This window comes from Kitasatospora sp. NPDC054768 (assembly GCF_053612025.1).
Map to the genome: position 1 here is coordinate 1 of NZ_JBSHBN010000064.1, position 46,595 is coordinate 46,595.

The window sequence follows — 46,595 nt, forward strand, 5'->3', positions numbered from 1 at the left end:
CACCTTCGTCCCGGGCCTTCTCCAGACGCCGGACTACGCGACCGCGATCATCTCCAGGCTCTCCGCCGTGACCACAGGCGTGGATGCCATGGTCGATGTGCGCATCGCACGGCAGCGAGTGCTGACGCGCGTGGAGAACCCGGTGAAGCTGTGCGCGGTTGTTCATGAATCGGCCCTGGCGATAAATGTCGGCGAGGGAGTCATGAGGGAGCAGCTCGGCCGTCTCGCGAAGATGAGCCGTCTCCCGAACGTCCACATCCAGGTCATGCCGGCGAACGCCCGGCCGAACCGAGGCTTCAACGGCGCGTTCACCCTCCTTGAGTTTCCACAACGCGCCCTCGACACGGTGCTGACGCCCGGCATGGTTCGCAGCAGCTGGGTCGAGGACCCGGCGGAGGTGGATATCTACCGAGGCAGCTTCCACGAGATCATGGCCGCGGCCTTGAACGTGGACGACTCCCTCGATTTCATCATCCAGAAGAGGGACGAACTCACATGAACATCGAGAACGCATCCACCCTGAACGTGACCTGGAGGAAGTCCAGCCGAAGCAACGAGCAGGACAACTGCGTCGAGTTTGCATTCCCGGCCGGACCTGGTTCGCTCGTTCGGGACTCGAAGGACCCGTCCGGGCCTGCGCTGGCCCTGAGTGCGGGGGCGCACACCGCCTTCATCGCGGCTGTGTCGAGCGGCGAGTTCGACTTCGGGATCGTCTAGCAGCCGGTCCAGGCGGTCCACGGTCCGGCGCAGATGAAGTGCGCCGGACCGTGCGTGCTGTTCTACCCCATCCCCTCGCCGATCTACCAGAGGGATACCCAACGGCCGGTGCGCACTTGCCGCGTAGCGCGCCCCGTCCACCGGCTTCCAGCCGAGCGGCGGCGTCCCACGGATACGTCACGGGCTTTCTCCTTGCGGGCCAGAGCCGCCTGTCGCGGTGTCGACGGACAGCCAAGTCGTAATCGACCGTAGCGTCGAGGTCGCGCATGATGGAGCGACGTTGCGAGTAGTTGCGTGCCGTCACCGATGGCGCTTGAGCGCGGCGGCGATCCTGTGGCGTGCCGCGTGCCCGAACAGCGCCATCTCGGCGAAGGCGGCGAACGCGTTCGCGTACATCGCGATCTCGTGGGGCTGGGTCAGTCGGAGGTGGCCGCTGACCAGTTCGACGGAGGTCTGCGTGTCGTCGAACATGTAGAAGTCCTCGGCCGGGGAACGACGTCGGCCGACCCCGACGGGGATGATGCCCAGGCTCACGGTGGGTCTGGTGCTGAACTCGATGAGGCTTCCGAGCTGGCCGGCCATCGTCGCAGCGTCGGCGACACCGCCGTGGAGGAGCGATTCCTCGATCACGACCGCGAAGGTGCGCCGGCTGCGGTGAAGCATCGATTGACGGTCCATCCGGGCGTTGACGGCGGCGTCGACGTCGTCGGCCGTGTTGCGGGCGCGCTGCACCGCGGTGAGGACTGCCCGGGTGTACTCGCGGGTCTGAAGCATCCCGGGCACCACGCGGTGGGCGTACACCCGAAAGTGCCGGGTGCGGCGGTACAGGTCGAGGACGGAGTCCTGGGCATGCCGCAGGCCCGCCTTCTCCAGGCGGCGCCACTCGACGTACATGGAGTCCACGGCGCGGGAGGCCGCGATCAGGTCGTCTGCCTGGTCGGGTGCGTCGCAGGCCCGGCACCAGGCGCGGATGTCGTCATCGGAGGGGGCGGCCTTGCCATCCTGGATGCGGGACGTCTTGGCGGGGTGCCAGCCGCAGCGTCGGGAGAGTTCGCGGCCGGTGATTCCGGCGTCCCGGCGCACGTCGCGCAGCCGCTCGGCCAGGGCCTTGCGGGCGGCGATGACGCTGGAGGAGGGGGTGTAGGAGGGCACGGAGGTCAGCTGGTGGTGGGCGCGGGTCCTCGCTGCCGGTCAGGGGGTGAACTGGTCGTGCGGGAGCGCGCGGGTCCAGACGTCGTCGAATGCCCGCGAGCACAGGGCGACCGCGGCGGGGTCGTCGGTGAGCTCCCCGCCGAGGGAGTCGCCGTCGCCGTTGAAGTGGCCCCAGCGCACCAGGCGGTCGTCGAACAACCAGAAGTCGTTGCCGGGCAGGGCGATCAACGACGCGTCCCGGCGCGGCAGCCAGCGAACCTGCTCGCCGGCCGCCACGTTCGGGAACGTCACGTCGTACTCGTAGCGGATGTACTCGCTCGGAGGCGTCGACACGATCCGGGCGCGCCGGATCTCCACTCCGCGCCCGACGGCCTCGGCGATGACGTCGAGCCAGGGCCGCCACCACGAGGAGCGGTCGCCGGGGTCGGCCCGGTGTCCTGCTCTCCAGGCGTCGAGTGCGGGGTCGTTCTGCGTGTAGCCGTCACGCATCTCCAGGTGAACGGCCGTCCGTACCGTGGCCTTCAGCAGCTCGTCGATCCGCGCCGCGCTCGGCGACATCGCACGCCTCCCTCAACGCCCGCACCATCCGTACGGGCACCCTGAACACGCCCTCGTGATCCGGGATTCGGCCGGTTCGCAGGCACTCCTCGACCGTGCCGTCATCGGCCGTCCACCCCTGGATCACGAGGTCCGAGTTCTCCTCGTCGACCCACACCGTCGGCGACTCGCCGTCCGGGCTCTCCGGGTCCTTCGCAATGAACCGTAGCCGCATGACCTTCCCCATCGCCGAGAGGTTGCGAGAAGTTGTGCCGGTCGCCATCGTCCCCCGCTGACAGCCGGCCTGTCAGGTACACAGACATCCTGTGACCTCATGGACCGTACGGCCGACGGACGGCGGTGACAAGGCTGCGGCGTGACCGCCCATGCCAGTTGGGCCAGCCACCCCGCTCACGCTCTGTGGTCGCGGCGACCGGGCGGATGCCCCTCGGGGGCACGCGCGCAACTTCTCGCAACTTCCTTGAGGCCTCGGGGGCCGGTCCGTAGATTCCACAGAGCCGTGAAGTCCAGGCATCTCCCGAACCACCCTGCGCCCCACCGCCCTTGATGCGTGAAGGAGGCCCTCGTGCTCGGCCGGTACTCCCGCAGGATCGCCGCACGACCACAGACCCTGATCGCGCAAGCCGATCCCCTGTGCAACCTCGCCTGCTCCTACTGCTACCTGCCGTTCAAGAACCAGCGCAGGCCGATGTCCGTCGAGGTCGCCGAGGCCGTCGCACGCTCGGCCGCCGACTTCGCTGCCCCCGCCGCTCCGATCGACCTGGTCTGGCACGCAGGCGAACCGACCACGCTGGGGGGCGCCCGCTTCGGCCGGATCCTCACCCCGTTCGCGAACCTGCGGACCGCGGGCCTGCTGCGCCACTGCATGCAGACCAACGCCACCTTGATCGACGACCGCTGGTGCGAGTTCTTCACCGAGCACGAGTTCCGGATCGGGGTCAGCATCGACGGACCAGCACACCTGAACCGCCACCGGGTCGGCGCCGGCGGCAGGCCCGCGTTCCCTCTCATCATGAAGGGCATCGACCGTCTGCGCTCCCACGGGATCGGGTTCTCCGTGATCGCGGTCGTCACGACCGAGAGCATCACCGACCCCGAAGGCCTGCTGGACTTCTTCGCCTCCCTCGGGTGCGTCAGCGTCGGCTTCAACATCGAGGAGCAGGAGGGCGCCAACTCGGCCCGACCGACCCCGACGTTCGAGCAGGCCGTCGAGTTCTGGCGCCGCACCATCGCCTGGACCCGCCGCAACACCGAACTCACGGTCCGCGAGGTCGACCGGCTCGGCGGCTACCTGCGGGCCCGCCGATGCGGCGACGGATGGCACTCGACCCTGACCGACCCGATCCCCACCGTCTCCGCAGCCGGCGACGTCGTCCTGCTGTCGCCGGAACTCGCCGACACCACCGACCCCGCCTACGACGACTTCCGGGCCGGGAACGTCCTGGAGCAGTCCATCGCCTCGATGCTGGAGAACGCCCACCGGCTCAGGTACGTGGACGAGTTCCTGACCGGCCTGGACCGCTGCGAGGCGACCTGCGAGTTCTTCGGCTTCTGCCGCGGCGCGCAGGCCGGCAACCGGTACTTCGAGACCGGCCGCTTCGACACCACCGAAACGAACCACTGCCGCGTGTCCAAGCAGGCCCTCGTGGTCGCCCTGTCCGATACCGTCCGAGAGGAGCAAGCCGCATGACCCTGCTCGAACTGCTGGAGGCCTCCGACGCCCCCGTGATCACCGACCTCATCGCCCGCACCACCACGCAGCCCGCCGTCGGAAAGTTCGACAACCGGCCGACCTGGGACAACGCCAACGCCGCCCCGGCCTTCGACAACCGCCCGACCTGGGACAACTGGAACAAGACCAGCAAGTAGCCGCCCCCGGCGCCGGGCCCGCACACCCTGCGGGCCCGGCACCACCGCCCCGATCAGAGAGCAGCAGCACCGTGAACGACCGCACCTTCCGCCGGATCACCGTCACCCTGCCCGGCCTCGACGACGGCTACCTGTCCAACATCTCCTCCCTCGACAACCCGCGCGGCATCGTCCAGGAGTTCCGCTACGCCGACAACGACCTTCGAGCCCTGGAGCTGGCCGACACCACGCTGAGCTCGGGCCGGATCTCGGCCCTGCGCGCGGAACGCGTCCGCCTGGAGAAGGTGCGCGCGGAGTCCGTCGAGTTCGAGGGCTGCGACCTCGGCTCCACGCACTGGTCCGACAGCAAGCTCTCCCGCGTGGTCTTCCGCGACTGCAAGCTCATGGGCGCAACCCTCACCGGCCTGACGCTCGACAACGTCCTCTTCGAGGGCTGCAAGCTCGACTTCGCCACCGTCGCCCAGGTCCGCGCCACCGGCCCCGTCGTCTTCTCCAAGTGCACGCTCACCGAAGCCACCTTCACCGGCTGCGACCTCAACCGCACCGTCCTCGACACGTGCACGCTGCGCCGGACGGAGTTCGAGCGCGGCTCGTACCGGGAGGTCGACCTGCGCGGCAACGACCTGTCCGAGCTGCGGGGCGCCGGAAATCTGGCGAAGGTCATCATCGACCGGGGGCAGGAAGCCGAACTCGCCCGCGCGCTGGTCACCGAGCTGGAAGCCGTCTTCGGGGAGGACCTCGACGACCCGGACGCCGGCAGGCCCCGGTGAGTCTGCATATCGCCGCCTCCGTCGAGGAGCTTCGACGGCGCTGCGAGGCCACCACCGTACGGACAGCTTTCGGTGAGGACGGCTACGAGGACGGCGCGGTAGTCCCGGCCGGGCCGTGGCGACCTCTCACCGGCGACCTGTGCGGCCGGGTGACGGCCCCCGCCGGTGGCGTCGAAATCACGCTCGTCGAACTGGTCGACGCCGCCGCCATCGAACCGCACCTGCTCACCGCCGGGCATGTCACCCCGCTCGGCCACGCCGACAGCCCCGCGCGCGCTCTCACCACCACACCCAATAACCGCGACGGCCGCCGCATCGGCCTGCACGTCGACAACTGGGACAAGCTCGGCTACCAGGACAAAGCCAGCGGCCGCCGACGGCTGTGCGTGAATCTCGGCCCGGGCACCCGGTACCTGCTGGTCTGTGACATCGACATCCAGCAGGTCTGCCGAGCCATCCGACCCGACTACGCCACCTGCTATCCACACACCGATGACTTGCGCGTCTACGCCGCCAGCACGCTCCCGATGACGTGCCTGCGCATACGGCTCGCGCCCGGCGACGGCTACCTCGCGCCGACGGAGTTCCTGCCCCACGACGGATCCACCGAGGGCTTCACCAGCCCCTCCACCGCAGCGTTCTGGCTCGGCCACTGGCCACGCGGGGCATTCGACCCCACCCGAAGCCGGTGATCCCCAGGGCCTCGGCCGCGTCGCCACTGCTCCAACTGGCCGCTGTGCCTGGCCTGTTGTCGCCCACCCTCATCGGCAGCGCGAGCACCGCTGCTCACTGCTCGGACGTGAGCCCGAATCGGCGGCTGCACCGCGGGTGGGAGATCGGCCACTCGGCGGCTTCCTCGACGGTGCGCGGGGTCTGCGTGGCCTTGTCCGGGTCGGCGTGGCTGGTCCAGCCGCAGTCGTACCCGTCGAAGACGTGGACGTGCTGGATACCGTACTCGCGGGCGGCGTTGAGGATGCCGGCGTTGTAGGCGACGGCGGAGCGGGCGAGGACGGCGGCTTCGGCCCAGGCCCGCACCGGCATGCGGGCGCCGTTGCGGTAGACAACGTGGTCGAGGCGGTAGGCCGCGGCGAGCCGGTCGGCGAGGGCCCGGGCCGCTGCCGAAGACCCGGCGCGGTCGACGGCGAGGAGCGGCAGGTCGTGGCGGGCGGCGGCCCGGGCGGACCGGTAGAAGGCGCCCGCCGTCCGGACGGCCTCCTGCGAGCGGTGCAGCAGTTCTCCGTACGTGTCGGCGGTCAGCTCCCGCACGGCGCCGTGGTGGGCCGGGGTCCAGGCGAAGGTGCGGCCGAGGCTCACGGCGGCGTCCCGCGCGGCCTGTTCGTAGAGCCGGGGGACCTCGTGGTGCGCGTAGTCGCGGATCACCCCGTCCACCGCGTGGTGGAACATGCGGACCGCGTCGGCGAAGTCGGCGATCACGGCGGCCAGTCGGGCGGTGCGGCGGCCTTGGGAGAGCGAGGCGAGGACGGCAGCCTGGGCACCGGCCAGGTACTCCCAGGCGGCCGCGAGTTCGGCGGGAACGCCATCCTCGTGCTCGGGGCCGTCGGCGGTCGGGGCGGTGTGGTTCACCGGGTGCTGCGTGCGGGCACGAGGGTGGCGGTGTCGAGGTGCACGGCGGCGTCGTCTCCGGGCGCGGTCTCGTCCGGGCCCAGGACGGCCTGGAGCTGGGCGAGCTGGCGTTCAAGGCCGCTGAGGTTCGCGGTGCGGTCGACGGTGACCGCGCCGTCCACGACGAGGCGGAGCGGGTCGGCGAGCAGCGCGGCGCGGCGTTCGGCCAGGACCTCGGCGGCGACGGCGCGGGCGGTGCCGAGGCGGTTGTACCGGGCGGTGAGGTCGTCGGTGTTGGTGGTGCCGAGCTGGGCGTGCAGCCAGGCGAGGACGGCGGGGTCCACGGGTTGGGGGTCCGATCGTCGGGTGCGGCGGGACCGGCACCCCGGGTGTGTGACGGGGGTGCCGGTCCTGCCGGCGAGGTGGTGGCTAGTCGGTGCGGGCCTTGCGGGTCCGCGGGGTTCTGGCCGGCGGCTGGCTGCCGTCGGCCCCGGGGCCCGGGGCGTGCTGGTCGTCCGAGTGCTCGGAGGGCTGCCAGGCGTCCGGGTTGGGTATGAGCTCGGCCAGCTCCGGGGGCGGGATGCAGCCGGGCAGCAGCACCACGTGCTCTCCGGTGCCAGGGTGTTGGAGGTGGACCGCGTGGGCGAGGCGCCTCTCGGGCATCACAGGACCTTGGCCACGATGTGGCAGTCCGGGGTGTGGAGGACCGGCATCGCGACGGCCGCGCCCTTGGTCCAGATGGAGACCGGGTCGTCGGTGACGCCGCGGGTGAGGATGATGCCCGGGGCGTCCTCGCGGACGATCTCGGGGTTGGTGCCGCGTGCGAGGACCAGAGCTTCGGCGGTGACGCCGTAGAGGGTCTGGCCCCACTTCGCGCGGTCCGGCGGCAGCATGATCCACCGGTCGTCGGGCAGCACCCGGGTGGCGTTCCCGTCGACGTTGACCTGCGCCTTGTAGAGGGTGACCGGCGGCAGGCCGTAGTCGTTGCGCACCGCGTTGACCTCGGACACGGTGAGGGTGCGGGTCGGCGTGCTGGACGGGTTGACGCTGCGGTAGTACGCGGCCCGGTAGGCGTTGTTGCGGGCGAGCTGGGAGAACGCCTTCTTGGAGGTGAGGACCATCTCCGGCTCGGGCGCGCCGAGGTCGTCCAGGTAGGACAGCCAGCCGAGTTCGTCGGCGAGCGGGTCCGACGCCGGGTCCGACCAGGGCTTCGGCGCCACCGGCATGTTGCCGACGGGCACGCCGAAGTCGATCTCGATGGTGAGACCGGCTTCGTTGTCGAGGGTGAACTTTCCGTCGAGCAGGACGTCACCGGCGGCGAGTTCGAGCCGGGAGCGGATCGCCTCGACGTGCCTCTCACTATCGTCGAACAGCAGCTCCAGCAGCCGGTCCTGGTCGGCGCCGTGGGACTGCTCCAGGAGGATCTGCTGTTGCTCACCCACGGTCAACTTCTGCCCCAGGGCGGGGAGCAGGCCCTCGCGCGTGGTCTCCCAGGCGGTGCGGTCTGCGAACGCCACGCTGGAGTCGTAGGCGCGGTACTTGGCGGTGTTGACCCGGCGGCCGTTCTGCTTGATCCGCCACTTGACCTCGTTGGTGACCAGGGTCGGGAAGACGACACTGGTCAGCAGGAAGTCGGACGGGGAGGGGATGGCGCGGGCGAACGTGGTGAGGTCGGCCGCGGACACGCCCTTGACGAGGTCCTGAATCGTCATCGCTCAGGCCCCCTACACGAACCGGATCTGAGCGCCGCCGGGCGCCGCCGTGATCTTGGTGGTGTCGATCCCGCCGGGGACCTTGGAGGCGCGGGCGACGCCGTGCCACAGCAGGGCGCACGGGATCCGCGTCTGGCCCGGCGCGAACAGGGCCTCGTCGAAGACCAGGCCACAGAGGGTCTGGCGGCCGTCGGTGGCGGCCGGGTCGTACGGCCCGTACAGGCCGGACGCGGTGATCTTGCCGAGGGGCAGGCCGGACAGCAGACGGCTGTAGGGCTGGGTGGAGTCGGTGGAGGCGACGTAGTGGGTGTTGGCGACGAGCTTGGACGCGTCGACGGTGACCGTCTCGGTCTGGTCGGTGCCGTGGGTGGACGCGAGCCAGGGGCGTCCGGCGGTGTACGTCGCCGAGGTGGTGATCGGCTGGGTGGTCAAGGGTGTGATCGCCTTCGCGGGAGCTGGCGGTCACGCACTCACCTGCTGGTGGTGCCGTCCACGTGGTGTGGGGGCGTGGTCCCCTGGTCCCGGTTCACTGCCGGGTCAGACGAGCGAGTGCGGCCGGTTCGTCAGGCCGTGAGGTAGCCGCGGCGCTTGGCCATGTCCAGGCCGACGGAGCTGGCCGCGGGGGCCTGGCCGCGGGGCGGCGGCCCGCCGGCGGGCGACCCGGTCGGCGCGGGCGGCGCTGTGGTGGGCGAGGCCTGGCCGAACAGCTCCGGGCGGCGGTCGGCCAGCAGCTTCGCTGCGTCGGCGACGGCGTGCTCGTCGGCGTCGGCGGCAACGTCGAGAAGGCGGATCGCGTCGTCGAGGTTCTGGCCGGTCGCGCCCAGGCGGCTCAGGGCGGAGTGCCGAACGGCCTGGTTGAGCCGGTCGAGGGCCTGCTGCTCGCGCTGGAGGGCGGCCTGTTCGCGCTGTGCGGCGGCCTGCTCGCGGCGCTCGACCTCGCCGAGGGCTGCCTGCTCGGCGGCGCGCTGCGCCTCGACCCATGCCTGGAGGGTGGTGGCGTCGGTGAATCCGAGGTCGGCGACCAGCTTCTTCACGCCGGCCCGGGAGCCCTGGTCCTTCTCGCGGCTCAGGAGTCGGGACAGGGTGTCCTGGGTGATGAGGGCGCTGCCCGGGTCGGTACCGACCGGGGTCTGGGTGGCGGCCGGGTCTCCGGCGGGCGGGTTCGCCTGGGGCAGGGGGGAAGTCATCGGATGCCTCCGGAGCAGCGCCCCCGCGCCAGTGACCAGTGTAACCAGGGTGGTTCCCGGCCGGGCGCTGCCCGCGATGGGTTCCCCCAGGGGAACCTACGCCTTGGAGATCTGCTGGGTTCCCTTGGGGCAACCCAGCAGGTTCCCCCCGCGCAACCTGTTGGGTTGCCTCGGGGGAACCCCTTCCTTCCTTCTTTCCTTACCTACTTCCTTCCTACCCCCCAACCCCCCACGGCTGACGCCGCAGGGGGCCAGGACAGCCCCTCAGGAACGGTCAGGCCGCCTCCTGGGTGATCTTGTGCCCAGGGTCCCTTCCGAGGGGCGCAGCGGGCACCGCGGGGCCTTCGGCGGGCAGGCCGAGGAAGTCGCGGACGGCCCCGGTGTCACCGGTGGCATCGGCGAGGCGGGCAGCAGCATCGAAGGCTCGGGCCTGGATGCGGCGGACCTCGTCGGCGATGTCGGTGATCGGGAACCCGGCGTCGGACAGCATCCGCACGCAGGTCTCCAGGCTGAACAGCCCGGCCTCGTAGCCCTTCACCGCGAGGTCCAGAGCCTCCGCCTTGTCGGTGGGCAGGTGCGGGCCCCACACAATCTGGGCGACCGGCAGTTCCCCGGTGGGCCAGCCGACCTGACCGGCCTGGAAGAGCCGCGCGGCCATCTTCAGCAAGAGCTGGTACTTGTGGGCGCGGGCGAGGCGCATCTCCCCCACCAGGGCGCCCAGGGGGCCCAGCGACAGCGCCAGGGCGTAGCCCGACGGCACCTCCGACGGCGCCACCAGGCCGAGGCCTGCGGCGGTCAGCCGGGAGTTCCCGGCGACCCGGTCGAGGAGGTGGTTGGTGCGCTCCCGCAGCTCCCGCAGCTGCGGGGACGTGTCGAGTGCGGTCATCGAGCCGCCCTCCCCCAGCGACCACACGGTGCCCGCCTCGACCTTCAGCGGCAGCGGAGCGCCGGTGCGGTGGTCCTTCGCCAGCCGCACACCCGACAGGGCGACGATCGGTGTCCCCGTCGTTCCGGAGGTCGCCGAGGAGTCCGTGTCCGTCGCGGAGAGGTCGTCGAGAGCCTGCATCACCCGGGAGGTCACCGGCTGCCCCCAGTGCTCCCCGACCTCGACGATGGAGTTCGTGACGTGCACGACCGGCACAAAGTCGATTTGTAGATCCAGCGCCTGGAGGACGTCGCCGTCCCCGCGCACCCGGTACCGGGCCTTGTCGGCGGGCAGGTTGTAGACGGTGTGCCTCGCCTTGAGGTCTTCGAGGAGCCACTCCGCATCGGTCAAGTAGCAGGTCACGGTCGACGCCCGGTCCGGCGCCCACGGGTAGGTGCGGAACACCGTCCCGCTGGCGCCGTCCGCGCGGTCCCCGGGCAGCAGAACGGTCTGCCCGTCCTGGCCCGTCACCCACTCCCGATGCGGCCCGCCCTTCTCGGGGACCACCGAGCGGGTCATGCCGGCGATCGGCCCCAACTCGTAGGTGATCCGGCGGATCCGCGCCTTCTGACCGGTGGCCGGGTCCTCGGGCAACTCCCACGCGAAGTGCACCACGGAGGCGAACTGGCCGCCGTCGGCCTCCTCCTCGGTCCACACCGGAAAAAACCAGCCCGGGTCCATCGTGCGCAGCTGCGGCCGCCCTGCCACCGCGTCCCAGGCCAGGGTGTAGACGCCGTCGCCGTAACGCACCGCGGACCGCTCGCACTGCTGCATCCGCATCGGCAGCAGCTCCCGCCGCGCCCACTCCCGCAGCCGGTCCTGCACCTCTCGGGCGAGCGCGGCCTGCGGCGTCGACTGCACGCCGTGGCCTTCGGCGCCCGGCACGACGATGGACTGCGACGGCCCCAGCAGGTAGCCGAGTGCATCCGCGACCAGCTTCGCCGGGTCGCCCAGCTCCCGCCGGTCGTAACCCTTCTCGTCCCCGGCCGCCGCCGCCAGCTGCCCGGCCTGGTTGTGGTCGTAGGCGGCCAGGACCTTGTACGTCTGGAGTCGACGCAGGTCCTCGGGCGGAATCCAGCCTGAGGCCAGCTCGCCGAACGGCCCGACGCCGCGGCGCGGAGTGGTGGACATGACCGGCTTGTAGTTCAGCCACGACCACACGTCGATGGTCAGCTCACGCAGGCCCACGGATGCTGCCCTCCCAGGCAACCAGGCCCCACGCCGCAGATCAGCCTAGCCCGCCGGAGACTGGAGACCTTCGCCCTCAGGTCGCCCCTCTTCTCGAACCAACTGCTCGTAGTTCAGCCTCACGGCCTCAGCCTCCGCTTCCCCCATACCAAGGGAACGCAGCGCCCTGAGCACAACAAGCCGAGCGGTTTCCAGATCGGCGTGGGCGGTGAGAGAACCTTCGGCGATTCGGCGACCCTCAATAAGCCCGTCGGGAATTCGCTCAGTTGACATCCGGCTCCCCTAGTTGTCGGTCTGCGACCCAAGACTAGGCGGCAACCTGGCAGCCGACGCGATCCAGCATCACCTTCTGGGCCGGGGTGAACTTCTCCCACTCGGCATCGCACGACTGCACGTTGCCCTGACGCTCTCCGCGCTGCACGATGGCAAGCCCACAGGCGATGGCGCGGCTGGTCCATGACGCCGGCCGGGCACGCGGCTCGCAGGTCGACCTGCGCACCGTCGCGGCCCTGGCCTACGGCACGCCCGGCAACCGTCCCCAGCAGCTGTCCACCAACCCGACCGGGCACTGGCCGGGCGCTCTGGACGAACGAGGTACCTGGACGCCCGTCGCCGAGGTCTTGCTGGACGCCGTCTTCGCCTCACCTCGGTAGCACGTCCGTCCTACCCGCGGTACCCCCGCACAGCGGAACACGCCTCGTACAAGGGGCCCCACACCTCACCGATCATCGCGGCGGACCGCAGGGTCTCCCGCCGAACGAACTCGGCGGCGGCCTTCGGGTGGAGGTGGCAGAGCCTCACGAACTCCTGCGCGAGCGGGATGGCGCCGACGAAGCGGGCGTCCTCGGCCTTGGCGTCCGCGATGCCGAACGGCGTGCCCAGGTCCTCGGCAATCTCCACCCGGGCGTGCAGCGTCTCATCGGTCGCCGGGTGTACCAGTCGGCGCAGGTCCGGGACCCCTTGGAGGTCGCGGGAGCCCGGCGGGCATTCCCGGAGCAGCAGTCCCGCGAAGGCGTACGCGAGGTGGATGTTGCCGAGCCCCCACTGCTGCTGGTCCAGCTGCCGGAGCACCGGCGACTGCAACGCCGCGGTCACCAGGCTGGCGTCGCCGGTCTTCTGCGCGTCGAGCAGGATCTCGACCACGTCGTTGACGCTTCGGGTTTCGGAGGGGGAGGTCGGCATGCCCGCCACCCTACGGGCCGCCCGGCCTGGCGCCGGCGGCCCCTCCGCCTGGGCGGCGGGCTGCCAGACTGGGCGCCGTGATCTACCACTACGCCAGCCGCGACGGCTGGGCAGCGATACAGGACAGCGGCCAGCTGGAACCTCGCAGCCACGGGACCTCGTTGCTCGACAACCTCCCACAGCTGTGGCTGATCGACCGGCCCGACGGCTGCGGAACCGGGGTCGATCCGCAACGCCTTCACGTCCGCATCTCCGTCCACCCTGCGCACGGCGTCCACCCTTGGCTGATCGCCAGGTTCGAAGCCCCGGAAGGGGGCCGCAACCTGAACACCCACGACTCCGACCCGGACTCCTGGTTCGTCACCACCCGGCCCGTGCCCCGAGAACGGTGGCTGACCGCGGTCGATCACGAGACCGACGAAGTGCTGTGGAGGAACGAGCATCCTCCCGCCCCGCCGGAGATTCCGGCAGGCTGGACGCCGACCGATTCCGACATCGACGAGTTCGAGGCCTTCTTCCGGGAGAAGGTGAGAGACCCCTCGGCGATGCGGCTCGGCGGGCGCTTCGAGTACCCGACCATCTTGGTGGACCAGCTCGACGCCCGGCTTGGTGCGCTCCGGAGCAGCCGAGACAACACCACCGAGACCGGCCGGTACCGCACGTGGCTGTGCTGGCGGGCGCTGTGCGAGGAGGCCGCCCGCCTTCCCGGCTTCCCCGAGAAGTGGCGTCACGCCTGAACCGCCCGCGGCGGGGTGTGCAGGTAGCCCTACCGCTCCCTGCACACCCCATCCGGCCCCACGGTCAGCGGCGGCCCGACAACCGGCTGTCGTCCATGCCCTGCGTGAGCGCGTCGAGTTGCCCGGCGCCGGCCAGCTCGGTCATGCCGTGCACCGCGGCGTCCATCCTGTCGGGGCTGTCCATCCCGGCGACCCACGTCACCATCTGGCCCTCCAGCTCCGGGTAGTGCCCGACGTGATGCACCCGGCCCTGCTCGTACAGCTGCGCCACCGGTTCGGCGCGCAGCCTCTTGCCGACCTTGGCGTTGACCTCGACGATCAACGGCATCAACTGACCGAGGGCCTCGCCTTCGCGGGCGAGCTGGTCCCACGCCTGGGCGAGGATCTGGCGGGCCATGTTGCCGCCGTAGTTCGCCTCGACCACGATCGCGTCGGCGCGCAGCCGCAGCGCAAGCCGGCAGGCGGTGAGGCCCCAGTCGTTCGCGCCGAGGGTGCCGGACTCGTCCGCGACGACGTACAGGTGGTCGTGGTAGTCGACGCCGAGGCCGACGATCCCGGTCTCGTCGTTGACGGAGCTCTCGCCGCCGGACGGGTCAACGGCGACGACCACCCGGGCCAGTTCGATGCCCGAGAACTCCACCGCCGTGATCCGGGCGGTGTCGATCCACGCCCGCCGCCACACCCCGCCCTCGACAGGGCGGGGCCGCTGCTGAAACAGGCTCGCCCACACCCGCTCACCGACGGCACGGCGGATCCCGGCGAGCGCCTTCTTCCCGTACCGGGCGGGCCACAGCGGTTCTCCGACCTTCCGGCCGAGCGCGTCGTCGGGGCTGTCCGCGATGGCCGGCAGGTCGATGATCGTCCAGTCGGACGCCGTCTCACCGGCGAGGATCCGACCCGCAAGATCATCCTCGTCCCACCTGGTCTGGATGACGATCACGCTGCCACCCGGTTCGACGCGGGTCAGCAGAACGGCCTGCCACCACTCCCACAACCGCCGTCGCATCGTGGGCGATTGGGCGTCCGCGGCGTCCTTGATCGGATCGTCGATGATCGCCAGGTTCGCCCCTTTGCCGGTCAGGCCGCCGCCCACACCGGCCGCGAACAGGCCACCCTCCCGGCCCGCGATGTCGAACCGGTTCGCGGCCTTGCTGCCCGGGTGCAGGGTGACGCCGAGCTGCTCGCCCCAGGTGGTGATCGCGTCCCTGATCCACCTGCCGTGATCATCCGCGAGGTCGGCCGAGTACGACGCGATCATGACCCGGTGGTCCGGCCGCTGGAGCAGGTACCACAACGGCGCCCACCTGGCGGCCCGCCGGCTCTTGCCGTGCCGCGGCGGCATCGTCAGCAGGAGACGGATCGTTTCTCCTGCGGCGATGCGCTGGAACGCCTGGTCGATCAGGTCCAGATGGCGGGCCTGCATCTCCCGGCCGTCGGTGAGGACTGCGGCGAGCGAACCCGGAGAGTGGCGCAGCGCGATGTCGCGCTCCACCGCCGCGAGCCGGGTGCGCAGCGCCGGCGACGCCTGCTCGACGATCGCCCTGCGCCGCTCCACCGGGAGGTCGCGGTACTGCTCGACCAGACCGTCTGCCCCGGTCACTCCTCGTCCCGGGCGGCGGCCGGGTCGGTCAGGGCGATCAGCGCCGCGAGTTCGTCGCTGGTGGCGTCCGCCACGACTTCGATCGGGCCGCCGTCATGCCCGCTGATCTCGGTGCGCGCCGGCTGGTCCAGGCCCAGCAGGCGGGCCCGGCGATCCATGATTCGCAGCGCCCGGTCGATCGCCTGGAGTTCACCGTCGCGCACCGCCCGCCGGTAGGCGACGAGGAACAGCCGGTCGAGGCGAGCGTCCTCCAAAACACGCAGCGCCTCGACATCGGCCTGCGCGGCGGCGAGCCGGTGGCCGAGAGCCTCCGTCACATCCCGGTTGGCCGAGCGCACCAGCGTCTCATCGTCCGGGCCGGGGCGGCCCTTGGAGTACAGCTCGTGGCCGTACCCGAACGGGTAGGCGATCCGGTCCGAGTTCAGCGCCGGGTCGGCGGCGAGCTTGCGGCCGACGGTCAGTGGGTCGGCGCCGGCGAGACGCAGCTCGACGGCGTCGGCCCGCCGCTGGGCAATCGCGGCGCGCTGGGCCCGGTTGGGGCGGGGCATGGGCGCAGGTCCTCCGTGGTGCGCCCCCGCGCCACCACCCATGATCTATCACGAGGCAGGAGCCCCGACCATCACCTCGACAGTGCCTCCAGCCGCCGAGTAGCGTGCCCGGGTGACCAGCGCCCAGCCGACCGAAGTCGCCTTCTGCCCAACCTGCATGCGGCACCACTCGATGACCGTTCGCGGCGCGGTGACCGAGCAGCCGAACCCAGACCACGGCTGGGACGACATCAGGTACGTGATGCTCGCCACCTGCGCCGGCTGCGGCAGTGCCGTTGTGCTCGTTCAGGAACCCCTGCCGGACAACACCATGGGCGAGCCGGAAGTCGCATGGCCGACCACCTCCCGGCCGATCCCCGCCGAAGTCCCCTGCAAGGTGGCAAAGGCACTGCACGAGGCTCGGCGCTGCTTCGAGTTGGCAGGCGCATCCGCAGCAACAGCCACGATGGTCCGACGCGCGGTCGAACTGGTCTGCAAGGACCACGGCTACACCAAGGGCACCTTGGAAAAGAAGCTCACCGAAATGAAGTCGGCGGGCACCATCGATGGCCGCCTGTTCGACTGGGCGACCTCGTTGCGCTTCCTCGGCAACGACGGAGCACACGGAGACAATGTCTCCCGGCAAGATGCCGAGGACGGCCTCGCCCTCGGCGAGGCGCTGGTCGAGTACGTGTATGTCCTCGCGGCCAAGCACAACGCCTACGAGCAGCGCCGAGCCGAAGCCAAAGCGTCGACCAAGCCCGCACTGGCCGTGCCTGTTCAGGGAGCAGGCGATGCAGGCACAACGGACGCCGGGACCTGACCCGAAGGCCTGGCCAACATCTGGAGCCACCCGGGCTTCCGCACGCCAAGTCCCGGTCACACCAACGGCCGCTGACGGTTCCCACTAGGGAGCCGGCTCGAACACCACCGTGGTGGTCGGGCAGCCTTCCGCGATGCGGTTCAGGGCGCCGACTTCGCGCTGGTCCGCCGCCAGGTTCCAGCGGAGCTTGGTGGACACCCACTCGGCGGCGTACCGGCAGTGGACGTCGCCGCCGAGTGGCGGGAGCCAATCAGCCGGATCCTTGTCGCCCTTCGCCCTGTTGGACCGGGCGGTCACCGCGACGAGCGTCAGAGGGCTACCCTGGTCGTTGGCATAGGCCTCGCGGCGGGCGGCGTCCCAGGCGTAGCCCCCGGAGTCGTGCACCTCGGCCAGTGGAACAATATGATCAACATCCAAACCGGTGGCGGAGGTTACGGCGACGGCGTCGTAGTAGGAGTACCACTCCCCTCCGATGATCTTGCAGCCCGGCTCGACCTTCGGGGCGACCAGGGCCTCGGAGAGGATCACCTCCTTCCTGGTGTCGCACCCGTCGCTCGGATTCAGGCCGTGGTTCCAGTGCTTGTAGAGGGACCGGAGATAGCCTTCGCGGTGTTCCTCGGCGATCGGCAGCAGGGTGACTGCATCGGGTAGGAGCAACGGTCCGTTTGCGGCGCGGGCGTGTACGACGCCCGTCGAGGGCGGCAACGCTGCGGCCTTCGAAGGGGCTGCGACGGAGAACACGGACAGGGTGGCGAGGGCGAGCGCAGGCAGACTGCGCTGCAAGAGCTTCTTGATCACACACGGGTTATAGCGGTAGGTGCGCGAAGCATGTGTCAGATCGGCTTCAAGTCACCCCAGCAGGTGACGTCCGAGCGTCCATCCGAGCGCGGAAACGCCAGACGGCGGAGCCGCGGTTCGGCTATGCCGGGAAGCTCTCGATGAACGCGTCGAGGCCTCCGGCCAGGACGGTTCTTGATCACAGACGGGGTTATAGCAGTGGGCACACGAAGCGTGTGCGCAAATCGGCTTCGAGTCACCCCGACGGGCGAGGTCCGAGCATCCATCCGAGCTGCAACACGGGAAGGCGGTGAGCTCCGGCGCGGGAGGCCCGGCCCGAGGGCCAGGCCTCCGACCCCCTGCCGGCCGCCGCCGAGCCGAGGGGCTGCGCGGCTTGGGGACACGGAGCAGGGTACCGAACGCCCCGGGGAAGTAGGCGTTCAGTCACGCAGCTCAACGACGTCGTGGCACGTGGGGCACGCCGAATCGCCGGGTCAGCAACCGACGAACCCACCGATCAGCTCCCCCAGGAGCCGAGCGACGATGCACGCCGCACCCAGCTGGCGAGCCTTGCCCCGCGCAGTACCTGACCGTCGAGCGACCGGGCGTCGTACCCGGACGCGACCGGTCCGGCGCAGCGCCCTGCCACGCACGGTGCTGTTCATGGCGATCAGCCTCTCCGTCGGGCCGCCGTCGGCCAGCAGCCGGTGGAAGGACCCTGCCCGACCGAAGCCCGACCGAGGCCGCCGATCCGATCCCCTGTGGATAAGTCGGCGCCTCGGCTCGTCTTCACCCGGACGGCTCACCACAGGATCCCCCGTTCAGCTCAGCGGCCTGCGGCATTCGTCGTCTCGTACGACCGCAACCGCAGCACGGCCGCGGCTTCGGTCTCCATCGCGCCGATGGTGCCGGCCTCAAGCCCCGCCCGCCAGCAAGTCCGCGGCGCCAACGCGCGCCTTCGCCTCCTGCACCTGTCGGCCGGTGCCGTCGGCATGGGCCGCGGCTGCGTCGCGCTCAGCCTCGCGCTCGACCAGGACCGCACCGGCGGTGTCAGCGTGCTCCAACGCGGCACCCAGGGAGGCCCACGCCTTTTCAACACGGGCCACGGCTTCGTCCCGCTCCGCGGCCAGGCGCTGGACCTGCTTCGCCAGGCCGGCTGGGGGTCGCAGGCACCGCCAACCCCCATCTCCGCCCGGCCCCCTCTCTCCACCGCCCCAGTGGTGTTATCACCACAGTATTTCGCTCACCCGTTTGGCGGGCTCGATGTTCGAATCCCGGTGGCTACGCTTCATTCTCGCGCTCAGGAAATTTCCTGGAGAAATTTCCTGACGCGCCCACCTGCATCGCCATGGTCCTGGTCGTATTTTCTCGGACCCTGGCTAATCGAACATGAGAGGGGATGGTCGCAATGACGGACTACTGGAACGGCATGCCGGCTGGTTCGATCGACGCGGTCTGGACCAAGAGCAGCGCGAGCGAGCCGAACGGCCAGTGCGTGGAGGTCGCCCTCACCGAGGACAGGGATATTGCCGTCCGAAACTCCCGCGATGCGGAGGGCCCGGCATTGCTGTTCACGACCGGGGAGTGGAGGGCGCTGCTGGCCGGCGCAAAGGGCGGGGAGTTCGACTTCCTGGTTACCGCCTAGTAAGCCGACGGAAATACGAGAAGTAAACGCGCGGGCCTCGATTGTGGGACCATGAGACCGTCTAACATCCGGTCGCTCTCGCCATTGGGGCCCGCGTGTCCGATTTTGACCCTTCTCGAACTTTGCCCGTCTTTGCACCTGAGGGCCGCCCAGGGGCAGACCCAGAGCAGAACCCCGTCGTCGCGGCCGTGCTGCTCGGCGCGACCCTGCTCGCGCTGCGCCACGACCGCGGCATGAAGCAGAACGAGGCCGCGAAGTGCGCTGCCATGTCCCCGTCGAAATTGTGCAAGCTTGAGCACGGAGGACAGCTGCCCCAGCTCCAGGACATCGAGATCCTGGCCGACCTCTACGAGGCCCTGCCTCGCGAGAGGTCGTGGCTCCAGATGCTCAGGACGCTGGCACAACAGCCGGCGCAGTGGCAGCGGGAGGGCCTGACACTGCCCGTTCCGTCCATGTCCCAGCTGGTGGGCCTGGAGCCCGCCGCCGAGAGGCTGTGGACCTACGAGGCCAAGCTCATCTCCGGCCTCCTGCAGACCGAGGCCTACATGCGGGCCGTCATGCGCAGCAGCCAACCGCCACTGGACCGCAGCGAGATCGAGGAGCGGGTCGGGCTTCGCCTGTACCGGCAAAGGAAGCTGTTCGACAACCTCCCGGAGTGCGCCTTCATCCTCGACGAGAGCATGTTGCGCCGGCGCTTCGGTGACCGGGGGACGATGGTCGGGCAGCTGGACCGCCTGATCGAGGTCGCGGGACACCCCCTGGTCCAGGTCCGCATCATGCCGCTGGACGGCAATCAGGTCCTCAGCGGTTTGAGCTCCCTGACACAGCTGGAATTCGGTGTGGCGGCGACGAGGCTGCCGTCCATGATCTATCTGGAGACCAGCGAGGGCAAGTACTTCGTGAAGGGCTCTGAGGAGCCAAAGGAGAAGAGCAAGCCATCGTTCGAGCGACTCAGCACCACCTTGACGATGCTGCTGAAGGAGACCGCTGACCGCGACGAGAGCCTGAAGATGATGAAGGAGGCCCGGCAGCGGTTCGCCCGCTGACGGGCCCCGTTCTCACGGGATTCGGGCGACACCTCCGAACTCCACCCACTCGTGGGTCTGCTGCGCACGGCGCAGGCGGAGTTCGTTGTCCGGCCGCCAGTGGGTGACGTCGACCAAGTACGGTTCGAGAACGGTCAGACCGTCGAAGTACCGGCGCACGTCCCGCTTCTCCCGGACCCGGCCCCACTGGTCGCCCGTACCCTGCTCCATCAGCTTGGTGACTTCGTCCCGGACCTTCTTGTCGTCGCTCACAAGCTGGCAGATGACCATGTAGCTGCCGGGGGCTAGCCGGTCCCGCATGCGCCGGATCATTTCCCCGGGCTTCTCGCTGTCCTTCAGGCAGTGGATCACTGAGACAAAGAGTGCGGCGACGGGCCGGCTGAAATCGATGAAGCCGCCGCTGGAGGACTGCTCGACGATCCGATCGGTGTCGGTCATGCTGGCCTCGATGAAGCGCGTGCCGCTGTTCACGTCCAGCGAGGTGCGGCCGTGTGCGATCACGATCGGGTCGATGTCTATGTAGGCGACCCGCGCGTTCTCCGGATGGATGCCCTGCGCGATCTGGTGCACGTTGGGCCTCGTCGGCAGGCCGGAGCCATGGTCGATGAACTGGGTGATGCCGCGTTCGCGGGCAAGGAAGCCGACGACGCGTTCCAGGAACCACCTGTTATTCAGGGCCAGTTCGCGACTGCTGGGAGCGATCCTCAGGAGGTCTTCACAGGCCTTCCGATCCGCTTCGAAGTTTAACTCCCCGCCAAGCAGCCAGTCGTACATGCGTGCTGCACTCGGGATAGAGGTGTCAATGGCACGACCGTGCCCACCCTCGGTGCCCACGGTGCCCCTTCCGTGGCCGGATCAACCCGGGGTGCTCCCCGGGAAGCTGGGGCCTAATCGTAGGCATGGGCAGCCGGTTTCACCACGACGCCAACCAGGTGATCGAAGCACCCGGTAGCGCACCATGGCGGAAGGGAGCGGATTTGCGCAGGTCGCACGCCACCTTGCTCCGCCAAGCTCCGCTCAATTAGAGTGCAAAGACTCGACATTGAGTGTCATGTGCGCGCAAGGATTCGAAGTGCAGCACGCAGTTCCACTTCCACGACCCCCTCGCTGACCCCCATCAGCCGGGCGGCCGTCGACAGATCGAATCCCAGCCTGCAGCGCAGGACGACCACGTCGGCGGAAGTCGCCGGCAGAACAGCGTGCAGCCAGTCCGCCGACGGCCGCCCCGATACGCTGCACCGCGAAACGGCATCCCTCAGCAGGGCCCAGCACACGGCGGTCGGCTCAGGACATCCCAGCACCGCTTCCCAGCCAGCCTCGACGTAGCCGAACGTCCACGCCACGGCCTCCGCCGCAGCCGCAACGTCGTCCAGTCGCGCCCGCGCGTACCTCCCGTACTGCAACCGATACAGCTCGACGAATCCCTCGAAGCCGCTGCGCGCCCGGGAACTCCCGTACCGGACCGCCGGCTCCAGAACACCACCCGAGGTTCGACCTCGTGAGTGCGAGCGCATGTGCCCTCCTGCCGTTCATCGACTCCGACACCGCACAGGCGAGCGGGGCGCCCCTCCCCGGATGGGGAGAACCGCCCCGCCGTGGTCAGATCATCCGCACTCGCCGAACTCGGACCACAACCTCTCTGGTGACGTGGAGCAGGCACATGAGCAGCGCCGCCCGGGAAGCGGCGACCGGACCTTCGCCCAACGCCACCCACACGATGAGCGGGACCGCGAGAACGCCACTTAAACGTCCGACGACATCGATTACTTCAAACGAGCGCAAGGCCCAGCCATGGGGGAAATCACTGCTAGCTTGGGAGGGATCGGGGTGCGACAGAATGCGCTGCCGCGCACCGCGGAATCGGTCAAGCATGTTTTCGTCTCTTTGTTCTTGGTCGGTTCTATGTTCGAGCCCCGGGCGCGGTGGGGCTACCGCGCCCGGGGTCGTGCCGGTTGATCGGCACGAACATCAACCTACCGGCACTTTCGGCCCGCAAGGTGATTGAGGCCAAACCGCGCAATTTCTGCTTGCGTGAACACTGGGATTCGAACTCAGGTCCGCTCGAACTGTCCTGATGGCGACAGGCGTGGACATTCTCCGAGGTGGACTCCCGAGGCTCCGGCCGCGGCGCGGGCCCGAGCGGTGATCGCAGCCACCAGCCGGTGCCGGTGGGTGGACAGCTCCCGCAGCGAGGGTCCGGCCAGCCGGGCCTGCGCCTGCCGCAGTGCCTCGCCCAGCCCCAGCATTCCGCCGACCTCACCGCGGTGATCCCGTACGAGCCGGTTGAGCGCGTACGCGGCCACGGTCGGCCGGCGCAACGCCTTGATCCTGGCGGCAAGCTGCCGATCACCGCTGCGCCGGGCCTCGGCCACCGCCGCGTCCCGGGCCGCAGTGAACTCGCCGGGCGGAAGGTCGTACAGCGAGGCAGCGACCTCGGCCACGCCCTTCTCCGGGGCGAGGCCGGGTGGTGTCCCACTCATGAGGAGCGCAGCGCCCGCTCGCAGTCGAGGCACCGCCGGTCAGCCAGCGCCATCGGATACCAGGGTTCCCCCGGGCGCACCGGCCGGTAGTGGGCGTGCTCCATCGGACCGGTGTCCAGACCGCACAACGTCCTCGACAGCGGGTCCTCCAGAACATCGGGGTCCGCACCGGCGGCATGCACGGCCAGCACCTGCGGCTCCACACCGTCCGGACCCAGCACCTCGTCCGGCTCCATCTCGAACAGGACGGCGATCGATCCCATGAGGCCGAGCATCAGCCACCCCGCCGCGGCCCACCGCTGGACGTAGGCGGTCCGGGCGCTCCCCGATGGAGAAGCCGATCTCGCAGACCAGCGGAGAGGCGCAGCGCAGTCACAGGTCACGCGCCCGTACGACTCTGCCGTGGGCAAGCAGAAGACGTTCGAATTCACCAGCCAGCCGAGAAGCGCGCAGCGGGCACTGACCGCTGCCCGGCACGAGCGTCTGGCCTTCCTGGCCTCGCTGCCGCGCTGGGACGGCGACCTGGCCGCCGCGAAGCAGGGCCTTAGCGAAGAACAGCTGGCGCAGTCAGCACGCCTCGCCGAGGCCGAGCGGAAGGCCGCCCACGCTGTCTGGGCCGATCCGTACTGGATGCCCTTGGCGTGGCCGCCCGCCAGCAACTCAGCCACATCGACGATGCCCCCGCCCAACCCATCGCCTGACGGACGCGCCGACCCCCGTCGCTCGTGCGGCCTCGCCTCAGCCAGCGAGGGCCAGCGGCCTCGGGTGCGGGACGGGCACCGCGCCGCCACTGCTCACCACCTCAAACATGCCGCTGGTCCCGGCGCCCGGTCTCGGCCCAAGCCCGAGCGCGTACCGTCCTGGTTGGAGATCCGGCGGAACCAGCCACACGAACTGGCCTGAGGACCCGTCGACAGCGGCACTGATGGTCTGGACCGCGAACAGCGCGACCTCGTCACCCGCGAACAGGGTCAGCACGCGATGATTGTCCGTCCCACCGTCCCAGGCCACCAGGTACGGCTGCCCCGTCCAGATGATCTCATCCGGTACCGGACCGGTGAAGGCAGGCCAGCGGATCGAACGTTCCGGAAGGCAACCAGTCAGGCCCGCCGCCGCCAACGCCGCAAGGCCGAGACGCAGCAGGCCACCAGGTATCACGGCATTCATACCGCTATTCAACGACACAGCCCGACGCCGCGCAGCAGAAAGTCGGGAAGCGCCGCCGCCCGACCGGGCAACCTAACTGCGCGCGCTGTCCAAGCAAGACGCACCGGACGGACGATATTTCGCGGTTTCGGTGGTACGCAAGCATCCGGTGCGGGATCGTCAATCCTGCGCCACCGGCGAACGGGCGCAACGAACAAGCGGATCACTGGAGGGGTGCCATGCGTTGGGAAACATGGACAACGGACGAGTTCGGGGCCTCGCACGAAGGCTCTGTCGGTGTGCTCCTACCTGACGGCACCGTTCCCAAGCCCGTGTACATCCAGACGACGGAACACGGGGCCGGGCAAACCACCTCACAGTGGTACGTCTACGACGGCCGTGACCACCTCACGTACGACGCCCCGCGAGCGGACAAGCTGCGCAGTGTGTGCTCCTGCGGCTGGGCCGGCCCCTCGCACCCGCTCGACTGGGACCAGATCGGCGAGCAGAGCCTCCACGAGGCGGCCGGGGACCTGGCGGCAGAATGCGAGCAGGAGTGGGACGGGCACGCCGCCGAGGTCGACAAGTCCGCTGTCGCCCTGCCGGACGATGTCGCCGAACTCGTACGCCTCCTCGGGGAGAAGCTCGAAGCACTGGGACAGACCTCCCCGCTGGCGGCGCTGAGGGCCGCCCGCCAGCTGGAGGTGACCGCCGAACGGGCCGCCTACTGGCCCGCTCATGAAGTCCGCCGCAACATCGACCTGGAGGAGGCCGCCTCAGCCCTCGGCCTGAACGAAGACGACACCCTCAGCCTGCTGGGCCGCTTCGGCCGCCGAAGCCTGTACAGCTGAGGCTCCAATCATCGGCGCCGAACTCCATCGGCCGGTCCGTCGACCGGCCGCAGGAGTACGGCCCGGGCGCGCGAGGGCTGACCGGACTGGCCGTGAACCGCGTTGCCGCACTCGGGGATACCAATGGCCGGTCTCTGTCACAGGCGGGTGAGCAGTACGGCCGACCCGAGGAGTGCTGTGGCGTGGAGGGCCTGATCAGCGAGGTACGGCCCGGAGATGCCGCCTGACTGCAGGGTGGCGAACTTCGGCGAGCCGGTGCGTTCCAAGATGGCGCGGACGATCCATCGGCGGTCCAGGATCGCGTGGGTGAAGGCGGACCAGCCGATTGCCATGGTGGCGCCGAGCCCTGTCGCGGGCAGCGGTACAACGAGGCCGACAAGCCAGTACACCCCTACGACGACGGCGTGGTACTGGCCGACGTGCGCCAGACACGCTCCCCAGCCGCGCCTGGGGCTGGCTCCGGCGTCGATCTGCTCACGGGTCGGTGCGGCCTTGTGAGCGGCCTGGTGATCGCTCTGGCCCAACACGTGGTCGGCCAGGGTGTGGGCGACGCTCAGGACCGCCCACACGGCGCCGAGGGTCGCGAGCTGGAGCATCTGGTGGTTCTCCCTCAAGGGGGCTCCTCTTTCGGTTCGGCGGGCAATCGGCCCGGTTCTCGGGAACGCGGGAAGGGGGCCGGCACCGGAGTGCTGGCCCCCTTCTTCGTGGGGTGTTGCTGCGGGATGGCCCGCTACTTGCTGGTCTTGCCCTTGCCGTCCTTCTTCGGCTTCGTCTTCTCGGACTTCTGCCGCTTCGGGACGCCGTCCCAACTCTTGTTGGCTTCGAGGAGCTGCGCCCAGCTGTCGCGGAGCGCCTGTCCTGGGGGTTCTTGATCCCCGAAGAGCAGGCCGCGGGTCTGGAACCGGGCGTCTTGCGTGAGCAGGTCCAACATCCCCGGGGGAATGGGGATCTTCCGTGGCTCGCGAGGCCGGGCGAGGGTGCGGCTGATGGTGCTCTGGTCGAGGTTGAGCAGCGGTGCGGCTGCGGTCTGGCCGACCAGGTCGACGACGCCCTTCATCGCGTCCGCACGGTCGGATGCGGCGGAGTCGAGTACCGCCTTGACCGCTTGCCACACAGCATCTGCTTGTTCGAACTTGGCGAGCGCGGCTCCGAGTTCATCGTGTTCCTGGCCCATGAACCCCATTATGTATCCCATACATAGGTCGTCCAAGGGGCGAGACCCCAGGCCTATGACAGGAGTGCGGCCGACGGACTCGCCACCGATCAGGGCGAAGCATGTCGCACGCTCATAGCACCCAAGGCACCAGGAACGCCGGGAAATCACCCGAATCCCGTCGACCAGGCGACGTTCGCCCGACTTGACCGCATATACGGCTTCAGCCCGGAATCATGAGGCCTACGGACTAGGCGGGCCCGGTCGTTCGGGGCCGCCATCCCAGCAGCAGAACAGGAGAGATCGTGTCCTCCGACCTCGCCGTCCCCCTGCACCGGATCGCTTCCCCCGTCCCCGGGCCGCCTCGGCTCACGCAGCTGCCGGACGGCACGCCCGTGTGGCTCGTGACCCGGTACCACGACGTGCGCCAGGTCCTCACCGACTCCCGCTTCGGCCGCTCGCCGCTCCACGTGCCGGACGCCGCCCCGGTCTCCGAGGGCCCCAGCCTGTTGGACAGCCGCGACGCCATCGGCCAGCAGGACGGCGATTCGCACCTGCGCCTGCGGCGCGCCATCGGCCGCGCCTTCACCCCGCGCGCGATCGCCCGGCTGCGCCCGTGGGTGGCCTCGGTCATCGACGGCCTGCTCGACGAGCTGGCCGAACACGGCCCGCCCGCCGACCTCGTCGCCGACTTCGCCCTGCCGCTGCCCTGCGCCGTCATCCACCGGCTCCTCGCCATCGATGACGTGCCCATCCAGCAGGTCCTCTACTGGGCCCAGCATGCCTTCGCCGACATCGACGCGACGGCAGAGCCGGGCGGCCACGCCCGGGACGAGCTGAACGCCTTCACCGCCGAGCTGATCCTCAAGCGACGACGCGCACCCGGCGACGACGTGGTCAGCTCCATCGTCCAGGCCTCCGACCTCGAAGGCGGCATCCCCCAAGCCCAGCTCGTCAACCTGATCGCCACCATGGTCGTCGGCGGCCACGACACCACCATGACCGTGATCAGCAACGCTCTGCTCTACCTGCTGACCGAGCAGCGGCACACCTGGGCCCGGCTCGGCGCCGACGAGGACGCCGCCGCGCTCCTCACGGAGCAGGTGCTCCACCGGATCCCCATCGGCGATCGGGTGGAACGCGGCCGCGTTCTCGTGGCCGTCGAAGACGTCGACCTCGGCGGCGTGACGGTTCGGGCCGGGGAACTCGTCACCGCGGACCGTGTGGCCGCCAACCGCGACCCCGAGGCGTTTCCCGGCGACCCCGACGACCTGTTCACTCCTCTGCCGAACCCGTCCCTGTCCTTCGGTGCGGGTCGGCACTACTGCCTGGGGACGTGGCTTGCCCGGGCCGAACTCCACCTCGCCCTTCACCACCTCGCCCGGCGCCTGCCCTCGCTGCGCCTGACCGTCGGCGTCGACGACGTCCGCTGGCGGCGCGGCACGGTCACCCGCAGCCCGCTCCACCTGCCCGCGACCTGGTGACAGGCCAGCGCCGAGGCCCCCGCTGAAGTTCGGGAGGCACCACCGGCTGCCCAGAGCGCCGCGGGCCTGGCCTAGTCTTCAAGGTCATCGAAGCTCAGTTGAACACCGGCTGGCGGCTGGCACTCTTCGCAGGTGCATGCGAAGAAGAATGGCTTCCTCCAGCGATCGGATAGCTTTACCCCTCCGGGGAGACGGATCGTCAACCGCCCCTTCATCTCTTCAGGTCCGGACCAGTCTCCATGGCAGGAGGGATAGTCGGCGGTTACCTCTCGTCGTTCAAAGCCCGCAAGCTCGATCGGGAAGTCGCCTTCAACCGGGCGAAGGTCGGTACGCTTATGGAAATACCAGGGAAGGCGTCGGAACAGGAGCAGCTTCAGCGTGCGTGGCCTTTCGTCGAACCTCACTTGCCACTCTGCCCCTTCGATTCGCAGGGGTGCTTCACCGCGATTGTGTAGCGTCACAAGAAAGCGCACACCAACGTCCTCAAGGACTCCATAGCGATTGGTGAACGTTGGCTCGACCTTGACCTTGAACCACAGAGAGGGTCGCTTCCTCCGATAAGTGGCGTGCGAGACAGCCAGATTGAAGGCGGCCGCCAGAGCACTGCCACCGGCGATGACGCGGGCAACGTTGTCAGGGTCGGACACTGGTTGACCTCCGTTTTGGCCAGAGGTCGAGGAACTACCCCAGCTCAACCCTTGGGACACCAGATTTGAGGAGCCCAAGAGCATTGCATTGAGATGCCGCGTCGATATGTGCGCACCATCAGCGATCGGCCGGACAACCTATGAGCGGAGCCCTTCCCGAAGGGGCCCGCCAGCCTCGGTCGGCGGGCCCACGACTGTTACCCGACGGTGGAGGCGGCGAGTTCGTCGATGCGGTCGGCGATCGGCTCGCTCCAGCCGTCCGGAAGCGCACCGGAATCGGAGCCGTGGACGCCGAGGTAGGCCCGGCGGTGGGCAGGTGGCAGGTCGTTCTGAGCTCCGAGCAGGTCGAGGAGGTGCCCGCGCGGGGCGTGGGCTGTGGTGTGGGCCGTTCCGGCTGCACGGAGGATGGCGCGCAGCCTGCGGGCAGCAGCGCCGCCGCAGTTGAGGTGGGGAAGGACCAGCAGGTCTCTGGGCTGGAGGCCGGGGCGGGCGGCTTCGACGGCGGCGCCGACGATGCGCGGGAGGGCGATGGTCCTGAGCGCCGTCCTGCCTTCGACGGTGAGGTAGTGGCGGTCGCCTCTGGTGGTGATGTCGGATCCGATCAGTTCGTCCATCTCCGCGAGGCGAAGCCCGGTGTAGAGGCTGAGCTTGATCAGGAGGTCGTCGCCCGGCGCGGTGGCGTTGGCAAGGATGGCCGGGACCTCGCCCGGCGTGATGGTTGCGCGCTCACGGGTGCGGTGTCGGCGCTCTCGGGCTTCTCGGTGGGCGGCCGGGGCTTCGGCGGCGGTGAACATCGGCAGGTCTTTCGGGTACGTCGGTGGTAGGCACGGGTGGCGGTGGGGCCACGGTACGGCGGGGCACAGACAGTGCACCCGGGGCAGCCCGTGGGGCGGGCTACCCCGGGTGGGGCCGGCGGGCCGGGCTACCGGTCCGCCCGGTGGGGGTGTTCTGCGATCGAGTCGGTGGGCCTCTGGGCGTCCAGGGGCTGCTGGAGTTCGCCGAGTTGCGGTTGGTGTACGGCGGGGCCGAGCTGCTGGTGCTGGTCGACCTGGCGGGCAGGCCACGCGCCGGTGCTGCCGGCGCCCTCGCCTCTGGCCTTCACGGTGCGGGGTGGCCGCGGGAGGAGTTCGCCCTGCCCGTTGCCGGGCCGCAGGGTGGTGACGCGGGGCCGGTCGCCGTGGACGTTGGGGACGCCTCTGTCGTGGAGGTAGTGGGCGAACTGCCAGTTGCGGCAGGTTCGGAAGGTGTGGTCGCGGGCGTGGGGGTCGTCGGCAGGGATATCGGCGTCGGTAAAGGGGATGGGCCGGACGTCGTCGAGGTGCACGATGAGGTCGTGCACCGCGAGGTCCTGGGTGTGGCCGGGTGCGAGTTCGAGGGCGAGGTGAGGGTTGTCCTCCCACCTGTAGGGGCTGGAGGTGACGCCGCACAGGTACCAGGCGAGGGCGTGGGGGAACTCGTCGAGTTCGACGGTGACCTCGCGGGTGGTCTCGTCGATGTGCCGGCTGTAGCGGCCATGGAGGGCAACCGCGCAGTGGCGGCTGAGGTCGATGCCGGTGACGTACTTGAGCCACAGGTACCGGTACTTGCGCTCCCCTACCAGGAGGGTGATGGACGGCAACTCGGTGGTCCTATCTGTGAGTTGAAGAAACCTTGCTGTTTATATTTTATACTCACAGGGGTTGGTTGCCTAACCGCCGTCACGCTCCCGACAGGCCCGCATCAGGGCCTCCACCAGCGGCCGGTGCCGATTGTGCCGGTACGAGCCGGGGTACTCCATGTTGAACTCCAGCTCCAGCGCCACCCGCCTCTCCTCCTCCGGCAACACCTTCGGCCTGCGGCACACCGCATATATGTTGCTGCCGTTCGGGTTGCCGCGGATCTCGACCTCATCGAAGTAGCGGCCCATCAACGCTCGGAGGGAGTCCGGGTCGTGGAACCGCTGCATCGTCCACACGCCAGCGCGGAAGCTGGCGGTGAAGCCGTTCTCGTCCAGGAACTCGATGCTGCGCCGGTACCGGCCGTTGTTGCGGGCCTTCTTGCCCCCGACCCTGCGCGCCACGGAGCCGAGCGACCTGGTCCCGGTGTAGAAGGTGCCGTCCTTGGCGAGCAGCGAACTGCACGTGGCGACCACGGCGTTCTCGAACTCCACGCTGGTGACCGAGTTGAGCACCGAGTCCAGTACGACGACGTCGTACAGGCCGTTCGCGGGGATGTCCCGCTGAAGGTCGCGGATGTGGCTGACGGTGGCGGCCACGTCCAGGGCGTTCTGCTTGCCGGCGGCCTTGACGTGCGGCTCGTACCAGTGGGCGTCCCAGCCCTGGGCCTTGATCCTCTGGATGTACGCCAGTTCCCCGGCGCCGAAGTCCATGACGCGCTGGCCGGGGCGCAGCGCGGGCAGGACGTGCTGCTTGTACGTCGTGCTCTGGTTGGAGTCGCCCTCGTCGCCACCCAGGCGGTGCATCTGGCACCAGTGCTGGTTGTAGGCGCGGATGCCGAGCTGGGTGTAGTCGTACACGCCGTAGTCGCCGTCCAGCCACACCGCGAGCTCGTCGGCTTCCTGCACGGACAGCCGGTAGCACAGCAGCGGCAGCTTCAGGTCGGCCACCACCACCGCGTAGTCGTTGTTGAGGATGACCCTGCCGGCCGAATCGGCAACGACGGAGCCCCAGGTGCCGTAGCGGGTGACCAGTCGGCGGATCTCCGCCTGGATCGCGGGGTTGGAGCGGGACACCGCGGTGACGTCCTCGGGCCGGATCCACTCCCAGCCGTGCGCGTCCGGCCCGACCTCGGGCACCCGCACCTTGGAGCCGTCCGTCTCGATCGAGTTGTGGAGCAGGTTGAACTGCACTTCGTCCTGGGTGGAGACGTGGCCGTCGAGGAGGATCGCCGGCGCGTGCGTCTGGCCGATCGCCTTCAGGGACTTGGTGCGCTGGTGGCCTGCCACGAGGATGCCGTTGCCGTTGACGATCACCGGCTTCACGCAGCCGAACAGCTTCAGGGACTGCTGGAGACGGCCGAACGCCTCCTCCGACAGGCGGCGCGGGTTGTAGGGGGCCGGCTTGAGCCCGTCGATCGCGTAGGCCTCTACGAACTCAGGCACCTGCGGCCTCCAGCTGCGCCTCGTGCTGGTCGAGGAGGTAGTGCGCGAAGCCGGTGTCCGTCCCCCGCGAGGTGTAGAACGCGTCGTGGACGTTGTTCAGCCGCTCGACCTCGTCCTTGGTGATCTGCACGCGGGTGGTGCCCCACTGGACGAAGCCCCACTGGAGGTGCTCGTCGGCGGTCTTGTCGCCTTCGCGGTCGGTGGTCTCGGCGGCGAGCTGGGACGGCAGCTCGATGCCGTCGAGGAGGTCGTCCACGGCATCCTGGTCGTAGCCGGTACCGTCCAGGTCGGGGAGGGAGCCGAGGATGTCGGCCAGCAGCTCGGTGTCGTAGCCGGCCAAGTCGCTGGTGCGGTTGTCGACGATGACGATCTTCGCCGCCGCGTCGTCGTCGACGTCGACCCAGGAGACGGCGATCTGCTCCCAGCCTCGCTCGCGGGCAGCGTCCCAGGTGTGGTTGCCGGCCAGGATCTCGTTGGGGCGGCCCGTGAACGAGCCCCTGTTCACGACGATGGGCTTGAACTGGCCGTGGACCCGCAGCGACTCGGCAACCGCCAAGACGTCGCCGCGCCGCGGGTTTCGGTGGTACCGGGTCAGGTCACCGATCGGGACGGCGAGAGGCAGCAGGGAGTCAACGATCCGGTCGATCGGTGCAGGCACGAGCTGGTCCTTCGTAGGCCGAATCCCCGCGCCCTACGCCGCAACAGCCTAGACGGTCGGCCCGGAGCCCCGTCGTCCGGCTGGCAGTGAGCTGCGACCAGGAGCTCAGGCCGCGGCCTCTCCGAGCCCCCCGTTCTCCTCCTGGTCGCCCCGACGATGCTTGGAGCGGTAGGTGTGCCCCTCGGGGAGATCCTCCCCCTTCTCTTCCTTGTACGCCGACCTTCGCTCCTCGCTGGCGTTCTGACCTGCGGGGAGCTTCACCACCGTCGCATCTACATCGTGCCCGGCAGGGCCCTTGCGTTTCGACTGACCAGCGTCTTCGAGACCAGGGGACGGCTCGCTGTCCTCGATGTCCGGCGTCTCAGCGTCCGGCGTCGGGGGAAGCGAGGCGACGGCGATGGAGGCAAGGACCGCGAGACCGATGACGCCGCCGACCGCGAGGATCGTGCCCCCGTGCTTCTGGAACAGGTTCTTCGCCTTCTCGGCGAAGGAGGCGGGCTCGCCGTCCTCGGGGTTGGGCTCGCTGGGCCTGGAGTCGTTCACTCGTATAGATCTATCGGACCCGCCTCCCGTCTGTCAGACGATCCTCGACATCGCTATCAAGGGCAGTGGAGCAGCGGTACGAGAAGGCGTCAGCCGTCAAACCCTCACGGCAGGATTTGTCTTGAGGCCGCGAAGCCAGTTGATCGCGGCTGCACGGCTCACGGCCTCTGCTTGGTCGTGCAGCCGTCTCTCCTCCTGGGCGCGGGGGTTGGGACCGAGGCCGAACTCCTCTTCGTCGGCCAGCATGAGGGTGTTGCCATGGGCGATGAGGGAGCGCAGGCGGTACAGCTCATCGGCGCCGTCCCAGCTCCCGTGGACATAATCCTGGAGGAACGCCTTGAACTGCTTGCGCGCTCCGTTCGAAGTCGGGGTCGCGGCGGCCAGCACTTCGATCGACTGGACCAGCGCCTGGTAGCTCGCGGAGTGGCTGCGGTGACGGAGCAGACGGGCCTGGTGGTGCCAGAAGGCCGCGCGCAGGAACTCGCGCTGACCGGTCCGGGAGAGGGCCTGGAACCGGTCGATGTCGGCTCCGAGGGTGCCCGGGAGGACCAGTTCAGGGTCGAGGCTTCGCTCCCAGGGCATGGCCTCGTACAGATCATCGGCGACAGGCATGGCCGGGAGGTCTGCCTGTTCTGCGAGGTCTCCGCCCACGGCGTCGAAGCCTTTGATCAGATGGATCTGCTGCATGCAGACCGAATCGGGCTCAGCTTCGCGGATGGCCACCGCCGGGAGCACCCACGCGGTCCGGAGCGACGGTTCCGCGCGGTCCGTCAAGCCGGGGATGAGGAAGGTCAACAGCAGTTTGGTGTGACGGGCGGCCCGCTGGCGACGGTACGAGTCGAGCTGGTGCTCATTGGCGCCCTCGTAGGCGACCTCGCACAGCAGGGGATGGAGTTCCGACCACTCGTGGGCCTGCGGTGCTTGCGGCGGCGGCTGGCGAAGGACCAGCCGGTCGCCGTGCGCCCAGTAGCCGTGCGCTCGCTTCCCGGAGTAGAGGATGAAGCGAGCGACCTTGCGCACAGGTGGAGCCAGTAGCTCCTCCTGCACTCGCTGTTCGAGGTCGAGTACGACCTGGTCCGTCAGGCCGGGCTGGGGCAGGATGCGCCAGATCTTGCTGCCCGAGTACTCAAGGAGCAGGGCGCCGGGCGTCGCGTCGGGGTAGTACACCCGCTTGCTGTCGGCCGTGGAGGACGAGCCGAACTCGAACATCAGCAGCGTGGCCAGTTCCCCGTGGTCGACCTCGGCAAGGTGAAGCCGCTTCTCTATCTGTGCCTGGGTCATCACGGGCTACTCCACTGCCAGCTGCTGTCTGCGGCCACCGTAGTAGGACGACGCCAAGCCGGCACCGGGATTCTCTCGGTGACGATGGCCCCGGTACGCCAGGGCGCTCCCGTAGGTTGCGGTCAGCGGCTCCATCAAGGGGGCGCGGGCGGCGACACCGCACGCCCCGCATGGTGCGCCGAGTGCCCCCTGGACTGCAGGAGCAGGCGGTGCCAGCCTGATGATCGTCGGAGGGGTGAGCGGCCTCCGACGGGTCCGCCACCCGGCGGGGAGAGGCCTCCCCCGCTGGCCGTTACGCCGACGCCACGACGGCTACCGCTTGCCGTTCGCCTTGCCTTGGCGGACGAAGAAGGGGGCGTGGAAGTCGACTTCCACGCCCCCTTGCCGCGCTCGGTGCGGACCTACGCGGCGCGGCCGCCATCGATGACCTCCGCATAGAGGAGTTGCCGAGCCGCGGCAAGGTGCTCTGCTGTGGACGTAGAGCCGACCGCGCCGCCTCGGGCTTCGGCGAGCAGTGCGTCGGCGCGGTCGGCGAGGCCGAGGGCTGCGGCGTCGGCGCGGTAGCGTTCCAGGGCAACGGCGGTGTGGACAGTCTCCTGGAGTGTGTCGGCCCACCCCGAGGCGAGGAGCCCGAGCTGGAGGGTCGGCCGAGAGGTCGGAGTGGTCATTCGTCGCCTCGGTCGATATCCAGGGCCTGCTGTGGGGTGATCTCGCCCGAGCAGAGGCGGCGGACTATGTCCATGCGGTCGGTGAAGGCGGTGTGGCCGGCGGTGATGAGGTCGGCGGCGGCCTGGAGTCGGGCCTCGGCGTCTTCGGCGCGCTGCCACAGGCGGTCGAGTTCGGGGTCCGTGATGGTGCTGGCGTTGGCCCGCTGGCGCGTGGTGGCGGGATTGTCAGTCACTTCGGGCTCCGTTCCGCTGGTGGTTCGAGAAGACGGTAGCCGGTTCTGCGTGGCTGGCCGTTGGCCGCGGTGGCTGTCGGGTGGAGCGGGTTCAGGAGGATGTGGGGGCGGCGGGCCGGGCCGAGGGTTTCGACCTCGGCCCGGTTGCCGGTGACGGTGAGGCCGCGGATGCGGCGCTGTTCGTGGTCGGGGTGGCAGGCCTCGTACTCCTGTCCGGCGGCGACCTGGTGGGTGGTCATCGGTTGTTGCAGCGGCAGAGGCTGGAGATGGGGTCGCACCAGGAGTCGCAAGCCTTGCACCAGACGGCTCCGGGGCGGGGCGGGATGCGCTCGGGCTGGGTGTTCGAGTCGGTGGTCACTTCTTGTTCCTCTGCTGGTGGGAGTGGAGGGCTTGGAGGAGTTGGTCGCGGTGCCAGGCGGCTTGGGGGTCGGGCCAGCGGTTGCTGTGGCGGCGGGGCCGGGCTGCCGGCAGAGGTGGTGGGGCTGGTCTGTGCTGTTCGGCGCGCAGGGCGGACAGGGGCCCGTAGCGTTCTTGCATGAGCCGGGCGTAGGCCTCGGGGTCGGCGGCGCCGTGGGTGGTGTAGGTGTCGTGCACGGTGGTGTGCTCCTTGGGCATGCGCAGGCCCGCCCGACGGGGGGTCGGGCGGGCCTGGTCGTGACGTGCTTGCTGGCTGTCCTCTCGTGGCGTGCTCTTGGGAGCTGCCCGTTCCTGGCAGGTGGGGCGCGGGGGGAGTGCCGCCTGTCAGGACCGTGAGAGGGGTGTCACGGCGCATGTCGTAGGGGGTGGGTCCGGATGGGGCGTACCCACAGGTTCCGACGACATGCTGACAGTATCATCAAAGAGTCCCCATACAAGTCAGGGGGCTTGCGGAAGGCCTGTCTGCGGGCCTCAGCTCCTCTACGGTGCAGCCGTCGAACGGCGTCGTCCCGAAGTCGTCGCTGTTCGGGTCTCGACCGGGAGGGTCGAACAGGGCGTCCTGCTGGCCGGTGCCGTACCAGGCGGCGGGGGGCATCTGGAGCCAGTCGGGCTGGGGCATGTCCGTACCTTTCGTGCGCGGGTTGGTGCGAGTCATTTGTAGCGGGCGTGGCCCGTCCGCGCGGCATGGTCTGCGAGTTCCGGGGCGAGCTGAGGCAGCATGCCATCCAGTCGCGGGGTGGTAGCTCCGAGCCATGCGAGCGCCCGGTGGAGAGCGTGGCTCCCTTCGGCGATCCGTTCCAGGGCGGCTTGGACCTGCGGGTCGGTGGCGACGGCGAGCGCCACCGGGGTGTCGAGACGGGGAAGCATTGGGGGTCCTTGAGGCCTGCGGGGGGCGGGGCATTCTCGGTCCGTGACCGGCGGCCCCGGTGGGGCCGCCTGGATCGTCCGGGTCAGGCGGCCACGGGCATCGAGGTATCGGCGATGTCGGGCGCCGCGTCACGCTCGGCGTCGTGGGTGGTCTCGGCGGCGACGGCGGCGAGCATGGTGGCGAACTCGGCGTCGAGGTCGGCGCCGGCGTCCGGCTCCCCCTGCTCGGCGTCGCCGTCCTGGTCGGGCACTACAGTGAGGGTGGGGGCCGTGGCCGCGCTGGAGGCGACGATCTGGCGGGCGTCGGCGTGGGCCTTGGCCTGCCGCAGCTGGAACTTGGCGTCCTGGATGCTCTTGGCGGTGCGCTCCAGCTGCTCCAGGCGGGCGCCGATCTCGCCCTCCAAGGCCACGGCCAGTTCCTCAACGGGGGTCTTGGCGAGCTCTTCCAGGAGGCCGCGCACCTTCTCGATCTGGTCCAGCTTGTTGCAGGTGGCCTTCCGGGCGGCGCTTCGCAAGGTCCGCTGCTCCTCGGTCAGCTCCTCGACGTCGAACATGGACGGCTGGCGCTCCTGCTCGCGGACCTGGTGGGCGAAGTGCAGCAGCTCGTTCTCGTCCATCTTGCGGCCGTTCTCGCCCTCGCCCTTGGCCCACTTCTCGATGACGGCCTGCTGGTTCTTCGGCGTCAGCTCGGAGATGCGGTGGGCCGCGGCGAGGCCGATGTGACCGTGGGTCAGGTGGTGCTGGACGGCGGGGACGAGGTCGAGGAGCTGGATGCGGATCCTGACGAAGCGGGTGGTCTTGCCGAACGCCTTGGCGACGTCCGCGTCGGTGAGGGCACTGCCGTCGTCGTTGATGTCCTCGTCAAGGATGCGCTGGAAGGCGCGGCCCTCCTCCAGGGGGGTCATGTCGGCGCGGTTGACGTTCTCCGCGACGCTGCGCCGGAAGGCCTTGATGTCGCTGACGGTGTCGACGATCTCCGCCTTGATGGTGGTCTTGCCGACCTCTCCGTTGGCGCGGTAGCGGCGCTCGCCCATGACGATCTCGTAGCCGCCCTGGGGGCGCCGGCGGACCTCGATCGGCGCGAGGACGCCGAACTCCTCGATGGAGGAGCGGAGTTCGGCCATCTTCTCGTCGTCGAAGTACTCGCGCGGCTGGTTCGGGTTCGGGTGGATCTGGCTCATCTTGAGCATCTTCGCCATGGTGCAACTCCCATCAGGTTTCGAGGGACTGACCCCCTCTTCGTGTTTCTATTTTATACTCATTCAGAGTGGGGGTGCAATCTCGGCAGAAAGAAATCTGAAGCAACCTCAACCGAGCCTCAGGCGCGAAATGGCCTCGCCCCGGAACAGTGCGACCGTCAGGCGGAGGAATTGCCTTCGACGCCACCCCCGGTATCCGCCTCCGGCGGTTCGGAATCCCGAAGATCGATTCGCCCGCCCCCCGCGAGGAGGATGAGGGCATCGGCAGCGAACCCGCCAGAAATAGGGCTTTCACTCTCGGACTCGGCGACAAGTCCGGCCCGGCGTCGCTCCGCGAGTACGCGCAGCACACCCGCACAGCTGATCGCCACCAGAAAGTCCCCTCACGCCAGCACACCGGCCCGACAGCGAGCCTGCGCGGCCCGACCAGCGGTGCCGTTCACCGCAGACCATCAGACCGCTGACCTGGTCGAATGATGCGACCGACGGCCACAGCTTGCACCGAGATCAACAAAACTGTCAAAGGAAGATCCTTTGGATTCCCAACCCCGTCGGCATGTACGGTACCTGTTGCCGATCGCCAACAAGATATCGCTCATAGGCGAACAACAGGGGGACTCCGATGACCACGCCAGCCGATACGGCCGACGGGCTATGGAGCCTCGCAGGCAAGCTCAAGTACCTACGCGGAAGACTCACCAGGGAAGGCGACAAGCCCCCCACCACACGTGATCTTGCATCGCGCACAGCAGACGAGAACGGAAAGCCCTCACTGGATCACACGGTGATTCACGCCACGCTTTCCGGAACTAAGGTCAACCCCCCCTTGAAGACACTCATGGGATTGGCCGACGCATTCGACTGCCCGCCTCCGTACCTGATGCCGGGAGAGCACGACCTGACCTCGCTGGAGGTCTACTACGAGCACCCGGCAGCCCGCGAGGCCCTACGCCTGGTGGCCGAGCTCGGAGAGAGCGGAGCCGACGCGCTCCTTCAAGCCGCCCGCGCGCTGCGCGAAGCACGCGGCCTGGACACGGCCACCACCGACGCCGCGACCAAGACGCGCCGCCGCCGGCGCCTGTCGCGCGCCGAGGCCGCCGAGGCCAGCCGCCGGGAGACAGAGCTGTTCCTGAACTGCTAGGCCCCGCCCACTCCTGCTCAACCCGCCGCCGCCGCGGCAGCAACCGAAACGAGTTCCACCGTGCATATCGCAGCACTGCTGCTGGGCGCCGCCCTGGTCGCGCTATGCGTCACCGCCATCGTCGTGACCCGGATGACGCTGCGCCGCGGCGCCCGACCAGGCGGCAACACCCGCTCCCTGGCCCGCTGGAGTCGCGCCACCTCCGCAGGCGCCGGCCTGGTCGCCCTCCTCCTCACACTGCCCGGCATCTCAACCAGTCTCGATTCGGCTTTCGGCGTCGACAACCTCCACATGCTGCTGTCGCACATGTGCGGGATCGTTTCGCTCGTGGCGATCCGAGTCCTGCTGGTGGCCTGGACCATCCCCTCCGAGGCCCGGACGGCCGCGCTCAGGTACCGGTTCGGCGTTGCCGGGGTCGTCGCCGCAGCGGCCACCACCGTGTTCGCGGCGGCCAACAGCAACGCGCTGGAGTTCACCAACGCCTTCGCAGACGACGGGGGTGTGGGCGCCTACCTGCTGATTACGGATGCGTACTGGGCACTGATCGGGGCGTCCATCGCGCGGGACTGCACGCCTCTGGCTCTCGACAACATCCGGGCGGGCCACCGCTTTCGCGTCCTTGGCATGGGACAGGCGCTGATCGCCGTCGGCGGCGCGGCCTGCGCGGTGTGGGGCGCCACCGAAGGCGCGTTCGTCGCGGTCGCGCAGGCGGCGGGCGCCTCGTGGAGCACCGACCTTCAGGACGCGATCAGCCAGTCCAGCGCGGGCTTGTTCGCCCTGAGCCTGTTCTCCGGGATCGCGGTCTGCTCCACCCCACGCGCCGTCACCCGCCGGTGACCGGCGCCGGGGGGCGGCGGCTAGCCGGCGCGCCGGATGGGTGGCGGTGCCGGCCGGTCCCGCCACCACAGCACGACGCGGCCAGGCTTGAGCGTGCGCGCTCCCTGGCCGCCGGGGTGCACGTCGACCCGGTGGAGCATCAGCATCGCAAGACCGGCCTTGGCTTCCGAAGGCGCCGAGTTCCACCACTGGACGAGCTCGTGGATATCCCCGCTGACCGGGGTGGCGGCCGCCCGTTCCAGGATGCGGATCCGACGGCGCAAGGCCTTCTGCTGCTGGACACCGTCCTGGCGCGCCTTGGCTGCGCTCGCCGCGGTGATCTCGTGGCGCAGCACCATTCCGCCGAGGTTGTCGAGCCCCTGGCTGACCGTCTCCAGTTCCTTCTTGGCGACCGCGAGCTGCTTCTCCAGCTCGCCGCGCGCCTTCTCCAGCGCCTTCTGCGTGCCGGGTTCCAGCAGTCGGGCGACGATCTCCTCGCCGAGGTGGTCTTCCAGAAGCCGGGCGGAGATGCGGACCTTTCCGCAGTCTCCGGGGCGGTCGGCGCGGGGCCCGGCCGAGCAGCAGTAGCCCGGGTTGCCGGAGTTGGTGCGCAGACCCTGCTGGTTGGCGCCGCACAGGCCGCACACGACGAGGTCGTTGCTGCTGAAGGCGTAGTCGTAGTCGGGCTGGGGGTTGGCTTTCCGGTTGGTGTCGCGCTTCTCGTCCTCGGCCGCGTCCATGGCCTGGAGCTGGGCGAACTTGGCCGGGGTGACGGCACCTGGATGTCCGGCGTCGATGAGCCTGCCGCCCGGGCCGGGCTTGAGCCCGGCGATGGCCGGATTGCGGCACAGCCGGGCGAAGGTCTTGCCGGTGAACGCGGAGCCGAGCGTGCCGACGAAGCCGAGCGCGTTGAGGTGCGCGGCGGCGCTGGCGCGGGTACCCCCGTCAATTCGGTGCTCCACGGCCTCCCTCAGGGCCTGTGCCTCGTCCGCCACCAGGGCACTCTTGTCGGGGGTGAACCCGAAGAGCCTCGCCGCCACTGCGTCCCTTCCCATCCGGACACCCATTACATGATGGAGACCCTTGGAGGAGTCTCCATCACGTTGCGGGTATCAAGCTGCAACAAGGCCTTCGATCTGGAGATGCCTCCACAGCGATGCGGTGAGGACCCGCTTCGAGCCCCCGACGCTGATCATGTCCAGCGGGAAGACACCGTCGCGGATCGCCGCGTACGCCGTGTTGGGACCCACGCCCAGCGCCCTCGCCGCGGTCACCACGTTGATGGTGACCGGCAGGCTCCTCACCTGCTCCAGGGTCATGCCGCGCCCAGGCTCCGACTGCGTCTCACCGGTCTTGTCGATCTTCATTTCGAGTCGTCGCGTTTCTCCCCCGCGCCAACTACGCCCAGCCTACCCACTCCGGCAAAGACGGGTGCGGAAAGCGCCAGACGGTCAAGGATAGCGCCCCGCGCATGCCAGGCGACAGCCGCGGCGAAGCCCGACGACAGCCCGAGGCCGTCCGACAAAGCCCAAGAACAGAAGGGGTATTGCGTGTACACCTGATCAAGATCAAGGCAGAATAGAACACACATTCGAGTTGCGCTCCGTAGCCACTCAGTTAACGCCGTCAAGGTGAAAGGGGAAGGCTGGCCCATGTTCGAGGAGAGGACCTACAAGCGGTGCGGGTGCAAGGGCCCGCTGCACCACCGCCGCGGCAAGGACAAGGGCAAGCCCGTCCTGAACGACGACGGCACCCACAGGATCGGCGACCTCGGCACCGGCTGCCCCGACCTGGAGAAGAAGCGCAACCACGGCTCCTGGTACTACTTCCTCCTCATCGAGGACGACACCGGCACGGAGGCGATCCGCGTCCGCAAGGGAGGCTTCCGAACCCAGGACGACGCCGCCGAGGCATGCAAGGAGGTCTGGGACGACTACCAGGCCGGCCTGGACGTCGACGTGGAAGAGACGTTCGGCGCCTACCTGAACCGCTGGGCCGACAAGAAGACGGACGTCGCACTGTCCACGGTCGCCAAGTACCGCGAACACATCCGCCTGCACATCGCCCCCTACATCGGGCGCATCGACCGCAAGAAGATCCGCAAGAGGCACATCGAGCAGATGTTCGCGGCGATCCAGGACCGCAACGTCACCATCCAGGCCCACCGCGAGTACGTAGCCCTGCTCGCACAGGACTGCGAGAACAAGCGGCAAGCCTGGCGAGCTGCCTCCAGCAAGGAGGACCGGCAGATTCTGCGAGCGTCCTGGCACGAGGCCCGCGAACTCCTTGCCCTTGAGCGCAAGAAGATGCGCCGCGTCACCGACGTCCAGACCCAGTACCGCATCCGCGCCACGCTCTCCTCCGCCCTCGGCGACGCCGTGCGCGCCGAGGAGGTGAAGAAGAACTGGGCCGAGCTGGTCAAGCTGCCCAAGGCGAACCCGCCCAAGCCGATGCTGTGGACGCCCGGCCGTGTGCGCCGCTGGCGCGAGACCGGCGAGATACCCGGCAGGGTGATGGTCTGGACCCCTCAGCTCACCGGCGAGTTCCTCGACTTCGTCGTCAACGACGACCTGTTCGATCTGTGGCACTTCATGGCCCTGAGAGGCCCGCGCCGTGGTGAGGCCTGCGCCCTACCGTGGACGGAGGTCGACCTCGACGCCATGTCGGTCACGATCAGCCGTCAGATCGTCTCCATCGCCTACAAGTTGTTCGGCACAACTCCCAAGGCCGACTCCGAACGCATCCTCGACCTCGACAGCGAGTCAGCCCGCCTCTTCGAGAAGCGCGCCGTCCTCCAGGTCGAGCAGCGCGAGAAGGCAGGCCTGGCTTGGCAGAACACCGGCCTGGTCTTCACCCAGGAAGACGGCTCCGGCTACCACCCCGACTTCCTGACCCAACGGTTCAAGCGCCTCGTGGAACTCTCCGGCCTGCCACCGATCACCCTCCACGGCCTCCGCCACGGCGCGGCCTGCATCGCCCACGCCAGCGGATCGGACCCCAAGGAGATCTCCGAACAACTCGGCCACAGCACCATCAAGATCACAATGGACACCTACACCAACGTTCTCCCCGAGGCGAAGAGGCTCCGGGCCGAAGCCTCGCTCGCCATCGTCCCCCGCTCCGGCCGCCAGGCCCCCGTTGCTCCAGCAGGGCCCGCTCGCACCACGGCCACCCCGAGCGCCGAGCCCATCGACATACCGGCACAGGCCTCTCCGCCGGCTCCGGCCCCTGCTCCAGCGGCCCAGCCGCGCCCAGCCAGCGGCGGACGCCTCGCAGCCCTCAAGCGGCTCCGCGAGAAGAAGGTGACCGGCAGCGTGTAGAGAGGGCTAGCTCGCATTCGTCTGCGTGGCTGGCACACCACGTCAAGATCACCATCGTTGGGCGCCACTCTTAAACAGGTAGCTAGCCGCTGCCCAGCATCCCGCCTTCACAGCGGGGACCCCCGGCCACCATCGGCCGGGGGTTGCTGATGCCGACACTCAGGGCGCCGTGGTGTCCATCCGCTTCTGCGGCAACCCGCAGATCCGGTCCAGGGTGATGAAATCCTTGTCCACATGCAGGACCGCCATGCCCATGAGCCGAGCGTTCGCCGCAAGCAGTAGGTCCACCGGTGAGGCCGACTCATGGGCAGCAGAGTCGGTTAGCTTCAGCTGCAACAGCTCCGCCTCGTCATAAGCGTCCTTGTGCATCTCAACCGGCGGAAAGATCGTTTCAAGGTTCCTGAAGTACCGGTCCCGCTCGCCAGCGCGGCGCACAGCCTTACCCATCTCCAGCCGGGTGACTTGGCACATCCCCACAAGCCCTGAGTCGATCGGCCCGATCCACGCCGGATACAGCGACTTCTTGTGCAGATACCGAGCAGCAGCCGACGTGTCTACGAGGTACTGGATCATGCGGAGGACTCAGCCTCACTCCCGTGATGCCTCGGGATCACGCTCGCGGGACGCCAAGCCGCTGGGCGTACGTGCGCCGCAACCCGGCCCATACTCAGCGCCTGAAGAATGCTGCTCCTGAGCTCCGCTTCGCGCGTGAGACCCCGCACGGACCGGAGTGTCGGACTGTCCTCAGGCATGGGCAACTGCCGCAGATCAGAGATCACTCTTTCGACCTCACGTGCGATCAGAGACGTGTCCAGGAAACCACGGGGCGGAGCACAAAGTCGGGCCTCAGGCAGCACGTTCAACTTGCCCTGTGCAGCGCGACGCACGTTGCGAATGCGCTCGGCAAGGTCTACGGAGCCGTGCTCGTGGCCACCATCGTCCGGGTCCTCCTCGATGAGCGAGCCAAGGTCAACGTCGCCGTCCTCAAGCATCTTCGAGATGTCGTCGTAAGCGGCCTGAGCTCTCGATCGCGCTACGGCATCCGCTACCGCCGCCTTGATCGTCTCGGCTGGTGAAGAAGTCCCGAGCGCCTCGCCAGCCGCTTCCAGATCCGCATCATCGAGCTCGACCAAGAAGACCCCACCATCGATCTCAATCTTGATCACTGCCACGTCATCACCCCCTCCGTCTCTGATGAAGTCTCTGCCAGGACCAGTATCAGCCACAAGGCACAGTGGCGGCCCGCACCTCCCAGATTCGGGACCCAGGTCGGCCAACGACCACGCACCGGGGCGATCATGCCGTGTAGCGCAGCAGTCAGGGCGGCCGCGCGACCGGCCTAAGAGGAGGTGTCCTTTGCCGGGTCCAGCCCTGCCGCGCACTCTGCGTCACCTCGCTGCACAGCCCCTCCCCGTTCCTGCGTTCGATATTCCGCCACAGAGAATGCCGTGCCGACAGGCGCAACGTGGGTCTTTCCGAGGATTCGGGTTCATCTGGCACGCGGACCGATCCACCTGGAGGGGAGAGCCCTGACCCAGTTGGCGGGCTGCTCGCGAGCCAGGTCTGCCGGCGGTCTGGCGCGGGCTTCGAGGGACTGAAGCCCCCGGCCGTTCCCCACCTGTTCCCCAACCGGGGTGAATCTCGGCGTGCCAGACCCTTGCTGGCGGGAGCGTGCCCTACAGTCTGAGCTGAGAGCTCTGATGTTTCACCAGGTCAGAGTACCCTTTGGGCTGACGCCCAGTCTGTTGTTCGAGGTGGGGCGGGTGGGACTCGAACCCACGACCAAGGGATTATGAGTCCCCTGCTCTAACCGGCTGAGCTACCGCCCCGGTTCGCCGCACGCGCCGGTCGTCGGCACGGCAGCAGCAGACGGCCCCAGCGAGGCCGTCCCGGGCAGCATAGCCGGTCGATCACCCGTGGTGCGCGCCGGGGGCCAGCTGGGTGCGCGACGGTACGCGCCTCCCGGGCGGCGCAGCCCGGGTGGCGGCGGGGCACCCGTTCGGGGCAGCCTGGGCGGATGACGACTCGTGGGACGGGGGCGGCGGCCGCGACGCTCGCACTGGTGCTGGTCGCGGCCGGCTGCACCACCGCGGCGGGCCCGGGCGGGGGCACCCCCACCGTCACCTCGGCACCTCCCACCGCCTCCTCCGCCTCCGTCGACAGCCACGGCTGGAACCGGCAACGGCTCAGGGGAGCGGTCGGCCGGCACACCGGGGTCACCCGCACCGCCAAGCCCACCGTGCTCAACGGCCTGGTCGGCGCGGTGTTCACCCGCAACGCCGACGGCGACCACTTCTGCACCGCCAGTGTGGTCGACAGTGCCGGGCTCAACCTCGTCGTCACCGCCGCCCACTGCGTCTGGGACCCGAAGCTCGGGCGGCGCGGCGATCTGGTCTTCGTCCCCGGCTACCGCGACGGCGACACCCCCAGCGGCGTCTGGCCGCTGCTGACCGTCACCGTGGACGACGGCTGGAACGACCACGCCGACCCGGACATGGACGTCGCCTTCGCGGTCGTCCAGGCGCAGGACGGCCGCCAGGTCCAGCAGGTGCTCGGCGCCAACCGACTGGGCGTCAACCGCGGCTACCGGCTCCCGGTGAAGATCACCGGCTACCCGAGCAGCAGCGGCGTCCCGATCACCTGCTCCAACACCACCGACCGGCAGAGCCCCACCCAGCTGCGGATCGACTGCCCCGACTACACCGGCGGCACCAGCGGCAGCCCGTGGGTCACCGACTTCGACCCGGCCACCAGGACCGGCACCGTGGTCGGCGTGATCGGCGGCTACCAGGAGGGCGGCAACAGCCCGGACACCTCGTACAGCAGTTACTTCGGCGACCGCGTCCAGGCCCTGTACGACCGCGCCACCGGCTGATCCGCGGCGGACCCGACACGCGGTGGTGGCGCCGCCGGGCACGGCCTGGTAGATCTTCCTCACGAACGGCGGAACGCACGGCCCCGGTGCCCGCCCCGAGGAACGAGACGGAGCCCCGATGGCCTCCCGCCCGCCGCGGCCCCCGCGCACGGCACGAACGGCCGCGCTGGCCGCCCTGCTGCTGGCCGCCGGCACCGCGTGCGGCGGGCAGGACGGGGCGCCGACCGCCGAGGTCGCGCAGCAGAGCCCCGCCCGGGACCGGATCGGCACCCTCTCCATCCGCACCGCCCAGGGCCCGCGCGCCTGCACCGCGAGCGTGGTGCACAGCCCCCGGCGCAATCTGCTGGTCACCGCGGCGCACTGCGTGCAGACCCGCCGGATCGGCCTGCTGGACGGCCTGGTGTTCACCCCCGGCTACCGCAACGGGTCCACGCCGTACGGGACTTGGCCGGTACAGGCGATCACCGTCGACCCGCGCTGGGCGGCCGGCGACGACCCCGAGTACGACGTGGCCTTCGTCACGGTGGGCACGGTCGACGGCCGGCAGGTCGAGGACGCGGTCGGCGGCAATCCGATCGGCACCGGCCAGGGCTTCGGCCTGTCCGTCGCCGTCACCGGCTACCCGAACGAGAGCGACGAGCCGATCACCTGCGCGGCCCGGACCAGTTCGCAGAGCGCCACCCAGGAGCGCTTCGACTGCGGCGGCTACACCGACGGCACCAGCGGCAGCCCGTGGGTCGCCGCGAACGGCACGGTGATCGGCGTGATCGGCGGCTACCAGGAGGGCGGGGAAACCCCCGGCACCTCGTACAGCGTCACCTTCGACCAGCGGGTCGCCGACCTCTACCGGAAGGCGACCGCCTGACCCGGGAGCCGGCCGCGGGACCGGAACCGGGCGCACGGGCGGATCCGGGGGGAAGCCGGGCGGTGTCGCGTACGTCACGCCGCGGGACCGGGCGACGACAACACGAAGGCCCCCCGGTCGACCGAGGGGCCTTCGCTCTGAGCAGTCACCGGGCGGACCCGGTGCAGCTCCCGCAATTGGACTCGAACCAATAACCTGCCGATTAACAGTCGGCTGCTCTGCCAATTGAGCTATGGGGGATCGGCTCCCGCCTCGGCCCCCGGTGTCCCGGGCTCCTCGGCGCTCGCTGCGGGACATACATTAGCGCACTCGGGGGGGTGGTCCGCCAATCGCTTTCCCGGCTTGCCCCCGGGTTGCCGCCCGGCGTGCCCCGCGCGCGCCCGGCGACGGGGCCGGGGATGCTGGGGCGCGGACGGTTCGCCGTCCCGACGGACGGGTAGGGCAATGCGGCAGAAGCCGCCAGGAGAGGGTGGATCCGACCATGTGGAAGCTGTCGTTGGCCGCGGGTTTCGCGGCCGGCTACGTCCTCGGCTCGCGAGCCGGGCGCCGGCGCTACGAACAGATCGCCAGGGTCACCCGGCAGGTCGCCCGGAACCCCACGGTCCAGGGCGCGACCGACCGGGCCCGGCAGCAGGCCGGGGCGGTGGCCGGGAGGGCGGCCGGCGCGGTCGCGGACCGGGTCGGCGACCGGCTGCCGAACGCCGTCACCGACCGGGTGCCGTACTTCAACCGCTCCCGGGCGGAGGACGACGGCTGGGGCACCTTCCGCCCGTGACGGGCGGCGGCCGACCCGCCGGTGGCCCCCGTGCGCCACTGGTCCGGGCCGTGTGTCGCGCGACACACGGACCGGCGGCACCCCCCCCACATTGAAGG

The 46,595-nt window shown here is 69.4% G+C and carries 58 protein-coding genes and 2 tRNA genes; 19 read left to right on the top strand and 41 right to left on the bottom strand.

The window, feature by feature from the left end; translation table 11 throughout:
• Both ACWGKU_RS20255 and ACWGKU_RS20260 read left to right on the top strand, forming a co-directional pair.
• On the top strand, positions 1–499 hold a 499-nt coding region (locus tag ACWGKU_RS20255; RefSeq protein ID WP_452191508.1), incomplete at its 5' end, for a DUF5753 domain-containing protein.
• Positions 496–717, top strand: a complete 222-nt coding sequence (locus tag ACWGKU_RS20260) for a DUF397 domain-containing protein (RefSeq protein ID WP_452177131.1) — start codon at positions 496–498, stop codon at positions 715–717. The genes ACWGKU_RS20255 and ACWGKU_RS20260, both read left to right, overlap by 4 nt.
• A gap of 300 nt (positions 718–1,017) precedes the next feature.
• On the opposite strand, the gene ACWGKU_RS20265 is transcribed toward ACWGKU_RS20260, so the two are convergent.
• The 3 genes from ACWGKU_RS20265 to ACWGKU_RS20275 are packed head-to-tail and all read right to left on the bottom strand — an operon-like array spanning position 1,018 to position 2,653.
• Positions 1,018–1,869, bottom strand: a complete 852-nt coding sequence (locus ACWGKU_RS20265) for a helix-turn-helix domain-containing protein (RefSeq protein WP_452177132.1) — start codon at positions 1,867–1,869, stop codon at positions 1,018–1,020.
• Positions 1,870–1,908: 39 nt separating this feature from the next.
• The gene (locus tag ACWGKU_RS20270) at positions 1,909–2,427 is read right to left on the bottom strand and encodes a DUF6879 family protein (protein ID WP_452177133.1); all 519 of its coding nucleotides are present in this window, start codon (positions 2,425–2,427) and stop codon (positions 1,909–1,911) included.
• The gene (locus tag ACWGKU_RS20275) at positions 2,351–2,653 is read right to left on the bottom strand and encodes a hypothetical protein (protein ID WP_452177134.1); all 303 of its coding nucleotides are present in this window, start codon (positions 2,651–2,653) and stop codon (positions 2,351–2,353) included. The genes ACWGKU_RS20270 and ACWGKU_RS20275 overlap by 77 nt, the downstream gene beginning before the upstream one ends.
• A 324-nt stretch (positions 2,654–2,977) precedes the next feature.
• Between ACWGKU_RS20275 and amcB the strand changes: the two genes are divergently transcribed.
• The 4 genes from amcB to ACWGKU_RS20295 all read left to right on the top strand — a co-directional run bounded on the left by amcB (position 2,978) and on the right by ACWGKU_RS20295 (position 5,758).
• Positions 2,978–4,117, top strand: a complete 1,140-nt coding sequence (gene amcB, locus ACWGKU_RS20280) for a cyclophane-forming radical SAM peptide maturase AmcB (RefSeq protein WP_452177135.1) — start codon at positions 2,978–2,980, stop codon at positions 4,115–4,117.
• Positions 4,114–4,296, top strand: a complete 183-nt coding sequence (amcA, locus tag ACWGKU_RS20285; RefSeq protein WP_452177136.1) for a multiple cyclophane-containing RiPP AmcA — start codon at positions 4,114–4,116, stop codon at positions 4,294–4,296. Before amcB ends, amcA begins: the two co-directional genes overlap by 4 nt.
• A 71-nt stretch (positions 4,297–4,367) precedes the next feature.
• Positions 4,368–5,066 carry a pentapeptide repeat-containing protein gene (locus tag ACWGKU_RS20290; RefSeq protein WP_452177137.1) on the top strand — a complete coding sequence of 233 codons (699 nt, stop codon included), beginning with the start codon at positions 4,368–4,370 and terminating at the stop codon, positions 5,064–5,066.
• On the top strand, positions 5,063–5,758 hold the full coding sequence (locus tag ACWGKU_RS20295) for a hypothetical protein (RefSeq protein WP_452177138.1): 696 nt from the start codon (positions 5,063–5,065) through the stop codon (positions 5,756–5,758). Before ACWGKU_RS20290 ends, ACWGKU_RS20295 begins: the two co-directional genes overlap by 4 nt.
• A 94-nt stretch (positions 5,759–5,852) precedes the next feature.
• On the opposite strand, the gene ACWGKU_RS20300 is transcribed toward ACWGKU_RS20295, so the two are convergent.
• The 7 genes from ACWGKU_RS20300 to ACWGKU_RS20330 all read right to left on the bottom strand — a co-directional run bounded on the left by ACWGKU_RS20300 (position 5,853) and on the right by ACWGKU_RS20330 (position 11,641).
• Positions 5,853–6,650: a hypothetical protein gene (locus ACWGKU_RS20300; protein ID WP_452177139.1), complete on the bottom strand. Its 798-nt coding sequence runs from the start codon at positions 6,648–6,650 to the stop codon at positions 5,853–5,855.
• Positions 6,647–6,973, bottom strand: a complete 327-nt coding sequence (locus tag ACWGKU_RS20305; RefSeq protein ID WP_452177140.1) for a hypothetical protein — start codon at positions 6,971–6,973, stop codon at positions 6,647–6,649. The genes ACWGKU_RS20300 and ACWGKU_RS20305 overlap by 4 nt, the downstream gene beginning before the upstream one ends.
• Positions 6,974–7,058: 85 nt before the next feature.
• Positions 7,059–7,292, bottom strand: a complete 234-nt coding sequence (locus tag ACWGKU_RS20310) for a hypothetical protein (protein WP_452177141.1) — start codon at positions 7,290–7,292, stop codon at positions 7,059–7,061.
• Positions 7,292–8,341, bottom strand: coding sequence for a major capsid protein (locus tag ACWGKU_RS20315; RefSeq protein WP_452177142.1), 1,050 nt, complete (start codon positions 8,339–8,341; stop codon positions 7,292–7,294). The genes ACWGKU_RS20310 and ACWGKU_RS20315 overlap by 1 nt, the downstream gene beginning before the upstream one ends.
• A gap of 12 nt (positions 8,342–8,353) precedes the next feature.
• Positions 8,354–8,773, bottom strand: a complete 420-nt coding sequence (locus ACWGKU_RS20320) for a head decoration protein (protein ID WP_452177143.1) — start codon at positions 8,771–8,773, stop codon at positions 8,354–8,356.
• Positions 8,774–8,904: 131 nt separating this feature from the next.
• Positions 8,905–9,528, bottom strand: a complete 624-nt coding sequence (locus ACWGKU_RS20325) for a hypothetical protein (RefSeq protein WP_452177144.1) — start codon at positions 9,526–9,528, stop codon at positions 8,905–8,907.
• A gap of 274 nt (positions 9,529–9,802) precedes the next feature.
• The gene (locus tag ACWGKU_RS20330; protein WP_452177145.1) at positions 9,803–11,641 is read right to left on the bottom strand and encodes a hypothetical protein; all 1,839 of its coding nucleotides are present in this window, start codon (positions 11,639–11,641) and stop codon (positions 9,803–9,805) included.
• Positions 11,642–12,063: 422 nt separating this feature from the next.
• Between ACWGKU_RS20330 and ACWGKU_RS20335 the strand changes: the two genes are divergently transcribed.
• Positions 12,064–12,294: a hypothetical protein gene (locus tag ACWGKU_RS20335; RefSeq protein ID WP_452177146.1), complete on the top strand. Its 231-nt coding sequence runs from the start codon at positions 12,064–12,066 to the stop codon at positions 12,292–12,294.
• Positions 12,295–12,304: 10 nt separating this feature from the next.
• Here the strand turns inward: ACWGKU_RS20335 and ACWGKU_RS20340 are convergent, their stop codons facing one another.
• The gene (locus ACWGKU_RS20340; protein ID WP_452177147.1) at positions 12,305–12,823 is read right to left on the bottom strand and encodes a hypothetical protein; all 519 of its coding nucleotides are present in this window, start codon (positions 12,821–12,823) and stop codon (positions 12,305–12,307) included.
• A gap of 77 nt (positions 12,824–12,900) precedes the next feature.
• On the opposite strand from ACWGKU_RS20340, the gene ACWGKU_RS20345 reads away from it, so the two are divergent.
• Positions 12,901–13,560: a hypothetical protein gene (locus ACWGKU_RS20345; RefSeq protein WP_452177148.1), complete on the top strand. Its 660-nt coding sequence runs from the start codon at positions 12,901–12,903 to the stop codon at positions 13,558–13,560.
• 64 nt (positions 13,561–13,624) lie between these two features.
• Here ACWGKU_RS20345 and ACWGKU_RS20350 read toward each other — a convergent pair whose 3' ends face one another.
• Positions 13,625–15,160: a terminase large subunit domain-containing protein gene (locus tag ACWGKU_RS20350; RefSeq protein WP_452177149.1), complete on the bottom strand. Its 1,536-nt coding sequence runs from the start codon at positions 15,158–15,160 to the stop codon at positions 13,625–13,627.
• Positions 15,157–15,708, bottom strand: coding sequence for a hypothetical protein (locus tag ACWGKU_RS20355; RefSeq protein ID WP_452177150.1), 552 nt, complete (start codon positions 15,706–15,708; stop codon positions 15,157–15,159). Before ACWGKU_RS20355 ends, ACWGKU_RS20350 begins: the two co-directional genes overlap by 4 nt.
• A gap of 112 nt (positions 15,709–15,820) precedes the next feature.
• Here ACWGKU_RS20355 and ACWGKU_RS20360 point away from each other — a divergent pair, with 112 nt between their 5' ends.
• Positions 15,821–16,510, top strand: coding sequence for a DUF4145 domain-containing protein (locus ACWGKU_RS20360; RefSeq protein ID WP_452177151.1), 690 nt, complete (start codon positions 15,821–15,823; stop codon positions 16,508–16,510).
• Between the two features lie 84 nt (positions 16,511–16,594).
• On the opposite strand, the gene ACWGKU_RS20365 is transcribed toward ACWGKU_RS20360, so the two are convergent.
• Positions 16,595–17,308 carry a GmrSD restriction endonuclease domain-containing protein gene (locus ACWGKU_RS20365; protein WP_452177152.1) on the bottom strand — a complete coding sequence of 238 codons (714 nt, stop codon included), beginning with the start codon at positions 17,306–17,308 and terminating at the stop codon, positions 16,595–16,597.
• An 893-nt stretch (positions 17,309–18,201) separates the two neighbouring features.
• On the bottom strand, positions 18,202–18,393 hold the full coding sequence (locus tag ACWGKU_RS20370; RefSeq protein WP_452177153.1) for a hypothetical protein: 192 nt from the start codon (positions 18,391–18,393) through the stop codon (positions 18,202–18,204).
• 302 nt (positions 18,394–18,695) lie between these two features.
• On the opposite strand from ACWGKU_RS20370, the gene ACWGKU_RS20375 reads away from it, so the two are divergent.
• A complete protein-coding gene (locus ACWGKU_RS20375; RefSeq protein WP_452177154.1) occupies positions 18,696–18,932 on the top strand; it encodes a DUF397 domain-containing protein in 237 nt (78 codons plus the stop codon).
• Between the two features lie 188 nt (positions 18,933–19,120).
• A complete protein-coding gene (locus ACWGKU_RS20380) occupies positions 19,121–19,978 on the top strand; it encodes a helix-turn-helix domain-containing protein (RefSeq protein ID WP_452177155.1) in 858 nt (285 codons plus the stop codon).
• Positions 19,979–19,990: 12 nt separating this feature from the next.
• Here the strand turns inward: ACWGKU_RS20380 and ACWGKU_RS20385 are convergent, their stop codons facing one another.
• From ACWGKU_RS20385 to ACWGKU_RS20405, 5 genes are all read right to left on the bottom strand, one after another.
• A complete protein-coding gene (locus ACWGKU_RS20385; RefSeq protein WP_452177156.1) occupies positions 19,991–20,812 on the bottom strand; it encodes an SAM-dependent methyltransferase in 822 nt (273 codons plus the stop codon).
• A gap of 215 nt (positions 20,813–21,027) precedes the next feature.
• Positions 21,028–21,492: a hypothetical protein gene (locus ACWGKU_RS20390; RefSeq protein WP_452177157.1), complete on the bottom strand. Its 465-nt coding sequence runs from the start codon at positions 21,490–21,492 to the stop codon at positions 21,028–21,030.
• Between the two features lie 537 nt (positions 21,493–22,029).
• Entirely contained in the window at positions 22,030–22,458 is a 429-nt protein-coding gene (locus ACWGKU_RS20395; protein WP_452177158.1) for a hypothetical protein, read from the bottom strand.
• The gene (locus ACWGKU_RS20400; protein WP_452177159.1) at positions 22,455–22,721 is read right to left on the bottom strand and encodes a hypothetical protein; all 267 of its coding nucleotides are present in this window, start codon (positions 22,719–22,721) and stop codon (positions 22,455–22,457) included. Before ACWGKU_RS20400 ends, ACWGKU_RS20395 begins: the two co-directional genes overlap by 4 nt.
• A gap of 475 nt (positions 22,722–23,196) precedes the next feature.
• Positions 23,197–23,625: a Ser-Thr-rich GPI-anchored membrane family protein gene (locus ACWGKU_RS20405; RefSeq protein WP_452177160.1), complete on the bottom strand. Its 429-nt coding sequence runs from the start codon at positions 23,623–23,625 to the stop codon at positions 23,197–23,199.
• 311 nt (positions 23,626–23,936) lie between these two features.
• Here ACWGKU_RS20405 and ACWGKU_RS20410 point away from each other — a divergent pair, with 311 nt between their 5' ends.
• A complete protein-coding gene (locus ACWGKU_RS20410) occupies positions 23,937–24,455 on the top strand; it encodes a hypothetical protein (protein WP_452177161.1) in 519 nt (172 codons plus the stop codon).
• Positions 24,456–24,592: 137 nt separating this feature from the next.
• On the opposite strand, the gene ACWGKU_RS20415 is transcribed toward ACWGKU_RS20410, so the two are convergent.
• Positions 24,593–25,069 (bottom strand): hypothetical protein, encoded by a 477-nt coding sequence (locus ACWGKU_RS20415; RefSeq protein WP_452177162.1) that lies wholly within the window; start codon positions 25,067–25,069, stop codon positions 24,593–24,595.
• A 116-nt stretch (positions 25,070–25,185) separates the two neighbouring features.
• The gene (locus ACWGKU_RS20420) at positions 25,186–25,629 is read right to left on the bottom strand and encodes a hypothetical protein (RefSeq protein WP_452177163.1); all 444 of its coding nucleotides are present in this window, start codon (positions 25,627–25,629) and stop codon (positions 25,186–25,188) included.
• A 284-nt stretch (positions 25,630–25,913) separates the two neighbouring features.
• Here ACWGKU_RS20420 and ACWGKU_RS20425 point away from each other — a divergent pair, with 284 nt between their 5' ends.
• Positions 25,914–27,092: a cytochrome P450 gene (locus ACWGKU_RS20425; RefSeq protein ID WP_452177164.1), complete on the top strand. Its 1,179-nt coding sequence runs from the start codon at positions 25,914–25,916 to the stop codon at positions 27,090–27,092.
• A 71-nt stretch (positions 27,093–27,163) separates the two neighbouring features.
• Here the strand turns inward: ACWGKU_RS20425 and ACWGKU_RS20430 are convergent, their stop codons facing one another.
• The 13 genes from ACWGKU_RS20430 to ACWGKU_RS20490 form a co-directional block, all read right to left on the bottom strand.
• Entirely contained in the window at positions 27,164–27,739 is a 576-nt protein-coding gene (locus ACWGKU_RS20430) for a hypothetical protein (RefSeq protein ID WP_452177165.1), read from the bottom strand.
• 197 nt (positions 27,740–27,936) lie between these two features.
• Positions 27,937–28,533, bottom strand: a complete 597-nt coding sequence (locus tag ACWGKU_RS20435) for a hypothetical protein (RefSeq protein ID WP_452177166.1) — start codon at positions 28,531–28,533, stop codon at positions 27,937–27,939.
• A 128-nt stretch (positions 28,534–28,661) separates the two neighbouring features.
• Complete coding sequence (locus ACWGKU_RS20440; protein WP_452177167.1) at positions 28,662–29,357, bottom strand: hypothetical protein; 696 nt, start codon at positions 29,355–29,357, stop codon at positions 28,662–28,664.
• 69 nt (positions 29,358–29,426) lie between these two features.
• Positions 29,427–30,839, bottom strand: a complete 1,413-nt coding sequence (locus ACWGKU_RS20445; RefSeq protein ID WP_452177168.1) for a methyltransferase domain-containing protein — start codon at positions 30,837–30,839, stop codon at positions 29,427–29,429.
• Positions 30,832–31,497: a ParB N-terminal domain-containing protein gene (locus tag ACWGKU_RS20450; RefSeq protein WP_452177169.1), complete on the bottom strand. Its 666-nt coding sequence runs from the start codon at positions 31,495–31,497 to the stop codon at positions 30,832–30,834. The genes ACWGKU_RS20445 and ACWGKU_RS20450 overlap by 8 nt, the downstream gene beginning before the upstream one ends.
• A gap of 105 nt (positions 31,498–31,602) precedes the next feature.
• The gene (locus tag ACWGKU_RS20455; protein ID WP_452177170.1) at positions 31,603–32,040 is read right to left on the bottom strand and encodes a hypothetical protein; all 438 of its coding nucleotides are present in this window, start codon (positions 32,038–32,040) and stop codon (positions 31,603–31,605) included.
• Positions 32,041–32,136: 96 nt separating this feature from the next.
• Entirely contained in the window at positions 32,137–33,321 is a 1,185-nt protein-coding gene (locus ACWGKU_RS20460) for a hypothetical protein (protein WP_452177171.1), read from the bottom strand.
• A gap of 401 nt (positions 33,322–33,722) precedes the next feature.
• Positions 33,723–33,989: a hypothetical protein gene (locus tag ACWGKU_RS20465; RefSeq protein ID WP_452177172.1), complete on the bottom strand. Its 267-nt coding sequence runs from the start codon at positions 33,987–33,989 to the stop codon at positions 33,723–33,725.
• Positions 33,986–34,222 (bottom strand): hypothetical protein, encoded by a 237-nt coding sequence (locus ACWGKU_RS20470; RefSeq protein ID WP_452177173.1) that lies wholly within the window; start codon positions 34,220–34,222, stop codon positions 33,986–33,988. Before ACWGKU_RS20470 ends, ACWGKU_RS20465 begins: the two co-directional genes overlap by 4 nt.
• Positions 34,219–34,461, bottom strand: coding sequence for a hypothetical protein (locus tag ACWGKU_RS20475; protein WP_452177174.1), 243 nt, complete (start codon positions 34,459–34,461; stop codon positions 34,219–34,221). Before ACWGKU_RS20475 ends, ACWGKU_RS20470 begins: the two co-directional genes overlap by 4 nt.
• Entirely contained in the window at positions 34,458–34,580 is a 123-nt protein-coding gene (locus ACWGKU_RS20480; protein WP_452177175.1) for a hypothetical protein, read from the bottom strand. Before ACWGKU_RS20480 ends, ACWGKU_RS20475 begins: the two co-directional genes overlap by 4 nt.
• The gene (locus tag ACWGKU_RS20485; protein WP_452177176.1) at positions 34,577–34,837 is read right to left on the bottom strand and encodes a hypothetical protein; all 261 of its coding nucleotides are present in this window, start codon (positions 34,835–34,837) and stop codon (positions 34,577–34,579) included. Before ACWGKU_RS20485 ends, ACWGKU_RS20480 begins: the two co-directional genes overlap by 4 nt.
• Before the next feature lie 752 nt (positions 34,838–35,589).
• Positions 35,590–36,705, bottom strand: a complete 1,116-nt coding sequence (locus ACWGKU_RS20490) for a ParB/RepB/Spo0J family partition protein (RefSeq protein ID WP_452177177.1) — start codon at positions 36,703–36,705, stop codon at positions 35,590–35,592.
• Positions 36,706–37,549: 844 nt separating this feature from the next.
• Between ACWGKU_RS20490 and ACWGKU_RS20495 the strand changes: the two genes are divergently transcribed.
• Both ACWGKU_RS20495 and ACWGKU_RS20500 read left to right on the top strand, forming a co-directional pair.
• The gene (locus ACWGKU_RS20495; RefSeq protein WP_452177178.1) at positions 37,550–37,846 is read left to right on the top strand and encodes a hypothetical protein; all 297 of its coding nucleotides are present in this window, start codon (positions 37,550–37,552) and stop codon (positions 37,844–37,846) included.
• A 60-nt stretch (positions 37,847–37,906) separates the two neighbouring features.
• A complete protein-coding gene (locus ACWGKU_RS20500) occupies positions 37,907–38,683 on the top strand; it encodes a hypothetical protein (RefSeq protein ID WP_452177179.1) in 777 nt (258 codons plus the stop codon).
• Between the two features lie 20 nt (positions 38,684–38,703).
• Here the strand turns inward: ACWGKU_RS20500 and ACWGKU_RS20505 are convergent, their stop codons facing one another.
• Together ACWGKU_RS20505 and ACWGKU_RS20510 are read right to left on the bottom strand one after the other, a co-directional pair.
• Positions 38,704–39,717 (bottom strand): recombinase family protein, encoded by a 1,014-nt coding sequence (locus tag ACWGKU_RS20505; RefSeq protein WP_452177180.1) that lies wholly within the window; start codon positions 39,715–39,717, stop codon positions 38,704–38,706.
• A gap of 57 nt (positions 39,718–39,774) precedes the next feature.
• Complete coding sequence (locus tag ACWGKU_RS20510) at positions 39,775–40,029, bottom strand: DNA-binding protein (RefSeq protein WP_452177181.1); 255 nt, start codon at positions 40,027–40,029, stop codon at positions 39,775–39,777.
• Between the two features lie 285 nt (positions 40,030–40,314).
• On the opposite strand from ACWGKU_RS20510, the gene ACWGKU_RS20515 reads away from it, so the two are divergent.
• Positions 40,315–41,982 carry a tyrosine-type recombinase/integrase gene (locus ACWGKU_RS20515; RefSeq protein WP_452177182.1) on the top strand — a complete coding sequence of 556 codons (1,668 nt, stop codon included), beginning with the start codon at positions 40,315–40,317 and terminating at the stop codon, positions 41,980–41,982.
• 159 nt (positions 41,983–42,141) lie between these two features.
• Here ACWGKU_RS20515 and ACWGKU_RS20520 read toward each other — a convergent pair whose 3' ends face one another.
• The 3 genes from ACWGKU_RS20520 to ACWGKU_RS20530 all read right to left on the bottom strand — a co-directional run bounded on the left by ACWGKU_RS20520 (position 42,142) and on the right by ACWGKU_RS20530 (position 43,811).
• A complete protein-coding gene (locus ACWGKU_RS20520; protein WP_452177183.1) occupies positions 42,142–42,555 on the bottom strand; it encodes a PIN domain-containing protein in 414 nt (137 codons plus the stop codon).
• Positions 42,552–43,154, bottom strand: a complete 603-nt coding sequence (locus ACWGKU_RS20525) for a hypothetical protein (protein ID WP_452177184.1) — start codon at positions 43,152–43,154, stop codon at positions 42,552–42,554. Before ACWGKU_RS20525 ends, ACWGKU_RS20520 begins: the two co-directional genes overlap by 4 nt.
• A 583-nt stretch (positions 43,155–43,737) precedes the next feature.
• A tRNA-Ile gene (locus ACWGKU_RS20530) sits at positions 43,738–43,811 on the bottom strand.
• A gap of 188 nt (positions 43,812–43,999) precedes the next feature.
• Here ACWGKU_RS20530 and ACWGKU_RS20535 point away from each other — a divergent pair.
• Both ACWGKU_RS20535 and ACWGKU_RS20540 read left to right on the top strand, forming a co-directional pair.
• Positions 44,000–44,857: a trypsin-like serine peptidase gene (locus tag ACWGKU_RS20535; protein ID WP_452177185.1), complete on the top strand. Its 858-nt coding sequence runs from the start codon at positions 44,000–44,002 to the stop codon at positions 44,855–44,857.
• 118 nt (positions 44,858–44,975) lie between these two features.
• Positions 44,976–45,722 carry a trypsin-like serine peptidase gene (locus ACWGKU_RS20540; protein ID WP_401051115.1) on the top strand — a complete coding sequence of 249 codons (747 nt, stop codon included), beginning with the start codon at positions 44,976–44,978 and terminating at the stop codon, positions 45,720–45,722.
• A 167-nt stretch (positions 45,723–45,889) separates the two neighbouring features.
• Here ACWGKU_RS20540 and ACWGKU_RS20545 read toward each other — a convergent pair.
• Positions 45,890–45,962, bottom strand: a tRNA-Asn gene (locus tag ACWGKU_RS20545).
• A gap of 229 nt (positions 45,963–46,191) precedes the next feature.
• On the opposite strand from ACWGKU_RS20545, the gene ACWGKU_RS20550 reads away from it, so the two are divergent.
• Entirely contained in the window at positions 46,192–46,497 is a 306-nt protein-coding gene (locus ACWGKU_RS20550) for a hypothetical protein (RefSeq protein ID WP_380347968.1), read from the top strand.
• The last annotated feature ends 98 nt before the right edge of the window (positions 46,498–46,595 follow it).

Coding starts and splice junctions, on each gene's coding strand:
- ACWGKU_RS20275 (WP_452177134.1), bottom strand. CDS start 2,653: ATGGGGAAGGTCATGCGGCTACGGTTCATTGCGAAGGACCCGGAGAGC.
- ACWGKU_RS20465 (WP_452177172.1), bottom strand. CDS start 33,989: ATGACCACTCCGACCTCTCGGCCGACCCTCCAGCTCGGGCTCCTCGCC.
- amcA (WP_452177136.1), top strand. CDS start 4,114: ATGACCCTGCTCGAACTGCTGGAGGCCTCCGACGCCCCCGTGATCACC.
- ACWGKU_RS20325 (WP_452177144.1), bottom strand. CDS start 9,528: ATGACTTCCCCCCTGCCCCAGGCGAACCCGCCCGCCGGAGACCCGGCC.
- ACWGKU_RS20375 (WP_452177154.1), top strand. CDS start 18,696: ATGACGGACTACTGGAACGGCATGCCGGCTGGTTCGATCGACGCGGTC.
- ACWGKU_RS20435 (WP_452177166.1), bottom strand. CDS start 28,533: ATGTTCACCGCCGCCGAAGCCCCGGCCGCCCACCGAGAAGCCCGAGAG.
- ACWGKU_RS20540 (WP_401051115.1), top strand. CDS start 44,976: ATGGCCTCCCGCCCGCCGCGGCCCCCGCGCACGGCACGAACGGCCGCG.
- ACWGKU_RS20335 (WP_452177146.1), top strand. CDS start 12,064: ATGGCAAGCCCACAGGCGATGGCGCGGCTGGTCCATGACGCCGGCCGG.
- ACWGKU_RS20390 (WP_452177157.1), bottom strand. CDS start 21,492: ATGCGCTCGCACTCACGAGGTCGAACCTCGGGTGGTGTTCTGGAGCCG.
- ACWGKU_RS20535 (WP_452177185.1), top strand. CDS start 44,000: ATGACGACTCGTGGGACGGGGGCGGCGGCCGCGACGCTCGCACTGGTG.
- ACWGKU_RS20315 (WP_452177142.1), bottom strand. CDS start 8,341: ATGACGATTCAGGACCTCGTCAAGGGCGTGTCCGCGGCCGACCTCACC.
- ACWGKU_RS20420 (WP_452177163.1), bottom strand. CDS start 25,629: ATGGGCCAGGAACACGATGAACTCGGAGCCGCGCTCGCCAAGTTCGAA.
- ACWGKU_RS20400 (WP_452177159.1), bottom strand. CDS start 22,721: ATGGGATCGATCGCCGTCCTGTTCGAGATGGAGCCGGACGAGGTGCTG.
- ACWGKU_RS20260 (WP_452177131.1), top strand. CDS start 496: ATGAACATCGAGAACGCATCCACCCTGAACGTGACCTGGAGGAAGTCC.
- ACWGKU_RS20490 (WP_452177177.1), bottom strand. CDS start 36,705: ATGGCGAAGATGCTCAAGATGAGCCAGATCCACCCGAACCCGAACCAG.
- ACWGKU_RS20310 (WP_452177141.1), bottom strand. CDS start 7,292: ATGCCCGAGAGGCGCCTCGCCCACGCGGTCCACCTCCAACACCCTGGC.
- ACWGKU_RS20460 (WP_452177171.1), bottom strand. CDS start 33,321: ATGACCCAGGCACAGATAGAGAAGCGGCTTCACCTTGCCGAGGTCGAC.
- ACWGKU_RS20270 (WP_452177133.1), bottom strand. CDS start 2,427: ATGTCGCCGAGCGCGGCGCGGATCGACGAGCTGCTGAAGGCCACGGTA.
- ACWGKU_RS20515 (WP_452177182.1), top strand. CDS start 40,315: ATGTTCGAGGAGAGGACCTACAAGCGGTGCGGGTGCAAGGGCCCGCTG.
- ACWGKU_RS20340 (WP_452177147.1), bottom strand. CDS start 12,823: ATGCCGACCTCCCCCTCCGAAACCCGAAGCGTCAACGACGTGGTCGAG.
- ACWGKU_RS20505 (WP_452177180.1), bottom strand. CDS start 39,717: ATGGGAAGGGACGCAGTGGCGGCGAGGCTCTTCGGGTTCACCCCCGAC.
- ACWGKU_RS20520 (WP_452177183.1), bottom strand. CDS start 42,555: ATGATCCAGTACCTCGTAGACACGTCGGCTGCTGCTCGGTATCTGCAC.
- ACWGKU_RS20485 (WP_452177176.1), bottom strand. CDS start 34,837: ATGCCCAAGGAGCACACCACCGTGCACGACACCTACACCACCCACGGC.
- ACWGKU_RS20355 (WP_452177150.1), bottom strand. CDS start 15,708: ATGCCCCGCCCCAACCGGGCCCAGCGCGCCGCGATTGCCCAGCGGCGG.
- ACWGKU_RS20405 (WP_452177160.1), bottom strand. CDS start 23,625: ATGAATGCCGTGATACCTGGTGGCCTGCTGCGTCTCGGCCTTGCGGCG.
- ACWGKU_RS20510 (WP_452177181.1), bottom strand. CDS start 40,029: ATGAAGATCGACAAGACCGGTGAGACGCAGTCGGAGCCTGGGCGCGGC.
- ACWGKU_RS20395 (WP_452177158.1), bottom strand. CDS start 22,458: ATGAGTGGGACACCACCCGGCCTCGCCCCGGAGAAGGGCGTGGCCGAG.
- ACWGKU_RS20475 (WP_452177174.1), bottom strand. CDS start 34,461: ATGACCACCCACCAGGTCGCCGCCGGACAGGAGTACGAGGCCTGCCAC.